The sequence below is a fragment of the Oleidesulfovibrio alaskensis DSM 16109 genome, assembly GCF_000482745.1.
GTDB classification, from domain to species: Bacteria; Desulfobacterota; Desulfovibrionia; order Desulfovibrionales; family Desulfovibrionaceae; genus Oleidesulfovibrio; species Oleidesulfovibrio alaskensis.
Window position 1 is genome coordinate 1 of the sequence record NZ_KI519496.1, and the last position, 57,671, is coordinate 57,671.

Annotated in this window: 52 protein-coding genes, 1 tRNA gene and 1 rRNA gene; 30 read left to right on the forward strand and 24 right to left on the reverse strand. The window is 60.1% G+C overall.

From position 1 onward, the window contains the following. Together H586_RS0116585 and H586_RS0116590 are read right to left on the reverse strand one after the other, a co-directional pair. Positions 1-75 (reverse strand): 16S ribosomal RNA (locus H586_RS0116585); the annotation flags it as partial. Between the two features lie 522 nt (positions 76-597). Next, positions 598-2,232: a LysM peptidoglycan-binding domain-containing protein gene (locus H586_RS0116590; protein WP_011369255.1), complete on the reverse strand. Its 1,635-nt coding sequence runs from the start codon at positions 2,230-2,232 to the stop codon at positions 598-600. 181 nt (positions 2,233-2,413) lie between these two features. Between H586_RS0116590 and rlmB the strand changes: the two genes are divergently transcribed. After that, positions 2,414-3,166 (forward strand): 23S rRNA (guanosine(2251)-2'-O)-methyltransferase RlmB, encoded by a 753-nt coding sequence (gene rlmB, locus H586_RS0116595; RefSeq protein WP_148204183.1) that lies wholly within the window; start codon positions 2,414-2,416, stop codon positions 3,164-3,166. A 78-nt stretch (positions 3,167-3,244) separates the two neighbouring features. On the opposite strand, the gene fliQ is transcribed toward rlmB, so the two are convergent. The 10 genes from fliQ to era all read right to left on the reverse strand — a co-directional run bounded on the left by fliQ (position 3,245) and on the right by era (position 10,282). After that, on the reverse strand, positions 3,245-3,514 hold the full coding sequence (gene fliQ / locus H586_RS0116600; RefSeq protein WP_011369257.1) for a flagellar biosynthesis protein FliQ: 270 nt from the start codon (positions 3,512-3,514) through the stop codon (positions 3,245-3,247). A 34-nt stretch (positions 3,515-3,548) separates the two neighbouring features. Further along, a complete protein-coding gene (gene fliP / locus H586_RS0116605) occupies positions 3,549-4,247 on the reverse strand; it encodes a flagellar type III secretion system pore protein FliP (RefSeq protein ID WP_027182580.1) in 699 nt (232 codons plus the stop codon). 76 nt (positions 4,248-4,323) lie between these two features. Beyond that, positions 4,324-4,830 (reverse strand): flagellar biosynthetic protein FliO, encoded by a 507-nt coding sequence (fliO, locus tag H586_RS20980; protein WP_051364083.1) that lies wholly within the window; start codon positions 4,828-4,830, stop codon positions 4,324-4,326. Positions 4,831-4,843: 13 nt separating this feature from the next. Further along, complete coding sequence (gene fliN / locus H586_RS0116615) at positions 4,844-5,371, reverse strand: flagellar motor switch protein FliN (RefSeq protein WP_027182582.1); 528 nt, start codon at positions 5,369-5,371, stop codon at positions 4,844-4,846. A gap of 55 nt (positions 5,372-5,426) precedes the next feature. Next, complete coding sequence (locus H586_RS0116620; RefSeq protein ID WP_011369261.1) at positions 5,427-5,903, reverse strand: flagellar basal body-associated FliL family protein; 477 nt, start codon at positions 5,901-5,903, stop codon at positions 5,427-5,429. A gap of 27 nt (positions 5,904-5,930) precedes the next feature. Then, positions 5,931-6,659: an OmpA/MotB family protein gene (locus H586_RS0116625; protein WP_027182583.1), complete on the reverse strand. Its 729-nt coding sequence runs from the start codon at positions 6,657-6,659 to the stop codon at positions 5,931-5,933. A 2-nt stretch (positions 6,660-6,661) separates the two neighbouring features. Then, the gene (locus H586_RS0116630; protein ID WP_011369263.1) at positions 6,662-7,582 is read right to left on the reverse strand and encodes an OmpA/MotB family protein; all 921 of its coding nucleotides are present in this window, start codon (positions 7,580-7,582) and stop codon (positions 6,662-6,664) included. Positions 7,583-7,653: 71 nt separating this feature from the next. After that, positions 7,654-8,418: a flagellar motor protein gene (locus H586_RS0116635; RefSeq protein ID WP_011369264.1), complete on the reverse strand. Its 765-nt coding sequence runs from the start codon at positions 8,416-8,418 to the stop codon at positions 7,654-7,656. Between the two features lie 22 nt (positions 8,419-8,440). Further along, positions 8,441-9,187 carry a YggS family pyridoxal phosphate-dependent enzyme gene (locus H586_RS0116640; protein ID WP_049753966.1) on the reverse strand — a complete coding sequence of 249 codons (747 nt, stop codon included), beginning with the start codon at positions 9,185-9,187 and terminating at the stop codon, positions 8,441-8,443. Between the two features lie 168 nt (positions 9,188-9,355). Next, a complete protein-coding gene (gene era, locus H586_RS0116645; protein WP_011369266.1) occupies positions 9,356-10,282 on the reverse strand; it encodes a GTPase Era in 927 nt (308 codons plus the stop codon). Positions 10,283-10,437: 155 nt separating this feature from the next. On the opposite strand from era, the gene H586_RS0116650 reads away from it, so the two are divergent. Then, complete coding sequence (locus tag H586_RS0116650) at positions 10,438-10,707, forward strand: hypothetical protein (RefSeq protein ID WP_027182585.1); 270 nt, start codon at positions 10,438-10,440, stop codon at positions 10,705-10,707. Positions 10,708-10,813: 106 nt separating this feature from the next. Here H586_RS0116650 and sfsA read toward each other — a convergent pair whose 3' ends face one another. Next, complete coding sequence (sfsA, locus tag H586_RS0116655) at positions 10,814-11,557, reverse strand: DNA/RNA nuclease SfsA (protein WP_011369268.1); 744 nt, start codon at positions 11,555-11,557, stop codon at positions 10,814-10,816. Positions 11,558-11,749: 192 nt separating this feature from the next. On the opposite strand from sfsA, the gene H586_RS0116660 reads away from it, so the two are divergent. The 6 genes from H586_RS0116660 to H586_RS19675 all read left to right on the forward strand — a co-directional run bounded on the left by H586_RS0116660 (position 11,750) and on the right by H586_RS19675 (position 18,960). Further along, positions 11,750-12,922 carry a pyridoxal phosphate-dependent aminotransferase gene (locus tag H586_RS0116660; RefSeq protein WP_011369269.1) on the forward strand — a complete coding sequence of 391 codons (1,173 nt, stop codon included), beginning with the start codon at positions 11,750-11,752 and terminating at the stop codon, positions 12,920-12,922. A 97-nt stretch (positions 12,923-13,019) separates the two neighbouring features. After that, positions 13,020-14,372 carry a hypothetical protein gene (locus H586_RS0116665; RefSeq protein ID WP_011369270.1) on the forward strand — a complete coding sequence of 451 codons (1,353 nt, stop codon included), beginning with the start codon at positions 13,020-13,022 and terminating at the stop codon, positions 14,370-14,372. Between the two features lie 3 nt (positions 14,373-14,375). Continuing rightward, on the forward strand, positions 14,376-15,815 hold the full coding sequence (locus H586_RS0116670; protein WP_011369271.1) for a sensor histidine kinase: 1,440 nt from the start codon (positions 14,376-14,378) through the stop codon (positions 15,813-15,815). 12 nt (positions 15,816-15,827) lie between these two features. Then, on the forward strand, positions 15,828-17,207 hold the full coding sequence (locus tag H586_RS0116675) for a sigma-54-dependent transcriptional regulator (RefSeq protein ID WP_011369272.1): 1,380 nt from the start codon (positions 15,828-15,830) through the stop codon (positions 17,205-17,207). A gap of 210 nt (positions 17,208-17,417) precedes the next feature. Then, entirely contained in the window at positions 17,418-18,593 is a 1,176-nt protein-coding gene (locus H586_RS0116680; RefSeq protein ID WP_027182586.1) for a GAK system CofD-like protein, read from the forward strand. A 22-nt stretch (positions 18,594-18,615) separates the two neighbouring features. After that, complete coding sequence (locus H586_RS19675; protein ID WP_034619663.1) at positions 18,616-18,960, forward strand: amphi-Trp domain-containing protein; 345 nt, start codon at positions 18,616-18,618, stop codon at positions 18,958-18,960. Positions 18,961-19,034: 74 nt separating this feature from the next. On the opposite strand, the gene H586_RS0116690 is transcribed toward H586_RS19675, so the two are convergent. Then, positions 19,035-19,841, reverse strand: coding sequence for a type 2 periplasmic-binding domain-containing protein (locus H586_RS0116690; protein WP_051364084.1), 807 nt, complete (start codon positions 19,839-19,841; stop codon positions 19,035-19,037). A gap of 173 nt (positions 19,842-20,014) precedes the next feature. Here H586_RS0116690 and H586_RS0116695 point away from each other — a divergent pair, with 173 nt between their 5' ends. Next, positions 20,015-22,975 carry a DEAD/DEAH box helicase gene (locus H586_RS0116695; RefSeq protein WP_027182588.1) on the forward strand — a complete coding sequence of 987 codons (2,961 nt, stop codon included), beginning with the start codon at positions 20,015-20,017 and terminating at the stop codon, positions 22,973-22,975. A gap of 177 nt (positions 22,976-23,152) precedes the next feature. After that, positions 23,153-25,984: an FAD-binding and (Fe-S)-binding domain-containing protein gene (locus H586_RS0116700; protein WP_027182589.1), complete on the forward strand. Its 2,832-nt coding sequence runs from the start codon at positions 23,153-23,155 to the stop codon at positions 25,982-25,984. Between the two features lie 144 nt (positions 25,985-26,128). Here the strand turns inward: H586_RS0116700 and rfaE2 are convergent, their stop codons facing one another. The 5 genes from rfaE2 to H586_RS0116725 all read right to left on the reverse strand — a co-directional run bounded on the left by rfaE2 (position 26,129) and on the right by H586_RS0116725 (position 29,684). Next, entirely contained in the window at positions 26,129-26,635 is a 507-nt protein-coding gene (rfaE2, locus tag H586_RS0116705; protein ID WP_011369278.1) for a D-glycero-beta-D-manno-heptose 1-phosphate adenylyltransferase, read from the reverse strand. After that, positions 26,635-27,420 carry a YkgJ family cysteine cluster protein gene (locus H586_RS0116710; RefSeq protein ID WP_027182590.1) on the reverse strand — a complete coding sequence of 262 codons (786 nt, stop codon included), beginning with the start codon at positions 27,418-27,420 and terminating at the stop codon, positions 26,635-26,637. Before H586_RS0116710 ends, rfaE2 begins: the two co-directional genes overlap by 1 nt. Before the next feature lie 59 nt (positions 27,421-27,479). Continuing rightward, entirely contained in the window at positions 27,480-28,469 is a 990-nt protein-coding gene (gene trpS / locus H586_RS0116715) for a tryptophan--tRNA ligase (protein ID WP_011369280.1), read from the reverse strand. A gap of 25 nt (positions 28,470-28,494) precedes the next feature. After that, positions 28,495-29,169, reverse strand: a complete 675-nt coding sequence (locus H586_RS0116720) for a site-2 protease family protein (RefSeq protein WP_011369281.1) — start codon at positions 29,167-29,169, stop codon at positions 28,495-28,497. A gap of 146 nt (positions 29,170-29,315) precedes the next feature. Next, the gene (locus H586_RS0116725; protein ID WP_011369282.1) at positions 29,316-29,684 is read right to left on the reverse strand and encodes a response regulator; all 369 of its coding nucleotides are present in this window, start codon (positions 29,682-29,684) and stop codon (positions 29,316-29,318) included. A gap of 578 nt (positions 29,685-30,262) precedes the next feature. Between H586_RS0116725 and H586_RS0116735 the strand changes: the two genes are divergently transcribed. The 4 genes from H586_RS0116735 (at position 30,263) to H586_RS0116755 (ending at position 35,359) form a co-directional block, all read left to right on the forward strand. After that, positions 30,263-30,484, forward strand: coding sequence for a ubiquitin family protein (locus H586_RS0116735; protein WP_011369283.1), 222 nt, complete (start codon positions 30,263-30,265; stop codon positions 30,482-30,484). 78 nt (positions 30,485-30,562) lie between these two features. Further along, positions 30,563-31,471 carry a TIGR00269 family protein gene (locus tag H586_RS0116740; protein ID WP_011369284.1) on the forward strand — a complete coding sequence of 303 codons (909 nt, stop codon included), beginning with the start codon at positions 30,563-30,565 and terminating at the stop codon, positions 31,469-31,471. Positions 31,472-31,631: 160 nt separating this feature from the next. Further along, complete coding sequence (locus H586_RS0116750) at positions 31,632-32,681, forward strand: glycosyltransferase (protein WP_027182592.1); 1,050 nt, start codon at positions 31,632-31,634, stop codon at positions 32,679-32,681. Positions 32,682-32,908: 227 nt separating this feature from the next. Further along, positions 32,909-35,359: a glycosyltransferase gene (locus tag H586_RS0116755; RefSeq protein WP_027182593.1), complete on the forward strand. Its 2,451-nt coding sequence runs from the start codon at positions 32,909-32,911 to the stop codon at positions 35,357-35,359. Between the two features lie 124 nt (positions 35,360-35,483). Here H586_RS0116755 and infA read toward each other — a convergent pair whose 3' ends face one another. The 3 genes from infA to H586_RS0116770 all read right to left on the reverse strand — a co-directional run bounded on the left by infA (position 35,484) and on the right by H586_RS0116770 (position 36,652). Continuing rightward, positions 35,484-35,702, reverse strand: a complete 219-nt coding sequence (gene infA, locus H586_RS0116760) for a translation initiation factor IF-1 (RefSeq protein ID WP_011369287.1) — start codon at positions 35,700-35,702, stop codon at positions 35,484-35,486. 80 nt (positions 35,703-35,782) lie between these two features. Beyond that, positions 35,783-35,859: transfer RNA gene (locus H586_RS0116765), tRNA-Met, on the reverse strand. Between the two features lie 121 nt (positions 35,860-35,980). Beyond that, the gene (locus H586_RS0116770; protein ID WP_027182594.1) at positions 35,981-36,652 is read right to left on the reverse strand and encodes a metallophosphoesterase; all 672 of its coding nucleotides are present in this window, start codon (positions 36,650-36,652) and stop codon (positions 35,981-35,983) included. A 91-nt stretch (positions 36,653-36,743) separates the two neighbouring features. Here H586_RS0116770 and H586_RS0116775 point away from each other — a divergent pair, with 91 nt between their 5' ends. From H586_RS0116775 to H586_RS0116800, 6 genes are read left to right on the forward strand one after another with little or no spacing between them, the layout of a single operon-like run. After that, complete coding sequence (locus H586_RS0116775; RefSeq protein WP_011369289.1) at positions 36,744-37,370, forward strand: 5-formyltetrahydrofolate cyclo-ligase; 627 nt, start codon at positions 36,744-36,746, stop codon at positions 37,368-37,370. Then, entirely contained in the window at positions 37,361-38,122 is a 762-nt protein-coding gene (locus H586_RS0116780) for a purine nucleoside phosphorylase YfiH/LACC1 family protein (RefSeq protein WP_011369290.1), read from the forward strand. Before H586_RS0116775 ends, H586_RS0116780 begins: the two co-directional genes overlap by 10 nt. Positions 38,123-38,130: 8 nt before the next feature. After that, positions 38,131-38,679 carry an aminodeoxychorismate/anthranilate synthase component II gene (locus H586_RS0116785; protein WP_027182595.1) on the forward strand — a complete coding sequence of 183 codons (549 nt, stop codon included), beginning with the start codon at positions 38,131-38,133 and terminating at the stop codon, positions 38,677-38,679. Between the two features lie 55 nt (positions 38,680-38,734). Next, entirely contained in the window at positions 38,735-40,003 is a 1,269-nt protein-coding gene (locus H586_RS19680) for a chorismate-binding protein (protein WP_162147983.1), read from the forward strand. Beyond that, on the forward strand, positions 40,000-40,800 hold the full coding sequence (locus H586_RS0116795) for an aminotransferase class IV (RefSeq protein ID WP_051364086.1): 801 nt from the start codon (positions 40,000-40,002) through the stop codon (positions 40,798-40,800). Before H586_RS19680 ends, H586_RS0116795 begins: the two co-directional genes overlap by 4 nt. Beyond that, positions 40,797-41,633: a substrate-binding periplasmic protein gene (locus tag H586_RS0116800; protein ID WP_027182597.1), complete on the forward strand. Its 837-nt coding sequence runs from the start codon at positions 40,797-40,799 to the stop codon at positions 41,631-41,633. The genes H586_RS0116795 and H586_RS0116800 overlap by 4 nt, the downstream gene beginning before the upstream one ends. A 5-nt stretch (positions 41,634-41,638) precedes the next feature. Here H586_RS0116800 and H586_RS0116805 read toward each other — a convergent pair whose 3' ends face one another. Further along, entirely contained in the window at positions 41,639-42,820 is a 1,182-nt protein-coding gene (locus H586_RS0116805; RefSeq protein ID WP_267878777.1) for a DNA polymerase IV, read from the reverse strand. Between the two features lie 183 nt (positions 42,821-43,003). On the opposite strand from H586_RS0116805, the gene H586_RS0116810 reads away from it, so the two are divergent. From H586_RS0116810 to H586_RS0116825, 4 genes are all read left to right on the forward strand, one after another. Then, on the forward strand, positions 43,004-43,429 hold the full coding sequence (locus H586_RS0116810; RefSeq protein WP_011369296.1) for a DUF3568 family protein: 426 nt from the start codon (positions 43,004-43,006) through the stop codon (positions 43,427-43,429). Between the two features lie 150 nt (positions 43,430-43,579). Then, positions 43,580-44,917, forward strand: a complete 1,338-nt coding sequence (locus H586_RS0116815; RefSeq protein ID WP_027182599.1) for a metallophosphoesterase family protein — start codon at positions 43,580-43,582, stop codon at positions 44,915-44,917. After that, the gene (locus H586_RS0116820; protein WP_027182600.1) at positions 44,917-48,972 is read left to right on the forward strand and encodes an AAA family ATPase; all 4,056 of its coding nucleotides are present in this window, start codon (positions 44,917-44,919) and stop codon (positions 48,970-48,972) included. Before H586_RS0116815 ends, H586_RS0116820 begins: the two co-directional genes overlap by 1 nt. Positions 48,973-48,997: 25 nt before the next feature. Continuing rightward, entirely contained in the window at positions 48,998-50,347 is a 1,350-nt protein-coding gene (locus tag H586_RS0116825; RefSeq protein WP_027182601.1) for a cyclic 2,3-diphosphoglycerate synthase, read from the forward strand. A 199-nt stretch (positions 50,348-50,546) separates the two neighbouring features. Here H586_RS0116825 and H586_RS0116835 read toward each other — a convergent pair whose 3' ends face one another. Further along, entirely contained in the window at positions 50,547-51,908 is a 1,362-nt protein-coding gene (locus tag H586_RS0116835) for a TolC family protein (RefSeq protein ID WP_011369300.1), read from the reverse strand. A 160-nt stretch (positions 51,909-52,068) separates the two neighbouring features. Between H586_RS0116835 and H586_RS0116840 the strand changes: the two genes are divergently transcribed. The 6 genes from H586_RS0116840 (at position 52,069) to pal (ending at position 57,603) form a co-directional block, all read left to right on the forward strand. Next, the gene (locus H586_RS0116840) at positions 52,069-53,154 is read left to right on the forward strand and encodes an efflux RND transporter periplasmic adaptor subunit (protein WP_011369301.1); all 1,086 of its coding nucleotides are present in this window, start codon (positions 52,069-52,071) and stop codon (positions 53,152-53,154) included. Positions 53,155-53,268: 114 nt separating this feature from the next. Next, the gene (tolQ, locus tag H586_RS0116845; RefSeq protein ID WP_011369302.1) at positions 53,269-53,955 is read left to right on the forward strand and encodes a protein TolQ; all 687 of its coding nucleotides are present in this window, start codon (positions 53,269-53,271) and stop codon (positions 53,953-53,955) included. Between the two features lie 11 nt (positions 53,956-53,966). Further along, entirely contained in the window at positions 53,967-54,407 is a 441-nt protein-coding gene (tolR, locus tag H586_RS0116850) for a protein TolR (protein WP_011369303.1), read from the forward strand. A gap of 18 nt (positions 54,408-54,425) precedes the next feature. Further along, entirely contained in the window at positions 54,426-55,424 is a 999-nt protein-coding gene (gene tolA / locus H586_RS20295) for a cell envelope integrity protein TolA (protein ID WP_011369304.1), read from the forward strand. An 83-nt stretch (positions 55,425-55,507) separates the two neighbouring features. Further along, complete coding sequence (locus H586_RS0116860) at positions 55,508-56,833, forward strand: PD40 domain-containing protein (RefSeq protein ID WP_027182604.1); 1,326 nt, start codon at positions 55,508-55,510, stop codon at positions 56,831-56,833. A 236-nt stretch (positions 56,834-57,069) separates the two neighbouring features. After that, a complete protein-coding gene (gene pal, locus H586_RS0116865; RefSeq protein ID WP_011369306.1) occupies positions 57,070-57,603 on the forward strand; it encodes a peptidoglycan-associated lipoprotein Pal in 534 nt (177 codons plus the stop codon). Positions 57,604-57,671 lie beyond the last annotated feature (68 nt).

Sequence of the window (57,671 nt, forward strand, 5' to 3'; positions counted from 1 at the left end):
ACTTTCGCGTACGACTTGCATGTGTTAAGCACGCCGCCAGCGTTCAATCTGAGCCAGAATCAAACTCTCCAGTTAGAAAACTGAAGCCATAAAATTCTATGGCCAAAATAAAGCTGAACTTATTTCCTGTCCAACTCGCTATTTAATTGTCAAAGAGCTTCATTTGAAGCCTGCCGCCCCGGCAGCTGTTGCCGCTGCGGAGTCGGCGTTATGCCTTCTATCCGTCAGCCTGTCAACAACTTTTTTCACTTTTTTTCCGAACCCGCTGAGCGGATGCGGCAGTGTGGTTCAACGAGCTTCCCGCCGAAGCGGAAGGGCTTTCTATGCCCTCTTCATCTCGTCGTCAACACCTTTTTTCATTTTATTTTCGGAACCCGAAAAATGAAAAGTGAATGCGCTTTACGGTCAAAGAACTTTCCTCACCGAAGCGAGGAAGGGCGTTCTATGTGTTTCCCCTGCAGTCGTCAACACCTTTTTTTCATTTTTCCATCAATACCTTCTAAAATCCTGTTTTTAAACACTATAAATATCATCAACTCATAACGCAAAAAGCCCCGCCGGGTGGCGGGGCTTGCGGGGTCAGGCTTTATAGCCGCATCAGTCCACATACAGAGTCAGTTTGTCGCCGGGGCGGATGATGCTTCTGCGGCCGAGGTTGTTCCAGCGCATCAGTTCATTATATGAGACATTGAACCGCTGGGCGATGGCCCATAGCGAATCACCGGTACGCACTCTGTACACAACGGCCTTGCGCGCCTGTTCCGCGTCCTTGCGGGTACGGGCTTCCTGCGCTCTGGTCTGTCCGGGAATGTACAGCTTCTGTCCGGGACGCAGCATGCTGCTGCGCAGACCGTTGGCCTGCTTCAGCGTGGCCACTGTCAGCCCGTAGTTGCGGGCTATATCGTACAGGGTGTCGCCCTGACTCACCACATAGTCACCGCGCTTCTGCGCCAGTGCTCTGGTCTCCTGCATGGGCGAAGAAGGAATTCTGCCACTGCCGGTACGCGGAATCATGAGCCGCTCACCCGGACGCAGCAGATTGCTTTTTTTCTGGTTGACCTTTTTCAGCACAGACACAGGCACCCCGTATCTGCGGCTGATACGATACCATGAGTCACCGCTGCGCACCTTGTAATCGGCCCATCCGGCATACGGGCGTGATTCCGGCTTTGCCAGAAACGCCAGAGCACCGGACTTTGCCGCGGGAGTCACATATACAGTGGTCTCAGCATCGGGAGGCGTGACATACCGCAGAAACGCGGTGTTGTATTTCTTAAAGTCGTCCCATTTCATTCCGGCGGCATCGGCCAGTGCCAGCAAATCGGTGCCACCCTTTACCTGCAGCGGATTCAGCTCGGGAGCGCAATCAAGCCGCAGCGGTTTGAAACCAAGCTCTTCAAGGTTACGCATGATCTTCACTATGGCTATGAACTTAGGCACATAGTGACGCGTCTCACGGCGAAGCTGCTTACGGTGGCTCAGTTTATGATTCTGGCTTGTAAGTTCAAAAAAGCTCTCGGCACCGGTGCCTGCTATGGCTCTGCCTATCTTGCCCTCACCTGCATTATACGCGGCAAGAGCCAGATACCAGTCGCCGAATTCTGCATAAAGCCACGACAGGTAGTTGGCCGCAGCCTCTGCCGACTTATAAGGATCGCGCCGTTCATCAATCCACCAGTCGTACCGCAGCCCGTATTTGCGGCCGGTAAAAGGCATAAACTGCCACACACCGGCGGCACCGGCCCGCGAGTACGCGTTGGGGTTGAAGCCGCTTTCCACAAATGCAAGATAGACCAGTTCTTCAGGCAGCCCCTTCTGCCGGAAGACTTCTCTTGCGGCGGGCAGATACACTTCGGCGCGTTCGAGGTAGCGCTCAAACGAACCGCGGGCACGGTGGGTGAAATATTTGATGTACGACTCGACCACGCTGCGGTCGCTTTCGTCCATTTCAATATCAATATCCAGCTGGGTCAGCAGAGCCTGCTCTTCTTCCACGGTCAGAGGCTGATTGTCGTCTGCCGGCGGCACTTCGATTTCAACCACTTCTTCGGCATCGCTGATGGAAGCATCCTGCTCTTGCAGCGGTGCGGGGCAGGCCTGCACTTCGGCTACGGGGGGCAGTTCGGGTTGCGGAGAATTTTTGGACACGCAGCCGCCACCCGCGAGCATGAGCACAAGCAGTGCCAGCACGCCGGCGCGGCCCGGAGCAAAACCGCGTGAGAATATATGCATAAGGTTCCGGTGTCTCCCTATGGTTTGTTTCTGATTACCCTTGCAGTCGCGGCAAAACGCGGGTACTGCGGGGTGAAGTAGCCTCCTGTTACCCTAAACGCCAAGGGGAGGCAATGCGGCAGTTCCGCCTTCAACCCTCAGACCACGCCCGCGCAGCTCTCTGCTGTGCGGCATGCTCATCATGAAACCAGAAACTACCGACAGCACCATACTTCCGGGCATAAAGCCCGTCCTTGACCAGCTGCGCCAGTCGCCGGACCGTGTTGATTCCGTGACCATACGCAAAGGGCGCAAAAACGCCGACACCGACGCCATAGTGACGCTGTGCCGCAGACACGGCATACGCTTTACATTTGTACAGGATACGGCGCTGGATAAATTATTTTCCGGCAACCATCAGGGGGTGGTGGCCCGCGTGTTCAATGCGGGATACGTAGAAGTGGAAGACGTGCTTGAAGCGGCGCTTGCAAGTCCTCTCAAGCTTGTTCTTGCTCTTGATCAGGTGCAGGACCCCGGCAATGCCGGTACGCTGGCGCGCACGCTGTACGCGCTGGGCGGCGGAGGCATAATCATGCCCAAGCACAATGCATCTGCACTGGGCAGTGCGGCTGTCAAAGCCAGTGCCGGCGCCCTTGCACGGTTGCCCGTGGCCAGAGCCACCAACCTTTCAAGAGCGCTCGAAACCGCTGCAGATCAGGGTTTTTCCATTTATGCAGCCCGCTTTGACGATGGTTCTGTCAATGCGTTCACCGCACGGCTCGATACACCTGCCGTGCTGGTGCTGGGCAACGAAGACAAAGGGGTGCGGCCCGGCGTTGCAAAACGCTGCACAGCTTCCATCCATATTCCCATGCAGCGCGAATTCGACTCGCTGAACGTGGCACAGGCGGGGGCCATGCTCATGGGCTGCTTCTATGCCCGGCTGCAATCATAGTCACCGGCACCCGAAGCTTTGCAACGCCGCCCCGCAGCCCGCGGGGCGGCATTCTGTTTTTTCCTGCCGCGGGTGCGGTCAACGCACATAGTTGGGTATATTGATGAATACCTCACGCGTGAAGGCAAGCATCTTGTCCATAATCCACGGAAAAGAAACCAGCAGCGCAAGAAAGATGGAAACAATCTTGGGAATGAATGACAGGGTTGTTTCCTGAATCTGGGTTGCCGCCTGAATGACGGAAACAAAAACCCCCACCGCAAGCCCTATGCCCAGCATGGGCAACGATATGGTCAATGCCAGTTCAATGGCCTGACGCGCAAATCCGACGACAAATTCCGGTGTCATGATTCCGACTCCTCTGTGTTTACGTCTGCACCCGTCAGAGCATGAAGCTGTTGACCAGCGATGTTGTAAGCAGGCTCCACCCGTCCACCATGACAAAAAGCAGAATCTTGAACGGCATGGAAACCATCATGGGGGGCAGCATCATCATGCCCATGGCCAGCAGGATGGAGGCCACCACCATATCCAGCACCAGAAACGGAATATAGATGAGAAACCCGATGGTGAAGCCGGTCTTCAGCTCGCTGATGACATAGCCCGCTGCAAGCATGACCGTAGGCACGTCGTCCTTGTTGCGCGGGCGCTCCATGCCGGTGATGCCGTAAAAGACGGAAAGGTCTTTTTCGCGGGTATGTTTGAACATGAATTCGCGCAGAGGTTCCTGCGCCACGGTGAGGGCTTCCCTGAAGCCGATGCGCTCGTCCAGATACGGCTGAAGCGCTCTGTCATTGATTTCCTTGCCCACGGGCATCATGATGACCACCGTCATGAAGATGGCAAGACTGGCCAGCACCTGGTTGGGGGGCAGCGTGGGCAGCCCCATGGCCTGACGCACAAAGTGGAATACGATGATAATGCGGGTGAAGCTGGTCACGGTAAGCATGATGGCCGGAGCCAGCGAAAGAACCGTGAGCAGAAAGAGAATTTCAAGAATTACAGAGACTTTTTCCGGCTCTGTGGCCCCGCCGGAAAGGGTCAGCTGCATATCGGGCAGAGAAATATCGCGCGCGGCCATGGCCGCGTCGGGCATGCACAGCAGGGCCAGCGCCGCAGCCAGCACACCGGCCCCTGTCAACAGAGTGACAGCAGACCTACGTCCCGTCTCCGGCTTCGTCCAGCACCGCCGCAAAAGAATTTCCGCCATGTTCATGGTGTTCAGTAAGCTCCGTCAAGAGATTGATGTTGTGGTCCGTGACCCCCAACACCAGTCGTCTATTCAAGATGCGTACCACCATGACGGAGCGCTTGGGCCCCAGCGCCAGATGTCCTTCTATCTTCATATCGCCCGGCCGGACACGCGCACCGCGTCCCGCCGCACCGAAACGGCGTACCGCCCAGAGCACACCGTACAGCGCCGCCAGCAGCAGGCACAGCACTCCGAGAGCCTGTATATAGCCGCTCCAGTCAAAGGGAGTGCCCGTGCCGGCGCCGAAACCTGTGGCGTTGGCCGCACCGGCGACGGCCTGCGCCGCGGTGGCATTGGCCGCCGAAACCGCATCCACCACACCACGCACACCATCTGCTCCCGCAGTGGCGTTCAGCCGTGTGGCAACAGCGCCCCCGACGGCTTCCGCCGCACTAAGCGAAGCGTTATGCATACCGCCGTACCCGCTAGCCCAGCTGTTTGACGCGTTCAATGGGGCTGATGATGTCTGTCAGCCGCACGCCGAATTTTTCGTTGATGACCACGGCCTCGCCGCGGGCCACCAGCTTGCCGTTGACATAAATTTCAAGCGGTTCACCGGCCAGTTTGTTCAGTTCAACCACCGAACCCTGCCCCAGCTGGAGCAGTTCGTTGATCAGCAGACGGGTACGCCCGAGCTCGGCAGAGACATCCAGCGGGATATCCAGAATGAAGTCGAGTTCGCGCTTGCCCGAATCCGGACGGGGCGATTTGGCTTCTTCGGTCAGGTCTTTGAACTCCATATCCCGCGCGGCCGAAGCGTAAAATCCCTGTTCTTTTTCTTTTTTCAACTGGTCCTGCTCTTCGTTTGCCAGAGCGGCAGCCCATTCCGCAGCCAGCTGTTCCTCACCGGCGCTGGCACCGCCCCCGCCGCCGGAATCGTCGCCTTCCTGCTCTTCCAGCGCAGCGGCCCACTGTGCGGCCAATGCATCCTGATCGACGTCTTTTTCTGCCATATCGCTATCCTCTTGTCTGGCTGCGCCTGCCGGCACAGTCAGCATCAGCGTTCATTTACTGGATGACCATCTCGGTGAAGTAGACCTGCCGCACCTTGGAGCCGCCCAGAATCTGGTTAAGCCGGTCTACAATCTCATTCTTGAGCAGCAGCTTGTTTTCCAGCGGAGCAAGGTCCGCGTATGACTTGCTGGACAGCAGAAGAATCATGGCGTCCTGCACACGGGCCGTCGACTTGTTCAGTTCTTCGGCCACCTTGGGGTTTATAACCTCCACATCGAGCGTCATTTTAAGATAGCGGCGCCCCAGAGGGTCGGACAGGTTGACCAGAAATGTGGGCAGAGTGACCACCTGCACATCTTTGGGCACTTCTTCTGCCTTGGTTGTCTGGTCGGTCTGCGCGGGGTCGCTGCTGCCCGCAAAAAACGTGAAATAGGCAAACGCTCCGCCGCCCGCGAGCAACAGCAGCACGACGATCATGATGATCCATTTGAGCTTGCCGCCCTTTTTTTCCTGCGTTTTTTCTTCTGCCACGGCTGTTCTCCTTGCCGGTTTGCGCTGCTAGCTGTAGCGCCCCAGCCACTGCGTCGTCTTGAGCAAAATTTCCACCCGTCTGTTCTGCGCCCTGCCCTGCGGCGTGGCGTTGGATTCCAGCGGCTTGTCAGGGCCGTATCCCGAAACGGAAAACCGTTCCGCACCAAGCCCGCTCTTCAGAAAAAAATCAAGCACGGCCATGGCTCTGCGGCCGGAAAGGTCATAATTATCCACACCCGAAGCGGGACTGTCGTCTGTATGGCCCGATATGGTCACATCAGCGGAGCTGTATTCCAGCACATCCGCCAGCGGTGCAAGCAGCTTGCGCGCGGGGGCTGTCAGCTCCCAGCTGCCCGGACGGAACAGCACCCCGTCTGTCAGCACAATGGCAAGCCCCTGCGGATCCTGCATAATACGCAGGTTCTCATCCAGTGTAGCGGTATCCACCTCGGGCGGCAACATGTCTTCGGGCCACAGCAGATCCTTCAGCCTTTCGGGTTTCTGCATGACATCGCGCGGCGATTCCAGCAATTCCATGACCATCAGGATACGCTGCGGAATACGGCCCGGACTCATGGACCCCATGATGCTGAAGCTGCTTGAATAGGGATTGATCCGCGACAGCAGCACCTGATCCATGGATGCCATGGAAAGAAGCAGCACGAAAAACGTAAGCAGCAGCGTGACAAGGTCGGAAAACGTCACCAGCCACATGGGGACGCCTTCTTCCTCCGGCGGTTTCTTTTCACGCGCCATGGTTACGGCCTCCCCAGACTGTCAAATCCGCCGGCGTCCTGCGGCACGTCATCATTCTGCGGCGGTGCGCCGTCGTTCATCCTGCCGCCCACAGGGCCTTCCACCGGAGCATCCAGCGAAAACCGGAAGTCCTTGTACTCAAAATTGCGCCTGTCGGCGGAAGCACGCTGTTCCTGCTCGCGCATCTTGCGTATCCATTCACGGTTGCGCTTGTCGAGCACGATATCAACCCTGCTGTTGCGCCTGCGTCCGTCGGGCGTCGTGCCGTCAAAGCGCGGCCGGTAGTGGGCAAAAGCCTCAACCTTGAGGTTTTCCGCGGGCATGCCTCTGCCGGTAAGGTACCGGTACACGGCCATTACCCGCATAAAGGAAAGCCGCCAGGTGGGAGCCAGCTGCTTTTCATCAAAAACAACCTTGTACTCCTGCCCTTCTTCGGCACGCTGGGTCGCCGTGTGTCCTGCCAGAAGCAGCGGATGCTCAACCCGCAGCAGCCACGGCAGAATTCTGTCCAGCACCTTGATGCCGCCCGGCAGCAGAACAAAGGAGCCGGGCCTGAACAGCACGGCATCGTTGATGGACAGTATCTGCACCATGCTGTTCTGCTGAAAATTCAAATCGCTGTCGGGATCTTCCCATATGAGATCCTTGAGCGGCTGCAGATCGTTCACGCTGCCCATCTGCATGGGGCCCGGTTCCACTATGCGGTTGGCACCGTCTTCAGCATGCGGGTTGAAACTGCCGGAACCGATGCCGAATGCTCCGGTGACAGAAGCCAGCACAACCAGTTTGCGGCGTTCATCCAGTACGGACATACTTACCAGCAGCACGAAAAAAGTCAGCATCAGGGTCATCATGTCCGAAAACGTGATGAGCCATTTGGGGGCGCCGCCCCCGCCGCCTTTTTTGTTCTTCTTGCGCGCCATGCCCTGCTTCCTTGTTGTGCTGCCGCACCGGGTGCAGCACTGCCGGCCCTGCGGCGGTCACTGGTGCCGGACTAACCGGCATCCGCCTTGCGTTCTTTGGGCGGCTGATAGCTTGACAGCTTTTCCTGAATTATTCTGGGGTTTTCTCCGCGAGAAATCGCCAGAATGCCTTCCATCTGCATTTCGCGCATGGTCACCTCTTCACGCGAACGCATTTTCAGCTTGCCTGCCATGGGTATAAAAACCAGGTTCGCCAGCACAGCGCCGTAAAACGTGGTAATAAGCGCCACGGCCATGGCCGGACCGATGGAGCTTGGGTCACTCATGGTCTGCAGCATCTGCACAAGTCCGATAACCGTTCCGATCATACCCAGTGCCGGAGCATAGGCGCCCATGGCGTTGATGATTTCCACCCCTGTTTCATGCCGCGACTCAAGGCTGCTTATCTCGGTTTCCAGAATCTCCTGTATGGCCTGCGGTTCCAGACCGTCCACCGTAAGCTGCAGCCCTTTGCGCAGGTAGGCGTCCTCCACTTCTTTAATCACGGGTTCCAGCGACAGGATACCTTCGCGGCGGGCGCGGTTGGCAAAGTCCATGAACTGCTCGATGATGGAGGACGGGCTTTGCGCCGAAGCATTGAAGGTTTTTTTGATGACCCCCATAACACCCAGCACCGTGGCCAGCGGGTAGTTGACCAGCGTGGCCCCTATGGTGCCGCCCACCACGATGAGCAGCGAAGGGATGGACACGAAGATCATTATACTGCCGCCTTCGAGAATGCCCGCAAGCACCAGCCCGAAGGAAATCACAATGCCGAGTATGGTTGCCAGATCCATATGGAGTTCTCTTTTTTCCCTGTCAGCGGGGGGAACGTTCGCCGAAGATGTCTGTACCCACTCTCACCAGCGTGGCACCTTCTGCCACGGCCTGTTCAAAATCATGCGACATGCCCATGGAAAGATGCGGCAGCCGCATGCCCAGCCGCTGTTCCAGACTGTCGCGCAGCCCGCGCAGCTGGGCGAAATACGGTCTGGCTTCTTCGCCCTGACACGTCAGCGGCGGCATGCACATAAGGCCCCGCAACCGCAGCCCGCTCATGCCGGCAACGGCATCGGCCAGCCGCAGCAACCCGTCACCGGCGGCAACACCCGACTTCTGCGGCTCGCACCCTATGTTGACCTGCACAAGCACATCCTGCACGGTGCGCGCACCTTCGGGCTGCTCTCCGTCCGGGGGCTGGACTGCCTGATGCAATTTGCAGGCCAGCTTCTCACTATCCACCGTGTGCACCAGAGCAAAACGTCCGGCCACATCGCGCGCCTTGCGTGACTGCACATGGCCTATAAAATGCCATGAAAGCGCAAGACCGGCCAGCGCCTGCTGTTTTTCCTGCGCTTCCTGCACATAGCTTTCGCCAAAGACGGCATGTCCGGCAAGCCGCGCCAGTGCTTCCACCGCGGCCGCCGGATGAAATTTTGATACCGCCACCAGTGTCACATCTTCCTGCTTTCTCCCCGATGCGCGCACTGCGTCATCCAGACGGCGGCGGACAGACTCCAGCCGCCCGCACAAAGCTTTTTCCTCTTGCTCAAGCACAGTATTCATCCTTTCACGGACAGTGACGGCGGACCGCCCTGCGGCAATCCCTTCCGGCACTTCCTGTTTTCCCGTACGTTTTTTTGACAGCCGCCACCGCCCCAAACAGCAATGCCCCGCCGTCAGGCAGGGCATCGCGGCGCAGACAATACCGGCAGCAGGCCGTAACCGGCGGGGCTAGCGGGCCCCCATGCCGATTTCAACCATAAACTGTTCGTTGTCCATCCAGTCGTCGGTGACGCGCACCCACAGGTCAAGAAACACCTTGCGGTCAACCAGCGCCTCGATTTCCTTACGCGCATCGGTGCCTATTTTTTTCAGCGTCTGCCCCTGCCTGCCGATGACCATGCCTTTGTGGTTCTTGCGGGCAACGTGAATCACGGCGTGAATGACCACACGGCCTTCCTCTTCCAGATCTTCCCACTTTTCCACGCTTACGGCGCTGTTGTAGGGCAGCTCCTGACGCAGTTCCAGAAACAGCTTCTCGCGGATGATTTCCGCAGCCATGAACCGCAGCGGCGCAGTGGAAACCTGATCGTCGGGAAACACGGGGTCGGCCACGGGCAGGTGCCCCTTGATAAAGGCAAGCATCTGGCGCAGGCCGTCGTCATTCAATGCTGAAACGGGAAAAATCTCGGCAGCGGGCCACATTTCGGCCAGCTTTTCCAGCAGCGGCAGCATGCGCGACTTGTCGGCAAACATGTCGACCTTGTTCAGCGCCACAACCACCGGACGTTTTTCGTGCCGGATGACCTCGATAAGCGGCTCAATGTCGTTATCCAGAAAATCCGGCTTGCGGACGTACAGATTGCTGTCCAGCACCACCATAATCACATCGGCGCCGTCCATGCTCTGCCATGCGGCCTGCAGCAGCAGCCGGTTCATCTTGCCGCGCAGCTGGTGGATACCCGGCGTATCCATGAAAACCACCTGAGCGTCGGGCTGTGTAAGAATGCCCACAATCTGGTTACGGGTGGTCTGCGGTTTGGGCGTCACAATGGCTACCTTCTGCCCCAGCAGGCTGTTCATCATTGTGGATTTGCCCGCGTTGGGCGGGCCCATCAGCGCTACCCAGCCGCAACGGTGTTCTGAAGAATGCGTCATATAAAAATCATCTCCTGATGTAGTGGTCGTAAATAAACCGAACCTTCTTTCATCCCCTTACCGCAAAGTCAAGCAGCACGCCACGGTATTTTGCCGTGCGCCGTTGACCTTTTGTCTTCAATCTGTATTACATGGATGCAGCAAAGGAGATAACCATGCCGCGAAAGGTGAAATCCGTCCGTGTTCCGGAAGAGCTGGCATCGCTCGATCTTTCCGCCGTCATCGGCGAGTGCGAAAAATTTCTGCGCGATCTCGAATCGGCGACTCTGCTGAAACAGCAGGGCGATAAAGAGGCGGCTGAAGCGCTGCTGCGCGCCCGCGAGGCCGATCTGGGCCGCAAAGTGGGGCTGAAGGTGTGGGAAGCGCGCAAACAGTACGGACAACAGCGCCTGAAGGCAATGCATAACGGCGAAGAACGCGCCTGAAGCAGGCCGTACAACAGCCACGGGCGACGGCCGCCGGTTCTGCATGCCGGTCAGGGGGGTATTCCGTCTGCCGGCAGAATGCCCGTGCAGACGCCGGGTGCTTTATTCAGACGCCGGGCGGCGGCACAACGGGCAACAGCGGCCCCAGATCGATGCCGTGTTCGCTCACCAGTGCCCTGTGCGGGTACATTTCCACGCCCGCGGCTGCAGCTTCATAAAAAAGTCCGGCGTATACAGGGTCCACATAATCAGCAGGCCCGAAGCAATGCCCGTCCGCACGCTGCACCAGATAAAACATGGCGGCCCGCTGCCCCTGCCGCACAATCTCCATCATCTCCCGCAGGTGCTTCTGCCCGCGCTCGGTGGCCGCATCGGGAAAAGCGGCCACGTCGTCCTCTACCATGGTGACGTTTTTGCACTCCACCCACAAAGGCGGCAGACCGCTGTCCTGCGGCGCATCCATGCGCGCATCAAGCCTGCTGGCGCCGCAGCGGGCCTCACGCCGGAACATGGTGTACCCCGCTGCCCACGGCAATCTGCCGGCATGAAAAGCAGCTTCCAGCAGTCTGTTGGGGGTCTGCGTATTAACGCCCACCCACATGCCGTCCAGTCCGGCCAGTTCCTGCGTCCATTTAAGCTTGCGGGCGGGGTTGGCCGCCGGCGATGCCAGCACAGGCGCACCGGCGCGCAGCAACCCCAGCATGGAACCGGAGTTATTGCTGTGTATCCACACCCGCTCGGGCGCTCCGGCACCGGCCGTTTCCATCTCCACACTGAAGCGCTTGACCCGCCGTATGAATGTGCCGGTTATGCAGCCGCGGGGAAAGGCAATCAAGGGACTGTCACTCATTGCGTTTATCCTCTATAGTGCCGCACAGGAACGCAGTACCGCGCGGGGCAGCAGTCGTGCGCTCAAGCGGCAACCGGACCGCACCGCCTGAAAATGGCACTGCGGCGTAAAGTCAAATTTACAGCCGGTCGCTAACCTGATAACCACGCCGGTACGAGCACTATTCCAATACCAGCATGGGAGAACCCCCCGATGAAGATCTCCGACCGTCTTATGCAGGTCAAACCGTCGGCCACTCTGGCCGTCAACGCCAAAGCGCTGGAACTGAAAGCGCAGGGGCGTGAAATCATCAGCCTTTCCGTGGGCGAGCCGGATGTGCCGCCGCCGGCCCACATCGGCGCAGCCGCCAAAAAGGCCATTGACGAAAATTTCACCCGCTACACCGCCGTGCCGGGCATTCCCGAACTGCGCGACGCGGTCGCCGGATATTTCCGGCGGTTTTACGGTGTGGACGCCGCGGCAGAACACACCATTGTGACCAACGGCGGCAAGCAGGCACTGTACAATCTTTTTCAGGCACTGCTCAACCCCGGCGACGAAGTGCTTATACCCGCTCCGTACTGGGTAAGCTACCCCGCCATGGTGCAGCTGGCCGGCGGTACGCCCGTGCCTGTGGCTTCAGGGCCGGAAACGGGCTTTAAAACCTGTGTGGAGGAATTGCAGCGCCATATGACCCCGCGCACGCGGGTGCTGCTGCTCAATTCACCATCAAACCCCACAGGCGCATGCTATACCCGCCACGAAATCGACACCATCGCCGCATGGGCCATCGAAAACGGGCTGTTCATCATTTCCGACGAAATATACGACCAGCTTGTTTACGCCCCCGCCAGCCCCGCAGGGCTTGCCCCGTGGTGGCAGAGCAATCCGGAACAGGTGTGCGTGGTCAACGGGCTGGCCAAAAGCTTTTCCATGACAGGCTGGCGCGTGGGGTATGTGCTGGCGCATCCCGACCTAATCAAAGCACTGGGCAAAATTCAGGGGCAGTCCACGTCCAACGTCTGCTCCATAGCCCAGAAGGCGGCACTGGCCGCACTGACAGGCCCGTTTGACGCGCTGGACACCCTGCGCGAATCCTATGCCCGCCGCCGCGACATCGCTCTGGATATCATATCCGGCTGGAAAAACGTGGTCTGCCCGCGTCCCGACGGCGCTTTTTATCTGTTCCCCGACGTGCACAGGCTGTACACCGATGCCACGCCGGATTCCGCCACGCTGTGCACCCGCCTCATGGAGTCGGCAGGTGTGGCGCTGGTGCCGGGTGCCGCCTTCGGCGACGACCGCTGCGTGCGCATTTCGTATGCGGTTTCGGAACAGACCCTGCGCGACGCGCTGAGCAAAATAAGCAACGTGCTCTTTTCATAACTCTCCCGATAGGGAATAATGGCCGGCATATGTCCGCCTGTCCGCCTCCCGCGGCAGGCGGTCACATGCCGACCACGACAACCAAAGGAGCGAGCACATGAGCAACAGCGCCTTTCTTAACTGGACCCACGCCCGTCACGGCCGCATCTCCGGCACAGACCCTGCGTCCCTCACCCCCCGTCTGGGTGAAGCCGCCAACCTGCTGGGCCTTGAACTGGCCGCGGGCAGGCTGCCGTTCATCGACATGCCGTATGCTGACGGCATGACCGCCCGCCTGCAGGAGCTGGAACCGCTGCTGCGCCGTTTTGAACACATGGTGGTGCTGGGCATAGGCGGTTCCGCGCTGGGTGCCCGCGCGTTGCAGAAGGCTTTTTTTCCCGCGCAGGACAGACCCGCCCACACCGGCCCGTGGCTGTGGATAGCGGACAACGTGGACGCCGACAGTCTGGAAGCATGGCTGCAGTCGCTGCCCGCCGAAAAAACCGTGGTGGTGGTCATCAGTAAATCCGGCGGCACCATAGAAACCATCGGGCAGTATTTTCTGATACGCGACTGGCTGCGGACGGCGCGCGGCGACGCATGGACAAATCATGTCATCGCCGTCACCGACGAACGCAGCGGTTTTCTGCGTGAAGAGGCAGACACGCACGGCCTTGCATCCATGCCCGTGCCCGACCATCTGGGCGGACGGTATTCCGTACTTTCCGCCGTGGGGCTCATTCCCGCTGCCTTCACCGGCATGGACTGGCAGGCGCTTGTACGCGGAGCAAAAACCGTGGGCGCCCCCCTGTGCAGTAGCCCCGATGCGGCCACACTGGGCGCGCACCCCGCGTGGCATCTGGCGGCATGGAACCACGCGCTCATGCAGGCCGGATACAGCCAGCTCATTTTCTTTTCATACATGCCGCTGTGGGCGCACTTCGGATTCTGGTTCGCCCAGCTGTGGGCCGAAAGTCTGGGCAAGGAAGGCAAAGGCTCCATGCCGCTGCCCGCCGTGGGAGTCACTGACCAGCATTCCACCCAGCAGATGTTTCTGGACGGTCCCCGCGACAAGGCGTGCCTGTTCCTCACCTGCTCTTCACTGCCGCAGGGGCGCACCTTTCCCGGCGACATGCCGCCCAAGTGGGATTTTCTGCGGGGCAGACGCTTCGGCGACCTGCTGGAAGCAGAAGCACTGGGCACCCGCATGGCCCTGCACAAAACCGGCACCCCGCTGGTTGAAATCGGCATGGCGCAGCCATCCGAAGAACAGGCAGGCAGGCTCATGGCCCTGCTTGAAATAACCACACTGCTCACAGGCTGGCTGCTGGATATCAATCCGCTGGACCAGCCCGCAGTGGAGCTGGGCAAACGGCTGGCAAACGCCAGACTGGGTGCTCCCGGCTATGATACCGAAACAGCGGACCTCGGCGCATTTCTTGCCGCGCAGGGATCGCGTCAGGAGTTCTAACCATTGCCAGCATTATACAGCACGGGTGAGCGCCCGCTCCGGTTCGCCCGCTTTCTTTCGTGGGTCTCACTCGTGCTCATTCTGGTCACCAGCACGGCGTTTTCTTTTGTGGTTGCCAACAACGCCCGCAAAACACTGCTGATGAAGCAGAAAGAATACGCCATGCTGCTGGGTGAAAACCTTAACAGCCACATATACAAACGCTTTGTGAAGCCCACGCGCCTTGCCTTCGGCAGGGTCGAGCTTATCAAGCCATTCCAGTACCGCGGCCTTGATCAGGTCATACAGACAACCATCCACGGACTGCAGGTGGATTATCTGCGCATCTTCGACCACTCGGGCACGGTTTCGTACTCTTCGCGGCTGGAAGAAGTGGGCATGAAAGATCTGGCCGACAGAACCGTGACCAGAGCTTTTGAAAAAGGCGAACACAGTTTTTCCATTCTCTCGCGCATGTCGCTGCTGCGGGCCATGTTCAGCTTTGACATGGAGCCGGAAACATTCATCCTGCGCACCACCTTTGTGCTCAAAACCATGGAAGACCGCCTGGACGAAGACGAGCAGGAAATCATAGGCGTTATGGAGTTCGCGCAGGACATCACCAATGACTACAAGGCCGCCGTCAATTTTCTATGGCTTGTGGTGGGTGCCTCGCTGGCTTCGTCGCTGACACTTTTTGTACTGCTGGTGACCATTATCCGCAGGGCGGAACGCGCCCTTAACGAGCGGCTGCTTGAAAAGGAACGGCTGGAGCGCGACCTGCATCAGAGTGAAAAACTGGCCAGTATGGGCCGCATGGTTGCCAGCATTGCCCATGAAATACGCAACCCGCTGGGCATCATCAGCTCCAGCGCCGAACTGCTGCTGCGCCGCACCGGCGATGCCGACCCGCTGACCGGCAGGATACTGCAGGCCATCTTTGACGAAGCAAAGCGTCTGGGGCAGACTGTAAACGACTTTCTGGATTACGCGCGCCCGAGACGCCCCGGCCGCGACCCCGTGGACATTGCAGCCGTACTGCGTCAGGCCACGGGCTTCATGGAAGGGGAATTCGCCCGCTCGCAGGTGGCTTTGCATGCCGACCTGCAGGAAGGCCTGCTGGTGGCGGGCGACAAAGACCTGCTGTACCGCGCTTTTTACAACCTGATGGCCAACAGTCTGCAGGCCATGCAGGGCGGTACGGTGCAGGATGCCACCCTGACCCTGTGCACCCGCATGACGCGGGACGGGCAGGTGGAAGTGCGCATAGCCGACAACGGTCCCGGTTTTCCCCGTCAGGGACGGGAAAAGCTGCTCGACCCCTTTTACACCACGCGCGATGAAGGCACCGGACTGGGGCTTGCCATCGTCAACAACATAATCACAAGCCATGAAGGCTCCATGGAACTGACCGATGCCCCGGAAGGCGGCGCCGAAGTGCGCGTTACCCTGCCCGCGGCATAAGCGACGGATGCTATGACCAACGACACGCATATTCTGCTTCTTGACGACGAAAAAAACTATCTTCTGGTGCTGGAAGCGCTGCTGACCGACGCCGGATACAAGGTCACAGCCATCAACGACCCTGAAACCGGTCTGGCGTTTCTGGATGAATCGGATGTCGATGTCATCGTCACCGACATGAAAATGCCCAAAATCACCGGCCAGAACGTACTTGACCATGTAAAAAAACGGTTTGCGCACATTCCGGTGCTCATCATGACTGCCTTCGGCTCCATAGAGGGCGCGGTGGAAGTGATGAAAACAGGGGCCTTCGACTACATTACCAAACCCTTTTCCAACGATGAACTGCTGCTTTCTGTGCAGAACGCAGCAGAACTCGCCCTGGCGCACCGCCGCTACCGCCTGCTGGCCGAAGCCATGGAGCAACGCTTTGGCCCGCGCCAGATAGTGGGCAACAGCCGCGCCATACGCGACGTGCTGACCATGGTGGAAAGAGCCGCGCCCAGCAAGTCAACGGTGCTCATCACCGGAGAATCCGGCACCGGCAAAGAGCTGGTGGCCCGTGCCATACATTATTCATCACCGCGCAAGGACGGCCCCTTCATCAGCGTCAACTGCATGGCGCTGAACGCCGGCGTGCTGGAAAGCGAACTGTTCGGCCACGAAAAAGGCTCGTTCACCGGCGCCACGGCCATGAAACGCGGCCGCTTTGAAATGGCGCACGGAGGAACGCTTTTTCTGGATGAAATAGGCGAGCTTTCGCATGACATGCAGGTAAAGCTGCTGCGCGTGCTGCAGGAGCGCACATTTGAGCGGGTGGGCGGCAGCGCCCCCATAGAAGTGGACATACGCGTGGTGGCCGCCACCAACAAAAACCTGCTTGAAGAGGTGGGCAAAGGCAGCTTCCGCGAAGACCTGTACTACAGGCTCAACGTGGTGCAGGTGGAACTGCCGCCGCTGCGCGAACGCCGCGAAGACATTCCGCTGCTGGCCGCGCATTTCGTGCACAAATATGCCGAGGACAACGAACTGCCGCAGAAGAACTTTTCTCCTGAAGCGCTGGACTACCTGACCGGCTATGAATGGCCCGGCAACATCAGGCAGCTGGAAAACATCGTGGAACGCTGCATGGTGCTTACGCCTTCGGCCACCATCGGCGTGGAAGACCTGCCCCATGAAATACGCGACGAGGAAACCCAGCTGAAAAGCGCCGTGGACCTGCTTCCCGTCAAGCTGGATCTTGCCGACACACTGGACAAGCTGGAAGCGGCACTCATCCGCCGCGCGCTGGTGCGGTCCGAATTCGTGCAGGTCAAGGCTGCGGAACTGCTGGGCATTTCTAAAAGTCTGCTGCAATACAAACTGAAAAAATACGGCATCACAGGCCATTGATCTGTCATATTCCGTCATATCAGGGCCGGAACTCCGCACGGAGTTCCGGCCCTGACTGTTATGGCGGTCGTCACTGCCGGTGCCGTCATGCCGCGGCAGTGCTACTTTTTGAAAACATATGGATAAAGCCGGCACTTCATGGGATAGATAGCATGCACGCCGTGCCTGCCCGCGCCACAGCGCACGGAACCACCATCACCCGGAGACAATATGCGCATCACCATAACCAGAGACATCACCCTGCCGGACGCCGTCAAGCTGGAACGGTTCCGCCACAGCCCCCATCTGGGGCCGCGCATTCTTTTTTTCAGCGGCGGCACGGCGCTGCGCGCGCTGTCGGCGGACATAACCCGTTACACGCACAACTCCATACATCTCATCACGCCCTTTGATTCGGGAGGCAGTTCGGCAACCCTGCGCAAAACATTCAACATTCCCGCCGTGGGCGATATCCGCAACCGGCTCATGGCGCTGGCCGACCAGACCATTCAGGGCAATCCGGAAATGTTCGAACTGTTCTCGTACCGGCTGCCCCGCAATGCCGTTCAGGACAGCCTGCTGGACGAACTGGCAACCATTGCCTACGGCGAGCATCCGCTGGTGGTCCATGTGCCGGACCCCCTGCGGGCCATCGTACGCAACCACCTGCACCTGTTCATAAAAATGATGCCCGACGACTTTGACCTGCGCGGCGCCAGCATAGGCAATCTGGTTCTTGCCGCGGGCTACCTTGCCAACAGGCGCCATCTTGATCCGGTCATCTACATTTTTTCCAAAATGGTGCAGGTGCTCGGCACCGTAAGGCCCATCGTCAACAGTAATGCCCATCTGTGCGTCCGGCTGCAGGACGGCCGCATCATATGCGGGCAGCACCGGTTCACAGGCAAAAGCGAAGCTCCTGTCACTGCCCCCATCAGCGATATCTGGCTGGCCGCAAACGAACATGACCCCTCACCCGTATCAGTTTCCATCCGCGAAAAAACCCGCGATCTGATCTGTTCCGCAGAGCTTGTCTGCTACCCCATGGGCAGCTTTTTTTCCAGCGTCATGGCCAACCTGCTGCCCCGCGGTGTGGGCAGGGCCGTGGCCGCCAACCACTGCCCCAAAGTCTTTGTACCCAACACCGGCCACGATCCGGAGCTGACAGGGCACGACACGGGTTCGCAGGTACGCATGCTGCTTGACCAGCTGAAGCGTGACGACAGCGCCATAACGGACACAGATGTGCTGAATTTCATACTGCTTGATACCGCATGCCCCCGCTTTTCCGGAGAAACAGCTCTGGAAGCACGGGGCATCCGGATTCTCCGTGTGCCGCTGACAGCCGCCGCGGACGGCCCCATAGACCCAGAACGTCTTAACCCCATACTGCTTTCATTATGCTGAAAGCATCACCGGGAGGTACGGCATGAAAAAGACAGACAAAGACCACGCACAGCCGCAGAAGGAAAAAGTCTCCGTGGAAGGAGCTATGACCCGCCGGCAGGTTATCGGCTATCTGGAATGCATGCTGGCCGGGCTGCGTGACGGCACCGTGCGTCTGGAACATCAGGACCGCACCATCGCACTGACGGTGCCGGACCGGCTGGAACTGGAGATAACGGCCAAACGCAAGGGGCAGCACAGCAAACTGGAAATGGAGATTTCGTGGCAGAGCCCCTGCTCAGACGATGCCCCCTGCGGACAGCCTGCCCGCACGGAGGAAAACGGGACGGCAGGATACGACGAAGAACCCGCGGACGACGGGGCATAATCCGCAACCGGCACATGTATGCAAAGGTGTTCCGCACCATGGTGCGGAACACCGTATACAATACCCGATACTCTTCACGGCACTGCCGGTCTCATGCCGCAACGGTCCAGATACAGCCTGTGCAGCTCCTTCCAGCGCGGATTCCGCGGCAAGCCGGCTATGAACTGCTCGATAAATTCTTCCAGTCCGGCTTCAGGTGCGGCAAGCATAATGTGACGGGTGTACGCGGCATGGGGACGGGGCGAAAAGTACACTCTGTCCGACAGGCCGAGTTCGCGCACCAGACACCGCAGCACCGATTCCGGTGCGATGATGAAATCAACCCGCCCGCCGGCCAGTTTCTGCACATTCTGATACACGCTCGGCGCATCTTCACGCCGCAGCACCCCGCGTTCCACGGCCTCGTCAAGCTGCTGATACCGGCGCCCGTAAACTCCGCCCAGTATCAGCCCCCGTACAGATTCCACACCGCTGTAGTCCAGACGCAAAGCCGCACCGGAAAGCACGCCGTTGCGGTCATGCATCAGCGGCGACGACCAGCGGTACCGCTCCGGCCGGTTCATCCACGCCGGATTCACAAACAGCACCAGCCCGCTTCCGCCCTGCTCCAGCGCGCAGTCCACACGCTTGCGGGGCACGACCTTGAGCGTAAAGACATATCTGCCCCCCCCCGCGGCATTGAGCATCTCCACAAAGTCATATGCCAGCCCCGTGCTTTCTCCTGTCACAAACGGGGGAGAATCGTAATATGACCACACCACCACAGGCCCGGCGGCAGCGCGCACTGACAGTCCGAGACACAGCGCCAGCACAACGGCTGCCGCCAGTCCCGCATAAATCCGGCTGCGCTGTCCGGCGTCATGACCTGCGGCTGCATACATGGATACAGCATACCCCGCGCCCGTCTCAATGCAACAGCAAATACCGCACCGCCTGTATAACAGGCATGATTATCCGCATGCGGATATCCGGCTGTGCCGCCCGGCGGCATTCATTGACAAGCAGGCACCCCCGTCATACTCATCAGGCTGGCCCCTGATGCGGCTCCAACCACATGACACAGCACCTCACCACAGATACCGTGGCGGAATACATAGCCGCCCTCAAGGCTTCGGACAGGCCGGGCAGTTTTGTGACATGCCACCGGATTCTGCCGGAGATTCCCGCGCGCACGGCGCCCGCGACGCGCCCGTGGCCCCGCGCGGTGCAGGAGGTGATGCTCCATGCAGGTGTCGGCAGCCTGTACACCCATCAGGCCCTTGCCACCGACCATATCCGCGCTGGCCGGCATGTGGTGGTGGCCACCCCCACGGCCAGCGGCAAGACACTTATCTATAACCTGCCGGTCATAGAACAGTTTCTGCACAACCCGGAAACAAGGGCGCTCTATCTTTTTCCGCTCAAGGCGCTGGCGCAGGACCAGCTGGCAGCCCTGAACGCCCTGACGGCACACTGGGCGGCTGATGCCCGCCCTGCGGCAGCCATCTACGACGGCGACACCACGGCATGGTTCCGCAAAAAAATCCGCCGCCAGCCGCCCAACGTCCTGCTGACAAACCCCGAAATGCTGCACCTGTCCATCCTGCCGCACCACGAACAATGGACACGTTTTCTGGCCGGACTTTCGTTTGTGGTGGTGGATGAAGCCCACACCTACAGGGGAGTGCTCGGTTCGCATATGGCGCAGCTGTTCCGCAGGCTGGAACGCATCTGCACCCGTTACGGCGCTGCTCCTTCGTTTGTGTTTTCTTCCGCCACGGTGGGCAATCCGGCAGAACTGGCCGCAAATCTTACCGGCATACGCCCTGTGCCCGTGCTGGAAAGCGGAGCACCGCAGGGGCGGCGTCACGTTGTCTTCATCGACCCGCCCGAAAGCCCGGCATCTACTGCCATCCTGTTGCTGAAGGCAGCTCTGGCGCGCGGTCTGCGCACCATTGTGTACTGCCAGTCGCGCCGCATGACAGAACTAATCAGCCTGTGGGCGGGCAGCAAAGCGGGAGGGTACGCCGACAGAATAAGCGCCTACCGTGCCGGATTTCTGCCCGAAGAGCGCCGCGACATAGAAGCCCGCATGCACAGCGGGCAGTTGCTGGCCGTCATAACCACCAGCGCGCTGGAGCTGGGCATAGACATCGGTTCGCTGGACCTGTGCATTCTGGTAGGCTATCCGGGAACTGTAATGTCCACACTGCAACGCGGCGGCAGAGTGGGACGGGCACAGCAGGAGTCCGCCGTGGTGCTGGTGGCCGGTGAAGATGCGCTGGATCAGTACTTCATGCGGCACCCCGACGATTTTTTTGAACGCCCGCCGGAAAATGCAGTGCTCAACCCGCACAATCCGGTCATTCTGGAACGGCATCTGGAATGTGCGGCGGCTGAATTTCCGCTGGATGTACATGAACCGTGGCTGACCGACACCGCTGTGCGGCAGGCGGCGGCAGAGCTGGAAAATACCGGCCTGCTGCTGCGCAATGAAGACGGCACCCGCCTGCTGGCGGCACGCAAGCGCCCCCAGCGCCATGTGGAACTGCGCGGTGCAGGCCCCTCGTTTCATATTCAGGACATGGAAACAGGAGCGGTCATCGGCAGTGTGGACGGACACAGAGCCTTCCGCGAAACCCACCCCGGGGCGGTATACCTGCACCGCGGGCGGTCTTTTGTCATAACCGGTCTGGACACCGCGGCACGCACCATCACCGCCGTAGCCGCCAATGTGGAATACTACACGCGGGTACGCGGTAACAAATCCACTGAAATTCTGCAGGTGCTGGACACAAAAACAGCATGGAACACCCGGGTGTGCCTTGCCCGCCTGCGCGTGACAGACCAGATAACCGGTTACGAAAAAAGACACGCGCGCAGCGGTCAGATGCTGGGCATAACCCCGCTGGATCTGCCGCCCAACATTTTCGAGACGGAAGGCCTGTGGTTTGAGGTGCAGGATGCTGCACGCCGCGAGGTGGAAGACGCTTTCATGCATTTCATGGGGTCCATCCACGCACTGGAACATGCCGCCATCGGCATTCTGCCCTTGCTGGTCATGACAGACAGAAACGATCTGGGCGGCATATCAACACCCATGCATCCGCAGGTGGGCAGGCCGTGCGTATTCATATACGACGGTATGCCCGGCGGTGCGGGGCTGAGCCGTTCGGCGTATGAAAAAGCCGGAGAACTTTTTGCCAGCACGCGTGAGGTCATAGCCGGATGCCCCTGCGAAACCGGATGTCCTTCGTGCGTGCAGTCGCCCAAGTGCGGTTCCGGCAACCGCCCCATAGACAAAGACGGGGCGCTTTTTCTGCTGGACGCCATGCGCCGCTGCGCACCGCCCCCGCATGAAGCAACCGGCATCGTGCCCGTGCAGCCGCACAGCCGGCACGCCGAAACACAGCAACAGGCCACGGCCGCCAAGGCACAGCCCGTACCGGAGCCCCGTATGAACAACCGCTTTTCCATCCTCACCCCGCAATCCTACGCCGTGCTCGACGTGGAAACCCGCCGTTCGGCGCAGGAAGCCGGAGGCTGGCACAAAGCCCACGCCATGGGCGTAAGCGTTGCAGTGCTGTACGATTCGCGTACCGACGCCTTCACCGCCTACACGCAGGACAACGTGCCGGAGATGCTCCTGCGCCTTGCGGAGTTCGACCTTGTCATCGGCTTCAACATCATCAGATTTGATTACAAGGTGCTGGCCCCGCTGTTGCCGCCGGACACCCCGTGGCGACTAGACGCACTGCCGACGCTGGACATGCTGGATGAAGTAAAAAAACGCCTCAGTTACCGGATATCGCTCGACAATCTGGCCAGTGCCACACTGGATGCGCCCAAATCTGCCGACGGGCTGCAGGCGCTGGCATGGTGGAAACAGGGCCGCATTGATGAAATAGCTGCCTATTGTGAACAGGATGTACGCATCACGCGTGACCTGTATCTCTTCGGCCGCCGGAACGGATATCTGCTGTTTACCAACAAGGCAGGACAGAAAGTGCGCGTTCCGGCCAGCTGGCAGGCCTGAACACGCCCCGCCACATACCGTTTCAAAGCTTTTTCCCCTTTTCCAAATCATTCCGGTTGTGGTATGGTGTCCATTCCCCCGCCCGTCTGCACCGCGGGCGGAGATTTCTGTTTTTTCCGGCATATACCAGCTGTGCGGCAAGCCCGCACGGTGACACACCCATAGCGAGGAGGAGCCATGCTTCCCGAACGGTACAGGCAATTTCACAAGGAACTGCTGGAATTCATTCCCGCAGACAATATCTACACCGACCCCCTGCGCACTCTTGCCTACGGCACGGATGCCAGCTTTTACCGTCTCATCCCCAAAATCGTCGTGGACACCAATGTGGAAGACGAGGTGGTGGGCATACTCAAGCTGGCAAGCAGCCACAAACTGCCGGTCACATTCCGCGCCGCAGGCACCAGCCTGTCCGGACAGGCGGTTTCCGATTCCGTGCTCATCCGGCTGGGTGACGGCTGGCGCAAATTCAAAATTTTTGATGAAGCTTCCAAGGTGCAGCTGCAACCGGGCATCATAGGCAGCCATGCCAACCGCCTGCTGGCGGAGTTCGGTAAAAAAATCGGCCCCGACCCCGCATCCATCGACAGCGCCAAAATAGGCGGCATTGTGGCTAACAACGCTTCCGGCATGTGCTGCGGTGTGGCGGAAAACAGCTATAAAACCCTGCACAGCATGCGGGTTGTCATGTACGACGGCACCACGCTGGACACATCGGACGACAAAAGCCGGGCCGAATTTGCCCGCAGGCACCCTAATGTGCTGGAAAGACTGCGTCTGCTGCGTCAGAAGGTCATGGCAGACAACAGCCTGGCCGAACTTATCACCAGAAAATTCAAGATAAAAAACACCACAGGATACAGCCTGAACGCGCTGGTGGACTTTGAAGACCCCTTTGACATTCTGCAGCACCTGATGATCGGCTCGGAAGGTACGCTGGGCTTCATATCCGAAGTGACCTACCGCACGGTGATAGAACACAGGCACAAGGCTTCGGCGCTGATGCTCTTCCCCGACATCAAGTCCGCGTGCGAAGCAACCATTGTGCTCAAACAGCAGCCCGTGGCCGCAGTGGAGCTTATAGACCGCGCCGGTCTGCGCAGCGTGCAGGACAAACCGGGCATGCCCGGCGGCCTGACCGATCTGGGTGAAGAAGCCGCAGCGCTGCTGGTGGAAACCCGCTCAAACGAAAAAGACACACTGAACAGGCAGATAGCTGAAATTCTTGCCTCCATCGAGCATATTCCCTGCGTGCACCCCCATGTATTCACCGATGTGCCCGAAGAATTCGGCAAGCTGTGGGCGGTGCGCAAAGGTCTGTTCCCTGCAGTGGGAGCCGTCCGGCGCATCGGCACCACCGTCATCATCGAAGACGTGGCCTTTCCCATCGAATCACTGGCACAGGCAACACTGGAACTGCAGGGTCTGTTCAAAAAACACGGCTACGACGAAGCCATCATTTTCGGCCATGCGCTGGAAGGCAACCTGCATTTCGTGTTCACTCAGGACTTCGGCGACCGTGCCGAAGTAAGCCGGTATCAGGCGTTCATGGACGACGTGTGTGCCATGGTGGCCGGAGCCTATAAGGGTTCGCTGAAGGCGGAACACGGCACAGGCCGCAACATGGCGCCTTTTGTGGAAATGGAATGGGGCCGCGACGCCTACATGCTGATGAAGGAAATCAAGAACATCTTCGACCCGCACGGGCTGCTCAATCCCGGCGTCATCATCAACGAGGATGCCGAAGCCCACATCAAAAACCTGAAGCCCCTGCCCGCCGCCCACTCCATTGTGGACAAATGCATCGAATGCGGCTTCTGCGAACCCATCTGCCCTTCGCGCGATGTGACATTCACCCCCCGCCAGCGCATTGTAAGCTGGCGCGAAGTTTGCCGCATGGAAAACGAAGAAGAGAAGAACAAGCTGCTTAAAACCCTGCTGAAGGGATACAATTATCTGGGCGAAGACACCTGTGCGGCGGACGGGCTGTGCGCCACCCGCTGTCCCGTGGGAATCAACACAGGCTCGTTCATCAAGCATCTGCGTTCCACCAAAGTGGGACCGCGGGCGCACAAGGCCGCCACATGGGTGGGCGACCATTTCGGCACCGTGGCAAAAACAGTGGCCACCGGACTCAAAGGGGTAAGTCTGGCACACCGGCTTTTCGGCACCACATTCATGGACGGGGCTTCCAGAACGCTGCGCGTGGTTTCGCTGAAAAAAATTCCCATGTGGAACAAAGAGATGCCCGGCGGGCTTTCCCCCGTCAAACCGGTGCCGGTTAATCAGGCAAACCCCCTTAAGGCTGTGTACTTTCCCAGCTGCGTCAGCCGCACCATGGGACCGGCAAAAAATGACCGCGACCGCGACCCGCTGCCGGCAAAAACCGTATCGCTGCTGGCAAAAGCCGGTTACGAAGTCATCTTCCCCGAAGGCATGGAAAACCTGTGCTGCGGGCAGGCGTTTGAATCCAAAGGCTATATGGCGCAGGCCGATGCAAAATCCAAGGAACTGGGCGACGCACTGCTGAAAGCTTCCGGCAACGGAGAGCTGCCGGTACTGTGCGACACCAGCCCCTGCCTGTACCGCATGAAAGAAACCCTCGATAAGCGCCTCACCCTGTGGGAACCCATCGACTTTGTGCTGGAACACCTTACCGACAAGCTGGAGTTCACCCGACTGCCGCGCAGGGTGGCCATCCATTCCACCTGCACCGCACGCAAAATGGGTCTGGATGCCAAGTTTAAAAAACTGGCGGAACTGTGCGCCGAAGAAGTGGTGGTACCCGAAGACGTGTTCTGCTGCGGGTTCGCCGGAGACCGGGGATTCAGCTTTCCCGAGCTGAATGCTTCGGCACTGAAGGAACTGCGCCCGCAGGTGGAACGCTGCGACGACGGCTATTCCACATCACGCACATGTGAAATAGGCCTGTCCCTGCATGGCGGGCTTTCATACCGTTCCATCCTGTATCTGGTGGATGAAGCCACAAAGCCGCTGCCGCGCGGCTAGCCGGTATCACAAACAAAGCGGGTGCTACGGCACCCGCTTTATCATGTAAGCATTACTGCGCTTTTTTTCCGGCTGCCACGGCAATGCCGTAAAAAAGGCGGCGCCTTGCCGACGCCGCCGCAAAAAAATCAAGACAGCAGACCGTTACCGCAAAGCAGTACGTATCCTGCTGATAAGCGCCGTTGTGGAATATCCCTCCAGCAGCGGCAACGAAAGCACCCTGCCGCCGTCAGCCTCCACTATATCACGCCCCACTATTCTGTCCGGCGTCCAGTCACCGCCTTTCACCAGCACCTGCGGCCGCACGGCACTGATAAGGTTATAGGGGGTGTCCTCCTCGAACATGACGACGTAATCCACACTTTCCAGATGGGCCAGCACAAAAGCGCGCACGGCAAACGTGTTTACCGGCCTGTCCGCGCCCTTGCCCTGACGGCGCACGGAAGCGTCACTGTTCAGTCCCAGCACCAGCAGGTCACCCTGTGCACGGGCGCGCGCCAGCAGGTCCACATGGCCGGGGTGCAGGATGTCGTAACAGCCGTTGGTAAAGACCACCTTTTCACCGCGGCGCCCGGCAAGCCGCCGCTGCAGTTCTTCGGAGGTGACCACTTTGGGATGCGCCAGACAAGACGCCGCCTGCTCTGCATTCATTACGGGTTAACCACCTGAAGACGTTCATTGTCGCCGAAAAGCACCAGCTCGGTCCAGTCAAAGCCGAATTCCAGCCGGGCTTCCTCATCCTCAAGGATGCGGGCCTGCTCCTGCGCGGAAACGTTAAGCCGGGCAAACAGGTTCACACCGCTGATAAAGGCGCCGAAACGGTCTGCCTCGTACAATGCCAGCAGGCACAGGGTAAGCTGCTTCTGCGTAAGCACAAGGCCCGTTTCCATGGCGCGGCCCATAAGACGGGTGTATCTGTCGCCGAAATAATTATACCGCGCCAGCCCCTGATCCTGAAGCCATTCTTCACTGGTCCAGACAGGTTCTTCGGCAAATCCGTGACAGTGCTGTTCGGCAATGATGAAATACTGTTCCACCAGCCGGCTCTGAGCATCCACACGGGTGCCGCGGCCCAGCGGGTAGGTGCGGCACGCGGCCGGACGGTTGGGATATACCTGACAGCCGGCCTGTGAAACAAAAGGACAGGGCCGCACGGGGCCATCCGTCATCTTCATGTACAGAATGGGAAAATTGGTGTCCGGATATGTTTCCACACGGGCAAAAGTGGAAATGAAGCCTTCGCTGTCCTGACCTGTTTCCTGCCGCAGGCGCAGCACGTCATACGGTGACAGCGGCATGGTGAGATCGGAACAGCAGGCGTTGAAACAGGCCACGCCGGGATGGCAGGCAAACTGGAATTTTTCGCCCGGCTTCAGCTCGGGCATGCTGTCCAGAAACTGCTGAGTGCTGTCTGTTTCCGTATGCGGTGCGGTCATGGCGTCTCCTGAAAAACGACGGGCGCACATGGTGCGCCCGCGGTCATTATGGTTGGTTGTTAAAAATCAAAGCTTAGACGCTGACGCACGCCTTCCATGGTGCGCTCGGCCTCTTCACGGGCGCGGGCGTTGCCGTCGCGCAGAATGTCCCACACCGTGTCGGGACGGCTTTCCAGCTCTCTGCGGCGCTCGTGGATGGGCGTCAGAAAACGCTCAAGGCTTTCAAGAAGAATTTTTTTACAGTCCACACAGCCCAGCCCGGCAGAAGTGCAGCCCTGACGTATTTCGGCCTGCCTGTCTTCCGCGGTCATCAGCACGTGGTAGGGGAACAGGTTGCACACCTCAGGATTGCCCGGATCATTGCGCCGCAGACGGTTTTCATCCGTCTTCATGCCGCGCACCTTGGGTATGATGTCTTCCATGGGCTCACCCAGATGAATGGCGTTGCCGTAGCTTTTGGACATCTTGCGCCCGTCAAGGCCGGGACATTTGGCGGCGGGGGTCAGGCGGGCCTGAGGTTCCACAAGATATTCACCGTAGAAATGGTTGAAGCGGCGGCAGATTTCACGGGTCATTTCAAGGTGCGGCAGCTGGTCCTGTCCCACCGGAACCCACTGAGGCCGGTAGATGAGAATGTCGGAAGCCATCAGCACGGGGTACCCCAGAAAACCGTAGTTACCCAGATCTTTGTTGGTTATCTGCTGCTGCTGTTCCTTGTACGTGGGACAGCGTTCCAGCCAGCCCAGCGGAGTTATCATGGAAAGCAGCAGGTGCAGCTCGGCGTGCTGTTTGACCTGCGACTGCTGAAAAATGGTACACTTCTGAGGATCAAGACCGGAGGCTACCCAGTCCATCACCAGTTCGGGCACAAAGCCCTTGATGCGGGTAGGATCGGCGAAGTCGCTTGTCAGGGCGTGCCAGTCGGCCACAAAGAAAAATGCTTCCATTTCGTGCTGCATTTCCACCCAGTTTTTCAGCACGCCGAAGTAGTGGCCAAGGTGCAGTGCGCCGGTGGGACGCATGCCCGAAACAGTGCGATTATTGCTCATTTCAATGTTCCTCCGGATAAGATGATCAGATGGCAAGCCCGAGCATGGAAGTGACCACACGGGCGGAACCATCCACAAGCGGCCACAGCACGCGGCCCAGTATGCCGCTTGCAAGCAGAATCAAAACCACGATGATGCCGTAACGGCCTATCTGATGGTACTGCCGGGCCAGCGCGGGCGGCAGCAGTCCCGCAAGGATATGACTTCCGTCCAGCGGCGGTACGGGAATCAGGTTAAACCATCCAAGCGTGAAATTTATCCATATGCCTATGGCCGACATGTTCAGAAAAAACTCAAAGAAAATTCCCTGCTGCATCTGGTGGGGCAGTACATGCACCAGCACCTTGAGCAGCACGGCAAACATGACCGCCAGTATGAAATTGGTACACGGCCCCGCAAAGGAGACCAGCATCATATCTCTGGAAGGCTTGCGGAACCAGCGTGCATCGACGGGCACCGGACGTGCCCAGCCCAGCACAAATGGGCTGGTGAGCGCCGTGATCACAAACATGAGCGAACCCATGGGATCAAGGTGCACCAGCGGATTGAGGGTAAGCCGCCCCTGCGCTCTGGCCGTGGGGTCACCCATGCGCCACGCTGCCCATCCGTGGGCCACCTCATGGCAGACCATGCCGAGCATCATGGGCACGAAGGCCACGGCGATGCGCTGAACGCTCTGTGCGAAATCAATGTCAAACATATGCGTCTTGCGGCTATCACGAAGCGACAGGGAGAGCAAGAAAAAGGCCGCGCATACGGCGGCCTGCGGCGGCACCACGCCACAAAAACAGGCGCCCCGCGGCGCAGACTGCGGGACGCCCGGTGCACGGCAGGCGGAAAAAGGTGCTACCCGCGGTCGGCAAGAGCCTGAGCCACCTTGCTCTTCAGTTCCGTCAGGTCCACGGATTTCACCACATAGTAGTCCGCGGCAATGGATTTGAGATCGTGCTGAAAACTGTCATACGCGGTACTCAGAATAACGGGCAGCTGCTGGTCCTGACTGCGTATCTGCTGCAGCAGGTCAAGACCCGAAACATCCGGCGCAAGCTTGATGTCCAGAATGACAAGGTGCGGTTTTTCACGGGCCACCACCTGCAGAATGGGTTCCTGTCCGTCCGAGGTGGCAATGGTGTAGCCTTCGGCCTCCAGTTCTTCCTTGTACAGCATCCTTATGTGTTTTTCATCGTCCACCACAAGGATTGTCTTTGCTGGCATGATGTGCCTCCTTATCCGCGCCCGTCCGCAACATGTCATAACAGGCAGAAGGCGACGGGGCTGACACGGTTTGCTGCGGCGCACTCCGGCCCGCCGCATGCGGTTTCGGATACAAAATTACACCACTATCCACCTAACAGGCAACGTTCTTCGGCACAAAGTATAAAAAAACGGCGGCCCGCAAAAAAAATGTACACCGGACAAAGACATGCCGCTGCCGCAGAAGAGAATACTGCATACCATCCGGCGCGCTGCCTGCGCCACGCGGCATGTATCCTGCCGCTGCCGCACACACCGGAAAAGCGGCCCGGCCTGTTTTTTGGCAGAGCAGTACACAGCCGTATCCGGATCCGGCAAAACTCTGCCGGTAAGCGCTTGCACCGCCGCGCCTTGCCAACCACGCCCGATGGAGGCACATTGCCTGTGCCGCACGCCGGACAAAAATCTGCCGCGGGCGGCATCTGCCGGACAGCCCGTCAAAAGGCCGTAAGGCAGCGGCAGGCACGGACATGGCCGCACCGGATACGCGGGTACGTCCGTTTTCATATACAACCTTTTACTTTACGGACCGGCCAGTCATGACCGAACAACGTTCACGATACGGTACCACTGTCGAGCTGCAGCCTTCGGGCAAACGGCTTGAACTGCCCTATGTGAAAAGCGTGCTGCAACTGCTCAACAAGGTGGGCGCCCGCAGGGGCACCGTGCTTGTCATCCGCGACGGCAAGCTGCTCACCCCCGACCGCAAGCTTTTTCCCGGCGACGAAATCATCGTCCGCACAGTGGTTTCCGCAGGCTGATACGGCACCGCGCACGCGCTGCCACGGCATCCCTTCACATCGGGGGCCGCTCCAACTCCAACAACAGGAACAACATCCATGAAATGCAAACGCTGCAAAGCCACGGCAGCTGTGGCTTTGCCCAGCCACCATGCCGGCTTCTGCGAAGAATGCTACGATCTTTTCTTTACGCGGCAGGTGGAAAAAGGCATCCGCAGGCAAAAGCTGCTCACTTTTGAAGACCGCGTTCTCGTGGCGCTTTCCGGCGGTAAAGATTCTCTGGCGCTCATGCTTGTGCTCAGCAAGCTGGGCTACAATGTGACAGGTCTGCATATCGACCTTGCCATTCCCGGTTCGTCACCGGTGGCGCGCGGTGTGGTGGAACGGTTCTGCCACAAGCACGGCTTCAAGCTGATAGTCAAGGAAATGGCCGAAGAAGGTCTGGCCATACCGCTGGTCAAGGCACGCCTCAACCGGCCGGTATGTTCCGCCTGCGGCAAGATAAAACGGTATTTTTTCAACAAGACCGCGCTGGACGAAGGGTACACGGTTCTGGCCACCGGCCATAATCTGGATGACGAAATCGCCCGGCTGTTTTCCAACACGCTGCGCTGGGATATTGCCTACCTGAGCGATCAGGGCCCCGCCCTGCCCGCCGAAGGCGGTTTCGCACGCAAAATAAAGCCCCTGTACCGCCTTTCGGAATTTGAAACCGCAAACTACAGCTTTCTGCAGGGCATCGAATACCACTATGCGCCCTGCCCTTATTCGCAGGGGGCCAGCTTTACCCAGTACAAAAAACTGTGGGCCGATCTGGAAGACCAGATGCCCGGCCGCAAGCTGGATTTTTATCTGGGCTTTCTTGAGCGCGGCAAAGAAATCTTTGCCCGTCATGAGCAGACCCACGGCGACCAGCTGCAACCCTGCGAGCGCTGCGGCTACCCGACCTCGGCAGAGGTCTGCGGCGTATGCCGCATCAGAGAGGCTGTCAGCCGCGACGACGGCTGATATTCCGGCCTGAACGCAGCAGACCGGTTACACCGACGCGCAGAAAAACACCCCTGCCGCGGGCCGCATCCGGCGGTCCGCGGCATATATATGCGGCAACCGGCAGACACCCCGGACAACACAGCCGGCCACGCAATCCGGCAGAAAAAGAGCACACACCATGTTTTCAGACCCCCCGCCGGCGGTCACCGTTCTCATGCCCGTATACAATGCGGCGGGCCTGCTGCGTCAGGGCGCCAGCGCTCTGGAAGCAGCGGTGCACAGCGTGCTGTGCCAGCAGTTTCACAGCTTTGAGCTGCTGGCCGTGGATGACGGTTCCACAGACGGCACGGCCGGGGTTCTGCACCGTCTGGCCGCGCAGGATCAGCGCATGCGGGTACTGCATGTGAGCCATGGCGGCATTGTGTCCGCCCTCAACGCCGGACTTGCCGCAGCGCGCGGCAGGTACATCGCCCGCATGGACGCGGACGACATCTGCCACCCCCACAGGCTGGCACTGCAGGCGGCGCATCTGGACAGGCATCCGGAAACAGGCCTTGTGGCCTGCCGCGTCCGCTTTGCGGGCGACCGTGCAGCCTGCGGCGGGTATGCCCGCTATGTAGACTGGACAAATACCCTGCTCTCGCCGCAGGACATCGCGCTGGGGCGCTTCCGCGAGTCGCCCTTCGCCCATCCTTCCGTCATGTTCCGCGCGTCAACGGTGCATGCCCACGGCGCCTATGCGGACGGCCCTTTTCCAGAAGACTACGAGCTATGGCTGCGCTGGCTTGAATGCGGCGTACGCATGGCCAAACTGCCCCAGACCCTGCTGGACTGGTACGACCCGCCCACCCGGCTTTCGCGCACCCACGGCAACTACGGCACCGACAACTTCTACCGGTTGAAAACACGGTATCTCGCCCGCTGGCTGGCGGCCCGCAATCCGCACCACCCGCATGTGACCGTCATCGGCGCCGGCAGGACAAGCCGTCGCAGGGCAGCCCTGCTGCGCGAACACGGCATTGTCATCGACCGCTGGATTGATGTGGACCCGCGCAAAATCGGCAATGTGGTGGACGGTGCCCGCGTGCACGGCAGAGACGCCCTGCCGGAAGCCGGCAGAGGGTTCAGCCTTGCCTATCTCGCCGGACACGGCGCCGCGGAAGAGCTGGTGCCCTTTCTGGAAAGCACGGGCCGCCGCAACGGCACAGACTTCCTGCTGGCATCCTGAACCCCGCCATACCCGCCGGTCAGCCGCACCCTGCCTCAGCCCCTTCATCAGGCTCGGGCACCGCCGCGGAATCCGGCAAAGCCATACCCGCCGCCGCGGTCATACTTCCGCCATCAAACAGACAACCAAAGTCCACGCCTCCGCCACGCGCATGCAACGTACGACGTGCAGCATCTGCCGAAAACAAAATGCCGCCACGGCATGGGGCACCGCCCCGGGAGGCACCCATGGACACCAATGTCCTGAAGGCCGATCTGCATGTCCACTCTCGCCATTCCACCCGGCCGTCACAATGGATTCTGCAGAAACTCGGCTGCGCCGAAAGCTATACCGACCCGCAGGCTCTCTACCGCACGGCTCTGAAACGGGGCATGGATCTTGTCACCATAACCGATCACAACACCATCGCCGGAAGCCTTGAAATAGCTCACCTGCCCCACACCTTTGTCAGTGAAGAAATAACGGCCTATTTTCCCGAAGACCGCTGCAAGCTGCATGTGCTTGCATGGAACATCACCGAAGCCCACCACGATGACATCACCAGACTGCGCGAAAATGTCTACGACCTTGTGGACTATCTGATACAGCAGGATATCGCCCATGCCATTGCCCATCCCATGTATTCACTTAACGACAAGCTTACGGTGGATCATATGGAACGCATGGTGCTGCTGTTCAGGGCCTTCGAGCTGAACGGTTCGCGCGATGCCTACCAGAATGCCCTGCTGCGCCAGATGCTGCAAAGTCTGGACGAAGCCGCGGTAACCCGTCTGGCGGACAAACACGGTATGACCCCGCGCATGGACAGACCCTGGGAAAAAACGCTCACCGCGGGTTCGGACGACCACTCGTCCTTGAACATTGCCCGCAGCCATACCGTGGTGGGGCCTGTAACAGGCAGCGGTTCCGGCAGGGTGCAGGACTTTCTGCGCGGCATCATGGACGGCCGGTCACACCCGGCAGGGCGCGACGCCACCCCCGAAACCATGGCGCACAATCTGTACTCCATCGCCTACCAGTTTTATAAACAGAAGTTCGGTCTGGGCGCCCACGTGCACCGCGACCTGCTGCTGCGTTTTGTCGACCGGTCGCTGTGCTCTTCGCCCGAGCCGGAAAGCGGCTTTATGGCAAAACTGCACGGGCTCATAGGCTACCGCCGGCCCGCGCATTTTTTTTCCGGCCCGCCGCGTTCCGTGCAGGGACTGCTGCAGAAGGAAGCCGAAGACATTATCTGGAACGATACGGAACTGCGTGAAATAGCCGCCGCCCAGACAAAAAACGACCCCGCCGGCGAGGATACATGGTTCCGCTTTGTCAACCGCGCCACGGAAAAGGTCATGACCCAGTTCGGCACAAGCCTGCTGGACAACGTCAAGGGCGCCGACCTGTTCAGCGTGTTCAACGCCATGGGTTCGGCAGGCTCGCTGTACGCCATGCTGGCCCCCTATTTCGTGGCATACACCCTGTTCACCAGAGACAGGGAATTCTGCCGCACCTGCCGCGACGCCTTTACCGGACAGACGGACCATGCCGCACGGCTGCATGTGGGGCATTTCACCGATACATTCTATGATGTGAACGGCGTGGCGCTGACTCTGCAGATGCAGCTGGACATGGCCTTTAAAAACAACAAGCAGCTCAAGGTCATCACCTGCGGTCCCAGTGAAGGCGAGGCGGCCCGCCGTCCCGGCGTGGTGAACTTCACCCCCGTCGGTTCATGCACCATGCCGGAATATCCCGAGCTGACCCTTTTTTACCCGCCGGTACTGCGCATGATACACCACTGCTACACGCAGAACTTCACACACATCCACTCGGCCACCCCCGGCCCCATCGGGCTTGTGGCGCTGGCCGTGGCACGCATACTCAAACTGCCCGTGCACGCCACCTACCACACGGCGTTTCCCCAATATGTCAGCATGCTCACGGAAGATGCAGGGCTTGAGGATGCCATGTGGCGGTATATGGTATGGTATTACAATCAGATGGACCGTGTTTACGTGCCGTCGCACGCCACGGGTGAAGAACTGGTGGCACGCGGCATACACCCCTCGCGGGTGGTCTTTTATCCACGCGGCATCGATACGGAAAAATTCAGCCCGGCCCACCGCAACGGCTTTTACGGCCGGTACGGCGCCCATGCCGGAAAAACCCGCCTGCTGTATGTGGGGCGCATATCGCGTGAAAAGAACATGCATGTGCTTGCAAACGCATTTACGCAGCTGCTGCGCAGGCGCTCCGACGTTGAGCTGGCAGTGGTGGGCGACGGCCCGTGGACAGATGCCATGAAAGCACAGTTGTCAGGGCTGCCGGTACTCTTCACCGGCTACCTGACAGACGGCGACCTGAGCGCGGCCTACGCCTCGGCCGATGTGTTTGTCTTTCCTTCGGGCACCGACACCTTCGGCAATGTGGTGCTGGAAGCACAGGCTTCGGCCCTGCCCGTCATCGTCACGGACAAGGGCGGTCCCGCGGAAAACATGCTGCCCGACGAAACAGGACTCATGGTGCCCGAAGGAGATGCACAGGCTCTGGCCGCAGCCATGCACGCCCTGTGCGCCGACAGCGCCATGCGGACACGCATGAGCCGCGAAGCGCGGGCCTATGCCCAGAGCAGATCATTTGAGGCGGCCTTTCTGAAGCAATGGAACATGTACAGGCTGCAGAACGTCGCCTGACACCCCGCCGCTGCATATATCACAACGCATCCGCTCCCCGTACGACGCAGCAAGGCCCGTTCTGCCATGGCAGAACGGGCCTTGCCGATGCACCGGAACCATCCGGCACTGCGCCGCGCCGGCGCTACCGGGGACGGAAGGTGATGCGCCCGCGGGTCAGGTCGTAAGGAGACAATTCAACGCTCACCTTGTCTCCGGGAAGAACACGGATATGGAATTTGCGCATCTTGCCGGAAATATGCGCAAGAACTTCGTGCCCGTTTTCCAGTTCCACACGGAACATGGCGTTGGGCAGCGCTTCCTGCACGACACCGGTAACTGTAATGGCTTCTTCTTTGGCCATAGATCCTCCAGAATCACTTGCGGCAGTGACAGACTGCCATAAAAAAACGCGGCCCCCTGCTTATGCAGGGGGCCGGAATTTGGTAGCGGGGGCAGGATTTGAACCTACGACCTTCGGGTTATGAGCCCGACGAGCTACCGAGCTGCTCCACCCCGCGTCACTCTCAGGTATTGACCTTTTCCGAAGCGCCCTGAAGGCGTCTCAGTCAAGGGACGTAAGAAATACTCTTAGCCCCCCTGCCTGTCAACATAATTTTAAAAAAATTTTACACACTGCGGTCAGAACCGCACAAGTTCAGCCGTCAACCCGCCGGAATTCATGCGGATAACGGCATACCCGCCGGTAGAGAACGCCCCGGGGTTAACCACAACCGTGCGGCCTATGCGGTCAGTCCCCATGGCTTCATGAATATGCCCCGTCAGGCACACATCGGGCTGCACACGCTCGATAAAAGCCCGCACGGCGGCGCTGCCCACATGAGTTCCGTTGGGCAGGCGGTCACACACGGTATCCGCTGGCGGGTTGTGCACCACCAGCAACAGATGCCTGAGATGTTTCACCTGCTCCCATGCTTCTTCCAGCCACAGGCCGAGCTGTTCGTCAGAATACTCGCTGGGTGTGCCGAACGGGGTGAACGTGGAACAGCCCACCCCCATGACCCCCACTCCGGGAGCCAGTTCCCGGCCGCGGGCATGCAGGTTTATGCCTTCGCTGCTCAGCCAGTCGTCCACTTCCTGACGGTCCATGTTGCCTATCTGGGCAAGCACCGCGGGATTGCTGGCCCGTACGGCCTCCACCACGCGACGGGCCACGGCGGTACCGTCTGCCAGCGTCAGGTCGCCGCTGATGATCACTCCCTGAGCACCGCCGATGCCGGCCACATCGGCCAGCCGGGCCGTGCTTTCGTGCACGTCGCCTATGCCTATCCAGTATACGTCATTGCTTTGCATGGCATCCTGTTCCCTGCTAAAGTTCGCCTCACCGGACGGGCGCATTGACAATGCCCGCCCGTACACACTCAGTTTATACAAGATTACCGTAATGACCAAGCACCAGACACACACCGGCAGCGGGTGCCCCCCCTGCGACAAAACAGCGCTGCGCCGTCTGCTGCGCGCCCGGCGCGACGCATTGGAGCCGCAACAGGCCGCACAGTCTGCAGCCGCGGCACAACGCCACCTGCTGCGGCACCCCGTATGGCAGTCGGCAAAACAGGTACTGCTGTATATGCCCGTCCGCAACGAAACAGCCACGGACCTGCTGCTGCACGACGCATGGCAACAGGGCAAAAGCGTACTGCTGCCGCGCTGCATACCGGACTGCCCCGGCGAAATGTGTCTGGCCCCGTGCGCCTGTGCGGCCGACCTTGTCACCGGACAGTACGGCATTGCCGAACCGGACCCCGCCACCTGTCCGGCTGTGGATGTGACCGGCCCCTCCTTTGCCCCGCAGGTGGCCGTCATCCCCGGAGTGGGTTTTGACCGTGCAGGCAACAGGCTCGGCTTCGGCGCGGGCTATTACGACCGGTTTCTGGCGCTGCCTGCCATGCAGTCCGCAGTGCTGGTGGGGCTTGCCTATCCGTTTCAGATCACGGATTCACTGCCCAGCGACCCGTGGGACAGGCCCGTGAACGCATTATGCACCGAGGAGGGCCTCTTATGGCTGTAAATGTTATCCCGTTCCGCTTTCCCGGCATACCGGCCGTGCGCTGCGCCTTTCAGACCCGTCAGGGCGGCACGGACAAAGACGCCGCAGGGCCGGAATACTGCGGGGGAAACATATCATATGACGTGGGCGACAACGCGGAACATGTCACCGCCAACCGCCGGATGCTGCACAGGCAGCTTGGTTTTGACCGCTGGGTGGAGCTGCGGCAGGTGCACGGCGACGTGCTGGTGACGGATTCACGCCCCGTGACCGCCGTGGACGAACGCCCCCGGACAGAAGCGGACGGACACACGACCGACCGGCCCGGAGACGCCCTCATCATCAAGACAGCAGACTGCCAGCCCATACTGCTGGCGCACACGTCGGGCCGGTACATCGCCGCCCTGCATGCAGGATGGCGCGGCAACCGCGCAGGCTTCATCGGCTCCGCCGTCGCGCGGTTCTGCAGCAGATACGGCATATCCCCGGCCGATGTCATGGCCGTGCGCGGGCCGAGTCTGGGCCCTGCAGCAGCACAGTTTGTCAACTTTGACACGGAATGGGGCCCCGCATGGCAGCACTGGTTTCATAAAGAGCATATGACCATGGATCTGTGGTCGCTCACACGCCACCAGCTGCATGAAGCCGGCCTGCCCCGTGAACAGATATTCAGTCTGGACCTGTGCACGTGGTCGCTGCCCGACATGTTCTTTTCATACCGCCGCGCCAAGGCTTCGGGCAGGCAGGCAGCCTTCATCTGGATCGAGCGCTGAAAAACAACATGCTCCGCATACTGCTTTCCGACAACGACGACAGCTTCACCATGAATCTGGCGCACCTGCTGCACGCCGCCACAGGCAGCACCCCGCAGGTGGTCAACCATACGGCGCTGGCTGCCCGTGCCCCCGCAGCAGAGCAGGACCTTGTGGTCATATCTCCCGGTCCGGGGCATCCCGATGAATACCCGTGCTACGGGCCGGTGCTGCAAAGCGGCAGGCCGGTACTGGGCATATGTCTGGGCATGCAGATTATCAACTGCCACTTCGGCGGCACGGTGAAAGCGCTGGCAGGGTGCGTGCACGGAAAATCCGACACCGTTGTGATGACCGATGCGGACAAGACCCTGACCGTGGGGCGCTATCACTCACTGCACTGCGCCACAACCGGAACGGGACTGCAGGTCACGGGGCGTACGCCTCAGGGGCTTGTCATGGCGCTGCGGCATAATTCCCTGCCCCTGTACGGGTATCAGTTCCACCCCGAATCGTTTCTGACAGCCGAAGGAGTCTGGTGCATCCGCCATGCGCTGCGTTCTCTGCATATCCTGTGATCCGCGGTGCATTCCTCCGCTGCTGGATTTTCTGGCCCGGAGGCATCATGCCGACATGCTTCTTTCGGCACCTCCGGCCCGCGCAGAATCCTGTGCAGACGTCTGCGCAGGCTCCCCCGCGCCACGGCAGGACGTCCCCCTGCACCCCATGCACGAATCGGAATTCATGGCGGGCATCGAGCCTGTGGAATCGCTGCACATCACCGCAGCCACGCCGCGGGAACACATGCAGCGCTTCTGCAGCAACCGGCATACGCCCGTCATCGGATATCTTTCATATACCTACGGCATGGAACAGTACGACATTGCGGCGCGGGAGCACTCTTTTCCCGCCGGGCTGCTGCGCCGCTACCAGTGCGTCGTTACCGGCTGCACCCGCACCGGCAGGCTGCGCCTGCTGGCCGACAGACACGCCGACAGCGGTCTGGTGGACAGCCTGTGCCGGCTGCTGCAGGCAGGCAGTCCCGAACCGCCGCGCCCCCACACCCCCGTAACCGCAGCCGGACCGCTGCGCCAGTCCCTCACGAGGGAAGAATATCAGGAGGGCGTAAGGCAGACACAGCGGCACATCGCGGCAGGCGACACATATCAGCTGAACCTGTCCATCAGATTCGACCTGCCGCTGGCAACCCCGCCGGATACCACCGCACTGTTCCTGCACCTGTGGCTCAACCGTCCGGCACCGTTTTACGCACTGCTGCACGACGGGCCCCTGACCATTGTGTCCACCTCGCCGGAGCGGTATCTGCGCATCAGCCGGGGCACGGTGCTAACCCAGCCCATCAAGGGCACGCTCGCCTTTGACACATGGCAGCCGCAACTGGTGCACACACTGACCTCGTCACCCAAAGAACGCGCCGAACTGTCCATGATCGTCGATCTGCTGCGCAACGACATCTCCACCCGCTGCCGGTTCGGCTCCGTGCGGGTGAGAGACCACTGCAGCACCTTTGTCGTGGACAGGCTCATTCAGATGTACAGCAACGTGCACGGCATACTGCGCCCGGACAGCACCCCGCTGGACCTGCTGCTGGACGCATTTCCGGGCGGTTCCGTCACCGGCTGTCCCAAGCTGCGCACCATGCAGATAATCGACAGGCTGGAACCGCACAGCCGCGACCTGTACTGCGGCAGTATTTTCTGCTTCAACGGCCCTGACCATCTGGACGCATCCGTCGCCATACGGACAGGCTGGCACGACGCCCGTACCGGCGTGTTTTCATGGTTTGCCGGCAGCGGTCTGGTGACAGATTCCGTACCGGAAAACGAATACGCCGAAACCATGGCCAAAGCCCGGAAATTTCAGGAGGCGCTCTGCCCGTGACCTATGTACGCAACAATGCGTTGCATTGCGGCCCGCTGCCGCAACATGTGACCGCCCCTTCATTCCGTTCGGGAACAGGTTTTTACGAAACCCTGCTGTACAACGGCTGCAGGCTGGTCAATGCCGACGCCCACATGGAGCGCATCACACGCTCCGCCCGCGCATGCGGCCTGCACCTGCTGCCCGTGGACCTGCACGCCGCGGCGCAGATGCTGCTCGACCATCTGGGACTGTGCGGCAGCATGGCGCGCATCAACCTTTTCTACACGCTGGAAAGCGCGCCGGCAGCAGATGCTTCCGGTCTGTGTCCTCCGCTTGTGCCCGCAGTGACGGCCGCACCCTATACGCCCCCCTCTGCAGACAAGGCTTTCCGGCTGTGCCGGGCGCTGCACGGTGTGCAGTCGTGGTGGCATGAGCACAAAACAACCGCCCACATGGGGCATTTGATGGAACGCACGCATGCGCAGGCGGCCGGATACGATGACGCTGTACTGCATCTTCCCGACGGAGCCATTCTGGAAACCACCACCGCAGCGCTGATATTCTATAACGGCTCACGGTTTACAGCGCCCTTTCCCCGCTTTAGACTCAGCAGCACGGCCGAAGCCCTTGTAAAGGACGTGCTCGGCATAACATACGAAAAGATAACTGCGGACAGGCTGGGATGCATGCAGCATGCATATGTACTCAATGCCCTTATGGGCATGCGCCCCGTCCGCAGCATAGACACGGCAGAATTCAACCCCGATACGGACCTATGCAACGAAATGACAGTTCTCATACAGAAAGCGGCATGACATTCCTGCCTGCCGCCGCACGGGTTGCTCTGCTGCTCTGCGCCATATGCTTCTGTACCGCCGCAGCGGCAGCGGCAGGGCAGTCCGCGCTCCCGCTGCCACGGACGGTCACTCTGGCGGTGAACAGCGCCACACCGCCCTATGTGCTGGAAGAATCCGGTTCAGGTCTTGAAGTGGACATCGTGCGGGCCGCGCTGAAAACGCAGGGCGTGGACGTGCGTCTGCTGTACGCATCGCAGCTGCGCATGGGGCAGCTGCTGCATGAAGGCAGGGTGGACGCCATCACGCCGGTTTCACGCATGGCGGGCATGCAGAACGTCTTTCTGTCGGCAAACCACATCAGCTACCGCAACATTGCAGTGTCGCTGCGTGCGAACAACTGCACCATCAGCGCTGTGGCCGATCTGAAAAAATACGTTGTTCAGGCTTTTCAGAATGCCAGCCGGCTTCTGGGGTCGGAATATCTGAATGCGGTGCGGCAGTCGCCGCGATATATGGAAACGCCCGATCAGGCGGGGCAGGTACTGGCCTTTTTCACACGACAGGACAGGGTCATCGTGCTGGACGAACGCATCTTCAGGCATTTTGTACATAAAATTCCGGCAGAAATGACAGATGATTACGTCATTCACACAATATTTCCCGAAACACGCTACCATGTGGCGTTCGCAGATGCGGCACTGCGCAACGCGTTTAACAAAGGCCTGCAGCAGATAGTCTCGGACGGCACATACAAAAAAATTACAAGCGGCTACCCGACACTGTGTAAAACCCGGGACTGCTACAAAAGAAAACCGGAAAAAAGACCGCACCCGCGCAGTCCCGACATGTAGCCGGGCTAATCTTTGCCGAAGCCGAACAATCTGCCCCGCACGATGGCAGCGGAACCGAACCTGTCGCGCACGGCATCCATGGTCTTTTCCAGCTGCTCGCTTTTTTCGTCACGCACAGCGGCGGGAGAACACAGCGGCAATGCCAGCTGCTGCGGCCCTTCGGCGTAATGTGACAGGCCCACCCCGATAAGCCGGACCTTCTGCGGCAGGTCCATCTCGTCCAGCAGCGCTGCGGCGGTATCATAGATGACCCTTGTGCTGCTTGTGGGTGCGGCAAGCGTTCTGCTGCGGGTCACCGTTCTGAAGTCGGCAAACTTCACTTTCAGCGTCACAGTACGGCCGGAAAGCCCCATGCGCCGCTGATTCCGCCCCACCCGTTCCGCCTGCTTCAAAAGCCAGGTCTTCAGCAGTTCCCGGTCATCCGTATCTTCCTCAAAGGTGTTTTCGGCACTTTCCGACTTGACCTGCGTGTACGGTTCCACCACGCGGGGGTCAATGCCCTGCGCCCTGGCAAAAAGCCCCAGCCCGCCCTTGCCGAAACGGCGCTGCCAGAATGTTTCGGGATAACGCAGCACGTCACCGGCAGTACGCACCCCCAGCGCCTGCAACTGACCGGCAAAATGCCGCCCCACACCGGGAATGTCGCCCACAGGCAGCACCGCCAGAAAACCGGCAACCTCATCAGGTTGCAGCACAAACAGCCCGTCCGGCTTGTTCACGTCCGAAGCGATTTTTGCCAGAAACTTGACCGGCGCAACCCCTACCGAACAGGTAAGCGAAACAGCCTCACGCACGGCAGCGCGTATGCGCCGGGCCATTTCTTCCGGCGGACCGAACAACCGTGCGCTGCCGGTGGCGTCCAGATACGCCTCATCCACCGAGGCCTGCTCCACCAGCGGCGAAAATTCATGCAGCACCTGCATGACCTGTGCGGATATCTCTTTGTACCGGTGCATACGGCCTTTGACAAACACCGCATGCGGACACAGCCTGCGCGCCTGCCCCGAAGGCATGGCCGAACGGATGCCGTAGCGCCGCGCTTCGTACGAGGCGGCGGCGACAACCCCGCGCTTGCCCCCGCCCACAACCACAGGGCGGCCGCGCAGCGCAGCATTGTCCAGCTGCTCGACAGATGCGAAAAAGGCATCCATATCAATATGCATGATACACCGTGTCCACTGACTCATGCCACCGTCATACCAGATGCTCTTCCGGCACAAAAGAGCGGAACGCGCTGCCCGCCTCCGGAACACCGCCCGAGGCTCTCCATGCGAATACACGCATTGGTGTTGACCGCTGCCGGTGCAGCCGCTAAAGTTGTCAGCTGTAACTCCGCTGCATTTTTTTCACTCCCACCCGGCTGACAGTGTATGAAACAATTTTTTCTCTGCATCATGTTGTGCGCACTGGCTTCTTTGCAATCCGGCTGCGTCGTCGCCGCGCTGGGTGTGGCTGCCGCCGGTGTATCCACCACCGTTTCCGCCATGGATGAAGAAGTCTCCCAGTCGTATCCTTACCCGTACTGGTGCGTGTACAGGGCCACACATGCGGCCCTCAATGAGATGGCCATACCTGTCAGTTCCATCGAACGCACCGACGAAGGCGACAAGTTTTTCGCCACCACCAGAAAATACCCTGTCATCATCGAACTGCGCGAAGTAACCCCCTCGCTTGTCAATGTTTCCGTTTCCGCCGGCAACAACGTCTTTCAGCTGGACGCAGCCACAGGGCAGGCCATTGTCAACGGCGTGCAGGATGTCATCAGGCGTTCGCTGACAGCAGGTCTGTACCAGTAGGCCTGCACCCTCACACGCTGCCCGCCCCGGCATCCCCGCGCGTGCCGCCCGCAGGGCCACCCTTCCGGCCGTTTGCCTCCGCGGCGTAACATGCTACCCTTCCGGTGGCCTCAACAGCCGTCCCGTTCAACCGCAAAACATGCCGAGCATATGAATTCACTACGCTTTTTTCACGCTGCAGACCTGCATCTGGACACACCGTTCAAAGGGCTTTCCGGCACGCCGCATATGGCCACAACCCTGCATGCCGCCACGTTCACGGCGCTTGAACGCCTTACCAGCCTGTGCATCGCGCGCAGAGCCGATTTTCTGCTGGTGGCAGGCGACATATACAACCACGAAGAAGGCAGCCTGAAGGCCCAGTTCGCCCTGCGCGACGCCTGCGAAAAACTGCATGCTGCCGGTATCGGGGTGTTTATCGTGCACGGCAACCACGACTTTGCAGGCAGCCGCATCACACGCATGCAGTGGCCGCCCAACGTGGTCATTTTCGGCACGGACAACGTGGAAACAGTGCCCGTTGTGCGCAGCGGCAAAGAAGTGGCCCTGATACACGGCATCAGCCACGCCGCCCGCAACGAGCGAAGCAATATGGCCAGACGGTTCACGCGCGACACAAGCCGCGCGGATCTGCCGCAGATAGGGCTGCTGCACTGCACCGTGGCGTCGGTGGCGGCGGCGGACAGATACGCCCCGTGCACCGCCGAAGACCTTAAAGCGGCAGGTATGGATTACTGGGCACTGGGGCATGTGCACGAAAGGCAGACCGTCCTGCAGACTCCGCTCAGTGTCTATCCCGGCAATATTCAGGGACTGCACATCAACGAAACCGGCCCGAGGGGATGCTATGAAGTGACATATGCTCCCGAAGACGGTTTTTCCCTGCGGTTTCACCGTCTGGGACCGGTGGTATGGGAACGGCTGAGCGTATCCATAGACACACCGGCAACGCTGGACGCACTGGAAGAAGAAATACACCGGCGCATTGCGGCATGCTGCACCGCCGTGCAAAAAGCCCCGCAGGACGAAGAGTCCGGCAGCACAGAGCTGCCGGTGGAAGCATGGATGCTGCGCCTGACGCTGGAAGGCCGCGGGCCTCTCAACCAGCCGCTGCGGGCTGCCGGCGGCCACGAAGAGCTGACCGAGCGCCTGCGTACAGCCTGGGCCGACGCCTCGCCCACGGTGTGGATAAAAGATATCGACCTGCGCTGCCGCCCCGAAGCGGACATGGAAGCCCTGCGCAGCGGGGACAACCTGCTTGGCGAAACGCTGCGCCTTGTACAGCAGGCCAGAGATGCGCTGGAACATTGCAGCGCAGAAAACGGCAGTACAGCCACAGTGGCACAGGAGCTGCTTTCAGGTCCGCTGGCGCCGCTTTTTGCCGCACCGCAGGCAAAGCGGCTGCTGGATGAACCGGATACTGCCGCCCTGCACGACCTGCTCGACTCCGTGGAAATGACCTGCCTTGACCTGCTGGAGGCCCGCTGATGCGCATCAGATCTTTTCATATGGACGGCTTCGGCATTTTTTCCGGACAGCAGACCGACGGACTGTCAGAAGGCATAAACCTTTTTCTGGGCAGCAACGAAGCCGGCAAATCAACCACGCTGGGTTTTTTCCGCACCATGCTGTTCGGCTATCCGGTAAAAAACAACAAGGCCGAACCTGCCTATCCGCCACTGCGCGGAGGTGCTCCCGGCGGCGGGCTGCTGCTGGAAACCCGCACCATGGGCACACTGCGCCTGCAGCGGCGCCCGGGAACCCACGGCGGGCCGGTCACGCTGACCACTGCAGACGGCAAGACGCTGCAGCCGGACCTGCTGGACAAACTGCTGGGCGGCGTGACGCGCGAACTGTTCCGCACGGTGTACGGGTTCAGCCTGTCCGAACTGCAGGACCTTGCCTCGCTGGACGGTGAAAAAGTGCGCCATGTGCTGCACAGCGCCAGTTTCGGGGCCGGTTCGCGGCCGGTGGGCGAAGTGCTGAAAGAATGTGCCAGAGGCATGGATGAACTGTTCAAGCCGCGCGCACAGAAGCCGGCCATCAACACGCTGCTGCGCGAGCTGGGAGAGGTGCGTGGCGAGCTGCGGACCCTTTCGGCGGCGGCCGCCCGCTACGACGAAACCCAGATACATGCCGAAAAACTGGAACAGCAGCTGGAGTCACTGCGTTCGCAGACGGAAAACACCGGCGCAAACCTGCACTTGTGCCGCCGTACACTGGCTTTGTGGGAACACTGGACGCAGCTGCAGCAGGCAGAAGCGCTGCTTGCCGCAGCGGGGCCGCGCATTGAAACCTTTCCCGCCGACGGCACGGCACGGCTTGATGCTCTTATCAGGGAACTGGAAGAACGCACGGAACGGGTACGCACCGCTGACAGGCAGCTGCAGCTTGCAAACGAAGCCTGCGCAGAGACAGAACCGGATACTGCCATTCTGGAAAATGCATCGGGCATTCAGGCTCTTGTTGAAAAGAAAACAGCGTACATCGAAGCAGAGCGCGGCCTTGCCGCACTGCGGGCAGAGACACAGGACAGCGCTGACGAACTGGAACGCCTGCTGGCCACGCTGGGACCGGCATGGACACCGGAGCGCGTGGCGGCATTTGACCTTTCCCTGTTCACGCGCGAACGCATAGACCGCTTTGACAGCGCGCTGGCGGACGCACGCGACCGTCAGCGCGATGCAGAACGCGAAGCCGAACGCGCCCGCGAGGCCATGGAAGACGCCGACAGACAGCAGCGGGAGGCCGCAGCGGCACTTGCCGCGTTGCCGCAGGCCCTTCCGGAAGCCCCGCAGGCAGTCGTATCACGCCTGATAACCGGCCGCGACCGCGCGGAGGCCATGCTGCGCGAGCTGCCCCTGACCCGTGAAGCCGCCGGTACTGAAGCAAAGCGTCTGCAGACCGCCGTGGCAGATATAAGCCCCCGCTGGACACCGGACCAGCTGCAGCAGTTTGACACGTCGCTGCCGGCGCGGCAGCACGCCGCCACGCTGGCCGCACAGGTGCTGCAAAGCGAAAATGATCAGGACCAGGCCCGCCGCCAGCAGGAAGACGCAGCAAAACAGGCCGCCCGCATGCGCCGGCGGTATGAAGAACAAACGGAAGTGCTGGACAGACTGCCCGCCCATGCCACGGCGGAAGGACTGGCCGCGCGCCGCTCAGTGCTGCGCCGCCTGCGTGATACGCTGCACAGGCAGGAACTGGCGGCCCAGAGATGCGATACGCTTGAAGAAAAACAGGCGGCACTGCCCGGCCTGCGCCCTGTGCCCGTGGGCAGCGGCGCGCTGGCCATGGCGGCGGCAGCGGCGCTGCCTCTGCTGTGGCATACGGCCCCGCAGGCGCTGCAGTCTGTTCTGCCTGCGGCTGCCGATGGCCCGATACTGTACATTTTTTCCGCACTGCTGGCTGTCTGCGGAGGCTGCCTGTTTATTTCAGGACGCAGCCGCCGCAGCCCCGACATGGCGCTCCGTCTGGCAGAAGCACAGGCGGAAGCCGCAGATATCGCCCGTCAGGTGCTGGCGCTGGCAGCAGAGCTTGATCTGCCCGACACCGCAAGGGAAACTCTGGACGAGGCGGAAAACGGACTGGAACAGCTGCGCGCACAGGTGGAAGAACGTGCCGCCCGCCAGCGGGAAGCCGATACCGCCCGTCAGGAACTGAAAGAGGCAGAGGCACTGGCACGGCAGGCAGACACAGCACTGGCGCAGGCGCAGGAACGCTGCACCGGCAGTATCGCCGCGTGGCACGGATTTCTGGAAGAACATCAGCTGCCTTCAACGCTGCTTCCGCAAGCCGCTGACGATCTTTTCCGCAGAGTGGATGCCGCCCGCGGCATTGCCGGGCGGCTGCACGAACTGGAGCAGACAGCCGGACGCACAGCACACGATCTGGAGGAGTACCTTGAAGCGGCAGGCCGGCTTGACGGTCTGGCAGGGCTGCACAGCGCGCCCGACACCATGACGCGCATTGACCGCTGGATAGAAGAAAACAGCAGACAGCAGGAGCTGCGGCGGCGCACTGCCGAAGCACGGCACATGCTGCAAGAACGCACCCTTCGCAGCTCGGCAGCCGGAGAGAATCATGCCAAAGCCGTCCGCCAGCACGAAGCCGCGTACACCGCGCTGCAGGAGGTGACCGCGGGCTGGAAAGCGTGGCTGGAAGAACGCGGGCTTGATACGGCCATCATGCCCGCGGGTGCCCGCAGAGCGCTGGACACCATAACGGAATGCACCCGTCAGCTGCGTACACAGGACTCGTTGCGCCGCAGACGGCAAAATCTTGAAGAGCAGGTACAGAGCGTACATCAGGCGCTGGATACAATATGTCAGGCCACGGCGCGCACATGGCACCGCGGCGAAGCTCCGGCGGCCATCAACATGCTTGCCGCGGCGCTGGATCAGGCCCGTGCCGCATCGGCACGGCGGTCGGAACTGCAGCGCACCCTGCCCGGTCTGCAGCAGGAAGCACAGACCGCCGCCCTGCAGATGGAGGAAGCCCGGCAACGCATGGCGGCGCTGCTGCATACCGCACAGGCCGGTGACGAAGAAACATTCCGCAGCAGGGCACAGACATTTGAAGAACAGGAACGCCTGCGCCGCACCATCAACGATCTGAATGCGCAGCTGCAGGCGGCCACAGCAGATGTGCGTCACGCCGACGTGGCAGCCCTGCTGCCTGCCCCCGCCGCAGCGGAGACGGCTGCCGCTACCGCCGGAGAACATAGCCCTGCGGACTCCCCGCAGGAGCAGGATACATCCGTCCGGACAGCGCAGCAGGATTCAGACCCGGACCGCGCTTCTTCTGCCTCTCCGGATGCCGACGCGCTGCGGGTTCTTTTTGCATCCGTCACCCGAGACACGCTGGAAGCCCGCGCCCAGCGGCTGGAACAGGAACTGGCCACCCTGCGCGAACAGCAGGAGCAGGTGCATACCGACCTGCACGAAGCCAGAGCCGCCCTGCGCACCATGCAGACATCCGACCACACCGCAACGCTGCTGACCACCCGTGAAAGCAAGGCCGAAGAACTGCGCAGACATGCGCAGCAGTGGGCCGTGCTGGCACTGGCGCGGCACTTTGTGGAACAGGCCAAAGCCACCTTTGAACGGGAACGCCAGCCGGAAGTGGTCAAAGCTGCCGCGGCCTTTCTGCAAACCATCACCGATGGCGCATACACGCACATACAGACCTCGCTGGAAGACAGCAGCATACGGGCAGTCACCGCCGGCGGCGATGTGCGTCTGCCCGAAGAGCTCAGCAGGGGGACGGCCGAACAGCTCTATCTGGCGCTGCGGCTGGGGTATATCAGCAGCCATGCGGCCCACGGCGAACCGCTGCCTGTCATCATGGATGATATTCTGGTAAACTTTGATCCGCACAGGGCCGCGTGCACCGCCCGCGCTTTTGTGCAGCTGGCGCAACACAATCAGGTGCTCTTTTTCACCTGTCATCCGCAAACCGCCGTAATGATGCGCGCACAGGCGGCGCAAAGCGCTCTGTTCAGTGTGGAAAACGGCACCATACGCGCGCAGGACACCGTATAACCCTGTCACCGGCAGCGAGGTCCGCATGGCCAGAACCATTGTTATCATGGGCGCCGCAGGGCGCGACTTCCACAATTTCAATGTGCAGTTCAGAAACAATGCGGACGTACGCGTGGCGGCTTTCACCGCCACGCAGATTCCGGACATCGACGGCAGAATATACCCTGCCGCGCTGGCAGGGCCGCTGTATCCGCAGGGCATCCCCGTGCTGCCCGAAGAAGACCTGCCCCGCCTGATACGCGAAGAACAGGTGGACGAGGTCATATTCAGTTACAGTGACGTTTCGCACGAAACCGTGATGCACCGGGCATCGCTGGCACTGGCGCTGGGAGCCGACTTCCGGCTGCTGGCACCGGCTGCCACGCAGATAGCGGCGCACTGGCCTGTTGTGGCGGTGTGCGCCGTGCGCACCGGCTCCGGCAAATCGCCTGTTACACTGGCTGTATGTGATATCCTGCGCAGCCGCGGCCTGAAGCCCGTCGTGGTGCGCCATCCCATGCCGTACGGCGATCTGGCCCGTCAGGCCGTGCAGCGTTTCGCCTCGCTGGAAGACATGGACAGCGCCGAATGCACCGTTGAAGAACGCGAAGAATACGAACACCTTGTGGAACACGGACTCACAGTCTACGCCGGTGTGGACTATGAACGCATCATGCAGGCGGCAGCGGCCGAGGCCGATATTCTTGTCTGGGACGGCGGTAACAACGACACGGCATTTTTCCGCCCCGACGTGCAGATAACCGTGCTGGACCCGCTGCGTGCCGGTCACGAAACCCGCTATCATCCGGGTGAAGTCAATATGCGTCTGGCGGATATCGCGTTGATAAACAAGTCCAACACCGCCACGGCGGAACAGGTTCAGGCCGTCCGCAACGCCCTGCTTCATTGCCGCGATGAGGGGTGCCATGCGGCGGAAATCATCGAATGTGACTCCGTCGTCAGCGTTGATGCCCCCGGGGCCGTTGCAGGAAAACGGGTTCTGCTGGTGGAAGACGGTCCGACACTGACCCACGGTGAAATGGCGTTCGGAGCTGCCGCAGTGGCCGCACGGCAGTTCGGGGCAGCGCAAATCGCAGACGCGCGTCCCGTGGCAAGAGGCGCCATCGCCGATGCCTACGCAACTTACCCGCATCTTGGCCCCGCACTGCCCGCCATGGGATATTCCGGCTGGCAGCTGGCCGATCTGGAAGCCACCATCAATGCCGCGGAATGCGATCTGGTACTCATCGGCACCCCCATCAGGCTGGACAGACTCATACACATAGACAAACCGCACATGCGCGTACGGTACCGCTATGCAGACCGCGGGGACGGCAGTCTGGAGCAGGCATTGATGCAACGGCTCGACGCCATACCGCACAACCTGCGCACATGACACGCCCGCCCGCAGCCCCCGCACCTGCCGGTGCCACGCATCCTGTCGGGTGACAGGCGGAAAAATGATGCCCGCAGAGGGACTGCGCCCGCATGTGACCGCACAACAACGGCTGCTGCGGCACAGCCCCGGCGGCATATAAAAAAACGCGCGGCGGAAAAAACCGCCGCGCGCTGTCGCATTGCCGGAGTAAAGCGGCCTAGGGCGCTGTCATATGCAGCGAAGGATTTTTGTCACCAATGGACACATACAGGCTGGCAAGGGCCACAAGATATTCGGCCTGCGCGCTGGTCAGCGCGGCTTCGGCACTGGTCAGCGAGGCCTGCGCATCCAGCACGTCGGTGTTTGTACCCACCTGAGCCTGATAGCGTGCCACCGCCATGCGATAGGCTTCCGCGGCCTGATCAACGGTTTTCTGGGCCACCTTGATACGTTTGGCGGCTTCGGACAGTTTAAGATGACGGGACTTGACCTCAAAGGCCACTTCCTGCCGCAGATTCGCTTCGTCCGCCATCACCCTGTTCACCACCTGCGCGGCAGCACTCTGTGCATAATAATCCTTGCCGGAATCGAACAGATTCCACTTGGCGGAAACACCCACCGACCATTCACTGAACTCCGTGGACATGGCGCTGCTGCCGTCCACCACGGGGTTGTCACCCTTTCTCGAATAATCGGCCTCCGCGCCAATCTGCGGATAAAATCCGCTCTGGGCGATGGTTCTGTCTTTGCGGGCCACTTCAATGGCTTTCTGGGCAATGAAAATATCGGGACGGCGCCGGTATGCCCTTTCAAGGCACTCTTCCAGCGTCAGCGAAAACGGCACAAAATCCAGCCGGCCAAGATAGGAGGCACTTGCGTCCAGAGGCAGATTGAGCAGCGTGTTCAGACGGGCAATCTGTGTCTGCACACTGTTTTCCGCCTGCAACAGCTTGTCTTCGGCGTCGGAAACATCGCGCTCGGCCTGCAGCACGTCAATGCGGGGGTTCAGCCCCACATCATAAAATGCCTGCGTGACCTTGAGCTGACTTTGCAGGCGTTCCAGCTGGTCTGCGGCGCTGCGCTGGTTTTCACGCGCGGCGAGCAGCTGCAGAAAATTTTCCTGCACCAGCAAAATGAGCTGCAGTTCCGCGTTGTCCACCTGTGCGGCAGCCTGCTCTTTTTCAAGAGCCGCCTTCTGGTACGTGGACAGTACATTGAATCCCGTGAACAGCGGCTGGGTAAGATTGACCCCGAGCGTATAAAGGTTGTCCTCGTACTGCACGAAATCACGGCGGGGTTTGTCGTGGTCGCTTTTCAGATATCCGTAGCTGCCGGTCAGCGAAGGACCGAACCCGCCGCGGGCAGCCTTGCGCGACTCTTCGGCAGCAAGATCGCCTGCTTTGGCGGCACGGATGCTGGGGTTATCCTGCAGGGCCTTGAGCACCGCCTGCTCCAGATTATACCCGCCCGCGGTGCCGGCATCCGGCATGGTGGCGTTGGCGGCAGCGGCGGCCGAGCTCCACACCAGCACTGCGGCCAGCGTCAGCGGCAGCAGGAATTTTTGCTTCACAACATGCATACGGCCTCCCGGCATCCTGAGCATTATAAAAAACCGACCCCGTCACGCGGAGTTCTTTCCGACAAATTACAGGCAAAGTAGGTCCTCTGCCCCGTGTGTGCTTGGCTCGCGAAGCGCATTAGGCTATCAATGGCACAGCAAACGCCAACACGGAGTCGCCATGCACAAGCCTGCACCCATGATTCGTATCCCGTCTCTTATAGCGGTTTTACTCGTTTTCTTGCAAGTCTATAACGCCGCTGCCGCCGCAGACGGAGAAAAAAGACAGGCCCCCCCGCCGGCACAGGTGGTCACGGCCCATGCGCGCTCCGGCGAAGCAAGCCCCCATGCGGAATACATCGGCACTGTGGAATTTCCCGAAGTGTCCGCCGTGGCATCTGAAGTGGGCGGACGGGTTGCCTCTGTAAGCATAGAGGAAGGCAGAAAGGTGCGGCGCGATGAACAGCTGGCCGTCATCGACAGCCAGCTGCTGTCAAAAGACTATCAGTCGGCCGTGGCGCAGCACCGCACCGTGCTTGCCGATCTGGAAAACGCCGCGCTGGAACTGGAGAGACTGGAAACCCTGCGCGAATCGCGTTCCATCTCGGAACAGCAGTATGATGTGGGCAGATTCAAGGAAGCAGGGCTGCGCCGTAAAGCTGAATCGCTGAAGGCGGAAGCTGAACGGCTGGCAATCCAGATAGGAAAATGCGTCATACGTGCTCCGTTTGACGGCATTGTACTGGAAAAGCTGAGCAGCCCCGGCGAATGGGTTTCGCCGGGAACCGTTGTGGCCAGACTGGCCAGAACCGATGCCATGGACGTACGGGTTTCCGTACCGGAAGCGGTGCTGCCGTTTGTCACCGAGGGACGCAAGGTGGTTGCGCGCACGGGCCAGCAGGAATACGAAGGACACGTCACGGCTGTCATTCCGCTGGGCGATGTGGCCACAAGAACCTTCCCCGTCAAGGTACGGCTCAAACGCACCGACGGGCTGGCGCAGGGCATGCAGGCCCGCGTGGGGCTGCCCACGGATGAGGCGCGTCCCGCCGTGCTGGTGCCCCGCGATGCCGTTATCCGCTCCGCCGGACGCATGGTTGTCTGGACAGTGCAGAACGGCACCGCCGTGCCTGTGGATGTGGTGGTCAACGCATGGCTGGGGCTGGATGCCGCCGTGGCCGGCAAAGGTCTTGTGCAGGGCTCTGAAGTGGTGATCAAAGGTAACGAACGGCTGCGTCCGGGCCAACCTGTCACGGCTGCCCGCTGAGTGTCTTTGCAGAACGCATTGTTTACGCTATGGTGCGCCTGACCCGGTACAGGCAGGCCCTCCGGGGCCGTGATATTTTTTTGCCCACGTATCAACCCCGTAAAGTGGAAACCAATGGAATCGAATATATTCGGCCTGCTTATGCAGGCCACACCGGTAGTTAAAGGTGTTCTGAGCATTCTGGTGCTCATGTCGGTGGCCAGCTGGTCGCTGATGCTGCAGAAATGGATAGTGCTGAGCTCTGCCAGACGCAAGGCGGCTCAGGGACTGAGCGCATTCACCCATGCACGCGACCTGCGCGAGGCTGTGCAGTCACTCAGCGGAGATCATACTTCGCCGCTGTATCAGGTGGCGCAGGAAGGCGTGGCCGAATACAACAGGCTGCGCGACATGCAAAGCAGCGAAGACGTGGTGGCCGACAACGTGCGCCGCGCCCTGCGTCAGGGGGTGAGCATGCAGACTTCCAGACTGTCTTCTTCGCTGGCCTTTCTGGCTACCTGCGCCAACGCCGCGCCCTTTATCGGCCTTTTCGGCACGGTATGGGGCATCATGCACTCGTTTCATTCCATCGGCCTGATGAAGACCGCCTCGCTGGCGGCGGTGGCTCCCGGCATATCCGAAGCGCTGGTGGCAACGGCCATCGGCCTTGGCGTGGCCATTCCCGCCACCGTGGGCTACAACCTGTTCCTCGGCATGCTTAACGGCATAGAGGTGCAGCTGGTCAACTTCGCCGGTGTGTTTCTCAACCGCGTTCAGCGCGAACTGCATGCAGCCGCCCCCTCGCGCGGCGATGCCGCCTAGCGGAGACCCTCATGGGCGTATCTTTTTCCAACAACAAGGGCTTTGTCTCTGAAATAAACGTCACGCCTTTTGTGGACGTCATGCTGGTGCTGCTCATCATTTTCATGGTGACGGCCCCCATGCTTACGCAGGGGCTGGATGTGGACCTGCCCGCCACATCCACCGTGGACGTGCTGCCCACAGACAGCGAAAACATGGTGCTGACCATCAGAAAAGACGGCAGCATGTTTCTTGACGAATATCAGGTGACGCAAGACGACCTGCCCGGTCATCTGGACAGGCTGGTCAAAAGCCGCAACAAGCAGCTTTTTCTGCGGGCCGACAAAGACGTGGCCTATGGCGTGGTGGTTCAGGTGATGGGCATTGTAAAAGGCGCGGGCATTGAAAAGCTGGGTGTGGTGGCAGACCGCATGGAAGAACAGCCCGCCCCCGCCGCCAAAAAAAAGAAATAGCGGGCGCGTAACCTGACAATGCGCATACTATGCACACTCATTTCGCTGCTGCTGCACTGTGCCGTGGTAGTGGCGGCGCTGTACTGGCCGGCTTCGGCTCTTAAGGTGCGTCTGGATGTTCCCGTGTACAAGGTGAACCTTGTCTCGCTGTCCGCCACGGTAAAACACGGCCAGCCCAAACCCGGCACCCCCAAACCGGCACCTTCGTCTAGTGTTGCCAAAGCACCTTCCAGCGGTGTGGCGCAGCCGGTTCCTCCGCAGCCCAAAGCCGTACCCAAAACACAAAAGCTGCCGGAACCGGTAAAAAAACCGCAACCCGCGCCCCCCAAACCGGCACCTGCACCGCAGGATGCCGCCGCCCTGCCCAAGGCACCTGAAAAACCCAAAAAGCCTGAAGAAAAGCCGAAGCCGGAGCCGGAAAAGAAACCGGAGAAAAAAACCGCACCCGAACCGGAAAAAAAGCCGGAACCGGAAAAAAAGGTGCAGGAAAAGCCCAAACCGCAGCCGCCTAAAAAGGCGCCCGCGCAGCCTTCGGCCGACGATATTTTAAAACAGGCGCTGGCAGAAACCAGCGCCACGGTAAAAAAACAGGATACCCGGCAACGTGATGTCCTGCTTGATGAACTGGCTTCGCTGCGAGCGGAGGTTTCTTCGCGCAGCGACGGACAAGGCACCGGCAACGAGGCCGGCGGCACGGCCGACGACGGACAGGGCGGCCGTCAGGACGGCCAGGGACTGGGACTGGCCGATATCTACAGTGCGCTTGTCAAAGAACGGGTGCAGCAGAACTGGCGTTTTCCGCAGCTTGCCGAACGCGTCAACCTGATAACCGTACTGCGCATCAGGCTGGCACCGGACGGGTCGCTGCTTGATGTCTCTGTCGAAACACCTTCGGGCCGCCCCGATTACGACAGTTCCGCCGTGAACGCCGTGCACGCCACCGACGACCTGCCGCCCCCGCCTGTGCCGGAACTGCAGGACCTGCGCATCACATTCAACCTGCAGGACATGATGTAGCGCCGCGGGGCGCGGCACCCACGACAACACCGGCCACGAAAACACCAGAATGCTGCCGGATAAAACCGGAAGAGACGCGAATAATGAAAAAACAGAATGTTACCTTTTTCTGCGCGGTACTGCTGGCGTTGGTGCTGCATACCGCCAGAGCACAGGCGGCCCCTGTGGAGATAGACATCTTCGGCCCCGGTCAGAATCTGACCTATGTGGCCATGTCTGAACCTGTCACCGATGCCGGCGCCCCGCTGCCCGCCATGGCGCCCGAACTGCACAGGCTTATACGCCACAACCTCGGTTTTCTGCCGTTTCTTGACTTTGTGGACGGCAAAACCGTTATCGGCGGCAACACCCCGCAGGCGTACAAGGCCCCGGGCATCGATTTCAGGCGTTATCTGCTGGCCGGCACAGACCTGCTGATTGTCACCGGCTGGCCGCAGACACAGCAGGGGCAGAGCAGCAGAGTGGAGCTGCGAGTCTATGAAACAGGTCAGGGCAGCATGCTGCTGGGCAAGGCGTACTACGTCACGTCCGAATCACTGCTGCCCGTGGTGGCCGACAAATTCTGCAGCGACTTCATGAAAATGCTCACGGGACGGGGCGACTTTTTCCTGTCCACGCTGGCTTTTGTCAGCCAGAGCAGAAACGGCCAGAAAGACATCTGGGCAGTACGCCCCACAGGGCGCGACCTGCGGCAGCTCACCGCGGTGCAGGGCATTGCCCTGTCACCTTCATGGTCGCCCGACGGGCGTTATGTCATTTTCAGCCACATCGGCGAACGCAGTCATGCACTGGGTGTGTGGGACCGCATCAACAACCGCACCCAGCTTATCCGGTTTCCGGGCAACACGGTCATCGGGCCGACTTTTCTGCCGGACAACAGAGTGGCTGTCAGCCTTGCCGTCAACGGCAACCCCGACATTTTTCTGCTGAACCACATCTTTAAAAAGCAGAAAGTGCTTGAGCAGAGCTGGGGCATTGACGTATCGCCATCACTGGATGCCACCGGCAAAAAAATGGCATTTGTCTCCAGCCGGCTGGGCAATCCCAACATTTTTCTGAAAGATCTGGATTCCGGCAGTGTCAGACGCATATCCCGCGAAGGCAAATACAACACATCGCCGGATATCAGCCCCGACGGAACGCTGATAGTGTATTCGCGCCGCACCGGCGACGGGCACCGCATATTTGTGCACGATCTGGTGACCGGACGCGAAAAACAGATAACCTTCGGGCCGGGCAATGATGAAATGCCCAGCTTTGCACCGGACAGCTACTTTATAGCCTTTGCCTCGAACCGCAGCGGCAAATATAAAGTGTATCTGACAACACGCCACGGAGGCACCCCCAAAATGGTCGATACAGGCTCTCACGATGCCTCGTTTCCTGCATGGGGCAAACTTTCTGACTGATTACAATGCGTAACGGGGGTGTGACAATGTTGTCACGCCCCCGCAGTTTATGTACGTTGCGTATTATAACAGTCTGTCAGTTCAGGGGATCACCCATCCCCCCTTGACAAATCATTGAGGCAGCGTAGAATTGCGTCCTAGTTTTATCGGGTTAGAAGGGAAAATGGTGTCCGCTATCCGCCCGGTATGCAATTCTCGCAAAAACGAATTTTTACTTCTGTTCAGGAGGCTACAGCATGCGCAATGTTAACCGTCTGGGTTTGGCTCTGATCCTTGCCCTGGCACTTACCACCGGCTTTGGCTGCGCCAAGAAGCAGGTCGCGGCAACCCCCGAAAAGGCTGCCACCGAAACCGTGGTCGTTTCCGAAGATTCCTCTTCTTCCTCCTCTGCCATGAGTGAAGAAGCCCTTGCCGCCTACGAAAAGGCCAAAGCCGTTGTCACCGGCAACGTGGTCTACTTCGAGTTTGACAAGTTCGACCTGAAGGCCGAAGGCAAAGAACTGCTGAAGGGCAAGGCTGAAGCTCTGAAGGCCTACCCCCAGCTGCGCGTTCTCATCGAAGGCAACTGCGACGAACGCGGCACTCAGGAATACAACCTTGCACTGGGCGAACGCCGCGCACGCGCCGCGTTTGAATACCTTGTGCTGCTGGGCGTACGTCCCGACCAGCTTGAAATCGTCAGCTACGGCGAAGAACGCCCCGCAGTTTCCGGCAACAACGAAGCTGCCTGGGCCAAAAACCGCCGCGCAGAATTCAAGCTTATCAAATAGTAAGCTCTTCATTGCCAATAGAGAAGCCGCCTGAAAGGGCGGCTTTTTTTATTGCCGCACCCCCGTCA

Coding starts and splice junctions, on each gene's coding strand:
- H586_RS0116590 (WP_011369255.1), bottom strand. CDS start 2,232: ATGCATATATTCTCACGCGGTTTTGCTCCGGGCCGCGCCGGCGTGCTG.
- rlmB (WP_148204183.1), top strand. CDS start 2,414: ATGAAACCAGAAACTACCGACAGCACCATACTTCCGGGCATAAAGCCC.
- fliQ (WP_011369257.1), bottom strand. CDS start 3,514: ATGACACCGGAATTTGTCGTCGGATTTGCGCGTCAGGCCATTGAACTG.
- fliP (WP_027182580.1), bottom strand. CDS start 4,247: ATGGCCGCGCGCGATATTTCTCTGCCCGATATGCAGCTGACCCTTTCC.
- fliO (WP_051364083.1), bottom strand. CDS start 4,830: ATGCATAACGCTTCGCTTAGTGCGGCGGAAGCCGTCGGGGGCGCTGTT.
- fliN (WP_027182582.1), bottom strand. CDS start 5,371: ATGGCAGAAAAAGACGTCGATCAGGATGCATTGGCCGCACAGTGGGCC.
- H586_RS0116625 (WP_027182583.1), bottom strand. CDS start 6,659: ATGGCGCGTGAAAAGAAACCGCCGGAGGAAGAAGGCGTCCCCATGTGG.
- H586_RS0116630 (WP_011369263.1), bottom strand. CDS start 7,582: ATGGCGCGCAAGAAGAACAAAAAAGGCGGCGGGGGCGGCGCCCCCAAA.
- H586_RS0116635 (WP_011369264.1), bottom strand. CDS start 8,418: ATGGATCTGGCAACCATACTCGGCATTGTGATTTCCTTCGGGCTGGTG.
- H586_RS0116640 (WP_049753966.1), bottom strand. CDS start 9,187: ATGAATACTGTGCTTGAGCAAGAGGAAAAAGCTTTGTGCGGGCGGCTG.
- era (WP_011369266.1), bottom strand. CDS start 10,282: ATGACGCATTCTTCAGAACACCGTTGCGGCTGGGTAGCGCTGATGGGC.
- H586_RS0116650 (WP_027182585.1), top strand. CDS start 10,438: ATGCCGCGAAAGGTGAAATCCGTCCGTGTTCCGGAAGAGCTGGCATCG.
- sfsA (WP_011369268.1), bottom strand. CDS start 11,557: ATGAGTGACAGTCCCTTGATTGCCTTTCCCCGCGGCTGCATAACCGGC.
- H586_RS0116660 (WP_011369269.1), top strand. CDS start 11,750: ATGAAGATCTCCGACCGTCTTATGCAGGTCAAACCGTCGGCCACTCTG.
- H586_RS0116665 (WP_011369270.1), top strand. CDS start 13,020: ATGAGCAACAGCGCCTTTCTTAACTGGACCCACGCCCGTCACGGCCGC.
- H586_RS0116675 (WP_011369272.1), top strand. CDS start 15,828: ATGACCAACGACACGCATATTCTGCTTCTTGACGACGAAAAAAACTAT.
- H586_RS0116680 (WP_027182586.1), top strand. CDS start 17,418: ATGCGCATCACCATAACCAGAGACATCACCCTGCCGGACGCCGTCAAG.
- H586_RS19675 (WP_034619663.1), top strand. CDS start 18,616: ATGAAAAAGACAGACAAAGACCACGCACAGCCGCAGAAGGAAAAAGTC.
- H586_RS0116690 (WP_051364084.1), bottom strand. CDS start 19,841: ATGTATGCAGCCGCAGGTCATGACGCCGGACAGCGCAGCCGGATTTAT.
- H586_RS0116695 (WP_027182588.1), top strand. CDS start 20,015: ATGACACAGCACCTCACCACAGATACCGTGGCGGAATACATAGCCGCC.
- H586_RS0116700 (WP_027182589.1), top strand. CDS start 23,153: ATGCTTCCCGAACGGTACAGGCAATTTCACAAGGAACTGCTGGAATTC.
- rfaE2 (WP_011369278.1), bottom strand. CDS start 26,635: ATGAATGCAGAGCAGGCGGCGTCTTGTCTGGCGCATCCCAAAGTGGTC.
- H586_RS0116710 (WP_027182590.1), bottom strand. CDS start 27,420: ATGACCGCACCGCATACGGAAACAGACAGCACTCAGCAGTTTCTGGAC.
- trpS (WP_011369280.1), bottom strand. CDS start 28,469: ATGAGCAATAATCGCACTGTTTCGGGCATGCGTCCCACCGGCGCACTG.
- H586_RS0116720 (WP_011369281.1), bottom strand. CDS start 29,169: ATGTTTGACATTGATTTCGCACAGAGCGTTCAGCGCATCGCCGTGGCC.
- H586_RS0116725 (WP_011369282.1), bottom strand. CDS start 29,684: ATGCCAGCAAAGACAATCCTTGTGGTGGACGATGAAAAACACATAAGG.
- H586_RS0116735 (WP_011369283.1), top strand. CDS start 30,263: ATGACCGAACAACGTTCACGATACGGTACCACTGTCGAGCTGCAGCCT.
- H586_RS0116740 (WP_011369284.1), top strand. CDS start 30,563: ATGAAATGCAAACGCTGCAAAGCCACGGCAGCTGTGGCTTTGCCCAGC.
- H586_RS0116750 (WP_027182592.1), top strand. CDS start 31,632: ATGTTTTCAGACCCCCCGCCGGCGGTCACCGTTCTCATGCCCGTATAC.
- H586_RS0116755 (WP_027182593.1), top strand. CDS start 32,909: ATGGACACCAATGTCCTGAAGGCCGATCTGCATGTCCACTCTCGCCAT.
- infA (WP_011369287.1), bottom strand. CDS start 35,702: ATGGCCAAAGAAGAAGCCATTACAGTTACCGGTGTCGTGCAGGAAGCG.
- H586_RS0116770 (WP_027182594.1), bottom strand. CDS start 36,652: ATGCAAAGCAATGACGTATACTGGATAGGCATAGGCGACGTGCACGAA.
- H586_RS0116775 (WP_011369289.1), top strand. CDS start 36,744: ATGACCAAGCACCAGACACACACCGGCAGCGGGTGCCCCCCCTGCGAC.
- H586_RS0116780 (WP_011369290.1), top strand. CDS start 37,361: ATGGCTGTAAATGTTATCCCGTTCCGCTTTCCCGGCATACCGGCCGTG.
- H586_RS0116785 (WP_027182595.1), top strand. CDS start 38,131: ATGCTCCGCATACTGCTTTCCGACAACGACGACAGCTTCACCATGAAT.
- H586_RS19680 (WP_162147983.1), top strand. CDS start 38,735: ATGCTTCTTTCGGCACCTCCGGCCCGCGCAGAATCCTGTGCAGACGTC.
- H586_RS0116800 (WP_027182597.1), top strand. CDS start 40,797: ATGACATTCCTGCCTGCCGCCGCACGGGTTGCTCTGCTGCTCTGCGCC.
- H586_RS0116805 (WP_267878777.1), bottom strand. CDS start 42,820: ATGAGTCAGTGGACACGGTGTATCATGCATATTGATATGGATGCCTTT.
- H586_RS0116810 (WP_011369296.1), top strand. CDS start 43,004: ATGAAACAATTTTTTCTCTGCATCATGTTGTGCGCACTGGCTTCTTTG.
- H586_RS0116815 (WP_027182599.1), top strand. CDS start 43,580: ATGAATTCACTACGCTTTTTTCACGCTGCAGACCTGCATCTGGACACA.
- H586_RS0116820 (WP_027182600.1), top strand. CDS start 44,917: ATGCGCATCAGATCTTTTCATATGGACGGCTTCGGCATTTTTTCCGGA.
- H586_RS0116825 (WP_027182601.1), top strand. CDS start 48,998: ATGGCCAGAACCATTGTTATCATGGGCGCCGCAGGGCGCGACTTCCAC.
- H586_RS0116835 (WP_011369300.1), bottom strand. CDS start 51,908: ATGCATGTTGTGAAGCAAAAATTCCTGCTGCCGCTGACGCTGGCCGCA.
- H586_RS0116840 (WP_011369301.1), top strand. CDS start 52,069: ATGCACAAGCCTGCACCCATGATTCGTATCCCGTCTCTTATAGCGGTT.
- tolQ (WP_011369302.1), top strand. CDS start 53,269: ATGGAATCGAATATATTCGGCCTGCTTATGCAGGCCACACCGGTAGTT.
- tolR (WP_011369303.1), top strand. CDS start 53,967: ATGGGCGTATCTTTTTCCAACAACAAGGGCTTTGTCTCTGAAATAAAC.
- tolA (WP_011369304.1), top strand. CDS start 54,426: ATGCGCATACTATGCACACTCATTTCGCTGCTGCTGCACTGTGCCGTG.
- H586_RS0116860 (WP_027182604.1), top strand. CDS start 55,508: ATGAAAAAACAGAATGTTACCTTTTTCTGCGCGGTACTGCTGGCGTTG.
- pal (WP_011369306.1), top strand. CDS start 57,070: ATGCGCAATGTTAACCGTCTGGGTTTGGCTCTGATCCTTGCCCTGGCA.